The organism is Campylobacter sp. FU_520 (assembly GCF_025772385.1).
Taxonomy (GTDB): Bacteria; Campylobacterota; Campylobacteria; order Campylobacterales; family Campylobacteraceae; genus Campylobacter_D; species Campylobacter_D lari_C.
The window spans coordinates 1-57671 of record NZ_JAKMRZ010000011.1; the positions used below are offsets into that span (position 1 = coordinate 1).

55 protein-coding genes, 1 tRNA gene and 1 other RNA gene (1 of these 57 running past the window's edge) are annotated in these 57671 nt (G+C 29.7%); 16 read left to right on the forward strand and 41 right to left on the reverse strand.

Translation table 11 applies throughout. The annotated features are described in order from the left end of the window. Positions 1 to 37: 37 nt before the first annotated feature. From L8W55_RS05270 to dcd, 11 genes are read right to left on the reverse strand one after another with little or no spacing between them, the layout of a single operon-like run. Positions 38 to 256, reverse strand: coding sequence for an acyl carrier protein (locus tag L8W55_RS05270; RefSeq protein ID WP_214100219.1), 219 nt, complete (start codon positions 254 to 256; stop codon positions 38 to 40). Continuing rightward, on the reverse strand, positions 249 to 1316 hold the full coding sequence (locus tag L8W55_RS05275) for a beta-ketoacyl-ACP synthase III (protein WP_263677678.1): 1068 nt from the start codon (positions 1314 to 1316) through the stop codon (positions 249 to 251). Before L8W55_RS05275 ends, L8W55_RS05270 begins: the two co-directional genes overlap by 8 nt. Beyond that, complete coding sequence (locus L8W55_RS05280) at positions 1306 to 2829, reverse strand: HAD-IIIC family phosphatase (protein ID WP_263677679.1); 1524 nt, start codon at positions 2827 to 2829, stop codon at positions 1306 to 1308. The genes L8W55_RS05275 and L8W55_RS05280 overlap by 11 nt, the downstream gene beginning before the upstream one ends. Further along, a complete protein-coding gene (locus tag L8W55_RS05285) occupies positions 2826 to 3230 on the reverse strand; it encodes a VOC family protein (RefSeq protein WP_263677680.1) in 405 nt (134 codons plus the stop codon). Before L8W55_RS05285 ends, L8W55_RS05280 begins: the two co-directional genes overlap by 4 nt. Further along, positions 3227 to 4117 (reverse strand): class I SAM-dependent methyltransferase, encoded by an 891-nt coding sequence (locus L8W55_RS05290; RefSeq protein ID WP_214100215.1) that lies wholly within the window; start codon positions 4115 to 4117, stop codon positions 3227 to 3229. Before L8W55_RS05290 ends, L8W55_RS05285 begins: the two co-directional genes overlap by 4 nt. Then, complete coding sequence (locus tag L8W55_RS05295) at positions 4104 to 4340, reverse strand: acyl carrier protein (RefSeq protein WP_220566911.1); 237 nt, start codon at positions 4338 to 4340, stop codon at positions 4104 to 4106. Before L8W55_RS05295 ends, L8W55_RS05290 begins: the two co-directional genes overlap by 14 nt. Before the next feature lie 3 nt (positions 4341 to 4343). Further along, complete coding sequence (locus L8W55_RS05300) at positions 4344 to 5126, reverse strand: AAC(3) family N-acetyltransferase (RefSeq protein WP_263677682.1); 783 nt, start codon at positions 5124 to 5126, stop codon at positions 4344 to 4346. Next, positions 5123 to 6379: a DUF4910 domain-containing protein gene (locus L8W55_RS05305; protein ID WP_263677742.1), complete on the reverse strand. Its 1257-nt coding sequence runs from the start codon at positions 6377 to 6379 to the stop codon at positions 5123 to 5125. Before L8W55_RS05305 ends, L8W55_RS05300 begins: the two co-directional genes overlap by 4 nt. Positions 6380 to 6383: 4 nt before the next feature. Next, positions 6384 to 7514, reverse strand: coding sequence for a UDP-4-amino-4,6-dideoxy-N-acetyl-beta-L-altrosamine transaminase (pseC, locus tag L8W55_RS05310; protein ID WP_263677684.1), 1131 nt, complete (start codon positions 7512 to 7514; stop codon positions 6384 to 6386). Further along, complete coding sequence (gene pseB / locus L8W55_RS05315; RefSeq protein ID WP_263677686.1) at positions 7511 to 8518, reverse strand: UDP-N-acetylglucosamine 4,6-dehydratase (inverting); 1008 nt, start codon at positions 8516 to 8518, stop codon at positions 7511 to 7513. Before pseB ends, pseC begins: the two co-directional genes overlap by 4 nt. Before the next feature lie 50 nt (positions 8519 to 8568). Beyond that, positions 8569 to 9129, reverse strand: coding sequence for a dCTP deaminase (dcd, locus tag L8W55_RS05320; RefSeq protein ID WP_012661997.1), 561 nt, complete (start codon positions 9127 to 9129; stop codon positions 8569 to 8571). A 130-nt stretch (positions 9130 to 9259) separates the two neighbouring features. On the opposite strand from dcd, the gene accB reads away from it, so the two are divergent. Continuing rightward, the gene (gene accB, locus L8W55_RS05325) at positions 9260 to 9709 is read left to right on the forward strand and encodes an acetyl-CoA carboxylase biotin carboxyl carrier protein (RefSeq protein ID WP_263677688.1); all 450 of its coding nucleotides are present in this window, start codon (positions 9260 to 9262) and stop codon (positions 9707 to 9709) included. A gap of 1 nt (position 9710) precedes the next feature. After that, positions 9711 to 11042 (forward strand): acetyl-CoA carboxylase biotin carboxylase subunit, encoded by a 1332-nt coding sequence (locus L8W55_RS05330; protein WP_263677690.1) that lies wholly within the window; start codon positions 9711 to 9713, stop codon positions 11040 to 11042. Positions 11043 to 11059: 17 nt separating this feature from the next. Here L8W55_RS05330 and L8W55_RS05335 read toward each other — a convergent pair whose 3' ends face one another. Then, a complete protein-coding gene (locus L8W55_RS05335) occupies positions 11060 to 11887 on the reverse strand; it encodes a peptidylprolyl isomerase (protein ID WP_047208583.1) in 828 nt (275 codons plus the stop codon). 64 nt (positions 11888 to 11951) lie between these two features. On the opposite strand from L8W55_RS05335, the gene gltX reads away from it, so the two are divergent. From gltX to gdhA, 4 genes are all read left to right on the forward strand, one after another. Then, positions 11952 to 13343: a glutamate--tRNA ligase gene (gene gltX / locus L8W55_RS05340; protein ID WP_263677691.1), complete on the forward strand. Its 1392-nt coding sequence runs from the start codon at positions 11952 to 11954 to the stop codon at positions 13341 to 13343. Then, positions 13343 to 14578, forward strand: a complete 1236-nt coding sequence (locus L8W55_RS05345; RefSeq protein ID WP_263677692.1) for a malic enzyme-like NAD(P)-binding protein — start codon at positions 13343 to 13345, stop codon at positions 14576 to 14578. The genes gltX and L8W55_RS05345 overlap by 1 nt, the downstream gene beginning before the upstream one ends. A gap of 246 nt (positions 14579 to 14824) precedes the next feature. After that, a complete protein-coding gene (locus L8W55_RS05350; RefSeq protein WP_263677693.1) occupies positions 14825 to 15490 on the forward strand; it encodes an MqnA/MqnD/SBP family protein in 666 nt (221 codons plus the stop codon). Positions 15491 to 15502: 12 nt separating this feature from the next. Further along, complete coding sequence (gene gdhA / locus L8W55_RS05355; RefSeq protein ID WP_263677695.1) at positions 15503 to 16870, forward strand: NADP-specific glutamate dehydrogenase; 1368 nt, start codon at positions 15503 to 15505, stop codon at positions 16868 to 16870. Positions 16871 to 16892: 22 nt separating this feature from the next. On the opposite strand, the gene L8W55_RS05360 is transcribed toward gdhA, so the two are convergent. Genes L8W55_RS05360 through selA form a run of 4 tightly spaced genes read right to left on the reverse strand, consistent with a single transcriptional unit; the run spans position 16893 to position 21302 of the window. Then, positions 16893 to 17420 carry a hypothetical protein gene (locus L8W55_RS05360; RefSeq protein WP_263677696.1) on the reverse strand — a complete coding sequence of 176 codons (528 nt, stop codon included), beginning with the start codon at positions 17418 to 17420 and terminating at the stop codon, positions 16893 to 16895. Further along, the gene (locus L8W55_RS05365) at positions 17407 to 18120 is read right to left on the reverse strand and encodes a thioredoxin fold domain-containing protein (RefSeq protein ID WP_039642184.1); all 714 of its coding nucleotides are present in this window, start codon (positions 18118 to 18120) and stop codon (positions 17407 to 17409) included. Before L8W55_RS05365 ends, L8W55_RS05360 begins: the two co-directional genes overlap by 14 nt. Before the next feature lie 52 nt (positions 18121 to 18172). After that, positions 18173 to 19978 (reverse strand): selenocysteine-specific translation elongation factor, encoded by a 1806-nt coding sequence (gene selB, locus L8W55_RS05370; RefSeq protein ID WP_263677697.1) that lies wholly within the window; start codon positions 19976 to 19978, stop codon positions 18173 to 18175. After that, a complete protein-coding gene (selA, locus tag L8W55_RS05375; protein ID WP_263677698.1) occupies positions 19971 to 21302 on the reverse strand; it encodes an L-seryl-tRNA(Sec) selenium transferase in 1332 nt (443 codons plus the stop codon). Before selA ends, selB begins: the two co-directional genes overlap by 8 nt. 89 nt (positions 21303 to 21391) lie before the next feature. Here selA and L8W55_RS05380 point away from each other — a divergent pair, with 89 nt between their 5' ends. After that, complete coding sequence (locus tag L8W55_RS05380) at positions 21392 to 23044, forward strand: 4Fe-4S dicluster domain-containing protein (protein ID WP_263677700.1); 1653 nt, start codon at positions 21392 to 21394, stop codon at positions 23042 to 23044. Between the two features lie 10 nt (positions 23045 to 23054). Here the strand turns inward: L8W55_RS05380 and L8W55_RS05385 are convergent, their stop codons facing one another. The 4 genes from L8W55_RS05385 to modA all read right to left on the reverse strand — a co-directional run bounded on the left by L8W55_RS05385 (position 23055) and on the right by modA (position 25541). Next, on the reverse strand, positions 23055 to 23369 hold the full coding sequence (locus L8W55_RS05385; RefSeq protein ID WP_261530402.1) for a DMT family transporter: 315 nt from the start codon (positions 23367 to 23369) through the stop codon (positions 23055 to 23057). Between the two features lie 191 nt (positions 23370 to 23560). Further along, positions 23561 to 24415: a sulfate/molybdate ABC transporter ATP-binding protein gene (locus L8W55_RS05390; protein ID WP_263677702.1), complete on the reverse strand. Its 855-nt coding sequence runs from the start codon at positions 24413 to 24415 to the stop codon at positions 23561 to 23563. Continuing rightward, entirely contained in the window at positions 24409 to 24798 is a 390-nt protein-coding gene (locus tag L8W55_RS05395) for a hypothetical protein (RefSeq protein ID WP_261530404.1), read from the reverse strand. Before L8W55_RS05395 ends, L8W55_RS05390 begins: the two co-directional genes overlap by 7 nt. Then, the gene (gene modA, locus L8W55_RS05400) at positions 24795 to 25541 is read right to left on the reverse strand and encodes a molybdate ABC transporter substrate-binding protein (protein WP_263677704.1); all 747 of its coding nucleotides are present in this window, start codon (positions 25539 to 25541) and stop codon (positions 24795 to 24797) included. The genes L8W55_RS05395 and modA overlap by 4 nt, the downstream gene beginning before the upstream one ends. 220 nt (positions 25542 to 25761) lie before the next feature. Between modA and L8W55_RS05405 the strand changes: the two genes are divergently transcribed. Genes L8W55_RS05405 through L8W55_RS05415 form a run of 3 tightly spaced genes read left to right on the forward strand, consistent with a single transcriptional unit; the run spans position 25762 to position 29456 of the window. After that, on the forward strand, positions 25762 to 26448 hold the full coding sequence (locus L8W55_RS05405; RefSeq protein ID WP_263677706.1) for a VacJ family lipoprotein: 687 nt from the start codon (positions 25762 to 25764) through the stop codon (positions 26446 to 26448). Positions 26449 to 26457: 9 nt separating this feature from the next. After that, positions 26458 to 27027, forward strand: coding sequence for an ABC transporter substrate-binding protein (locus L8W55_RS05410; protein ID WP_263677707.1), 570 nt, complete (start codon positions 26458 to 26460; stop codon positions 27025 to 27027). After that, positions 27027 to 29456, forward strand: coding sequence for an efflux RND transporter permease subunit (locus L8W55_RS05415; RefSeq protein ID WP_263677708.1), 2430 nt, complete (start codon positions 27027 to 27029; stop codon positions 29454 to 29456). Before L8W55_RS05410 ends, L8W55_RS05415 begins: the two co-directional genes overlap by 1 nt. Positions 29457 to 29517: 61 nt before the next feature. Here L8W55_RS05415 and rdgB read toward each other — a convergent pair whose 3' ends face one another. Next, positions 29518 to 30135: an RdgB/HAM1 family non-canonical purine NTP pyrophosphatase gene (gene rdgB / locus L8W55_RS05420; protein ID WP_263677709.1), complete on the reverse strand. Its 618-nt coding sequence runs from the start codon at positions 30133 to 30135 to the stop codon at positions 29518 to 29520. Positions 30136 to 30211: 76 nt separating this feature from the next. Between rdgB and L8W55_RS05425 the strand changes: the two genes are divergently transcribed. Next, positions 30212 to 31513: an MFS transporter gene (locus L8W55_RS05425; protein ID WP_263677711.1), complete on the forward strand. Its 1302-nt coding sequence runs from the start codon at positions 30212 to 30214 to the stop codon at positions 31511 to 31513. A gap of 6 nt (positions 31514 to 31519) precedes the next feature. On the opposite strand, the gene L8W55_RS05430 is transcribed toward L8W55_RS05425, so the two are convergent. Beyond that, the gene (locus tag L8W55_RS05430) at positions 31520 to 32563 is read right to left on the reverse strand and encodes an AI-2E family transporter (protein WP_263677713.1); all 1044 of its coding nucleotides are present in this window, start codon (positions 32561 to 32563) and stop codon (positions 31520 to 31522) included. Beyond that, a complete protein-coding gene (gene ruvB / locus L8W55_RS05435; RefSeq protein WP_220566281.1) occupies positions 32553 to 33563 on the reverse strand; it encodes a Holliday junction branch migration DNA helicase RuvB in 1011 nt (336 codons plus the stop codon). The genes L8W55_RS05430 and ruvB overlap by 11 nt, the downstream gene beginning before the upstream one ends. Before the next feature lie 87 nt (positions 33564 to 33650). Between ruvB and L8W55_RS05440 the strand changes: the two genes are divergently transcribed. Together L8W55_RS05440 and ssrA are read left to right on the forward strand one after the other, a co-directional pair. Continuing rightward, complete coding sequence (locus tag L8W55_RS05440) at positions 33651 to 34061, forward strand: hypothetical protein (protein ID WP_039619086.1); 411 nt, start codon at positions 33651 to 33653, stop codon at positions 34059 to 34061. Between the two features lies 1 nt (position 34062). Further along, positions 34063 to 34421, forward strand: a transfer-messenger RNA (tmRNA) gene (gene ssrA, locus L8W55_RS05445). A gap of 124 nt (positions 34422 to 34545) precedes the next feature. Here the strand turns inward: ssrA and L8W55_RS05450 are convergent. After that, positions 34546 to 35529, reverse strand: a complete 984-nt coding sequence (locus tag L8W55_RS05450; protein WP_263677715.1) for a DUF3800 domain-containing protein — start codon at positions 35527 to 35529, stop codon at positions 34546 to 34548. A gap of 137 nt (positions 35530 to 35666) precedes the next feature. Between L8W55_RS05450 and L8W55_RS05455 the strand changes: the two genes are divergently transcribed. Together L8W55_RS05455 and L8W55_RS05460 are read left to right on the forward strand one after the other, a co-directional pair. Beyond that, on the forward strand, positions 35667 to 39419 hold the full coding sequence (locus L8W55_RS05455; RefSeq protein WP_263677717.1) for a class I SAM-dependent DNA methyltransferase: 3753 nt from the start codon (positions 35667 to 35669) through the stop codon (positions 39417 to 39419). A gap of 1 nt (position 39420) precedes the next feature. After that, on the forward strand, positions 39421 to 40914 hold the full coding sequence (locus tag L8W55_RS05460) for a DUF4435 domain-containing protein (protein ID WP_263677718.1): 1494 nt from the start codon (positions 39421 to 39423) through the stop codon (positions 40912 to 40914). Positions 40915 to 40943: 29 nt separating this feature from the next. Here the strand turns inward: L8W55_RS05460 and L8W55_RS05465 are convergent, their stop codons facing one another. Together L8W55_RS05465 and L8W55_RS05470 are read right to left on the reverse strand one after the other, a co-directional pair. After that, a complete protein-coding gene (locus L8W55_RS05465) occupies positions 40944 to 41873 on the reverse strand; it encodes a ribose-phosphate pyrophosphokinase (protein ID WP_039626912.1) in 930 nt (309 codons plus the stop codon). A gap of 65 nt (positions 41874 to 41938) precedes the next feature. Next, positions 41939 to 42343 carry an acyl-CoA thioesterase gene (locus tag L8W55_RS05470; protein WP_039619080.1) on the reverse strand — a complete coding sequence of 135 codons (405 nt, stop codon included), beginning with the start codon at positions 42341 to 42343 and terminating at the stop codon, positions 41939 to 41941. 64 nt (positions 42344 to 42407) lie between these two features. Between L8W55_RS05470 and ciaB the strand changes: the two genes are divergently transcribed. Beyond that, on the forward strand, positions 42408 to 44243 hold the full coding sequence (gene ciaB, locus L8W55_RS05475; RefSeq protein WP_263677719.1) for an invasion protein CiaB: 1836 nt from the start codon (positions 42408 to 42410) through the stop codon (positions 44241 to 44243). 18 nt (positions 44244 to 44261) lie between these two features. Here the strand turns inward: ciaB and L8W55_RS05480 are convergent, their stop codons facing one another. From L8W55_RS05480 to L8W55_RS05550, 15 genes are all read right to left on the reverse strand, one after another. Beyond that, the gene (locus L8W55_RS05480; protein WP_047208566.1) at positions 44262 to 44456 is read right to left on the reverse strand and encodes a hypothetical protein; all 195 of its coding nucleotides are present in this window, start codon (positions 44454 to 44456) and stop codon (positions 44262 to 44264) included. Continuing rightward, the gene (locus tag L8W55_RS05485; protein ID WP_263677720.1) at positions 44449 to 45918 is read right to left on the reverse strand and encodes a DNA methylase; all 1470 of its coding nucleotides are present in this window, start codon (positions 45916 to 45918) and stop codon (positions 44449 to 44451) included. Before L8W55_RS05485 ends, L8W55_RS05480 begins: the two co-directional genes overlap by 8 nt. A gap of 98 nt (positions 45919 to 46016) precedes the next feature. Next, positions 46017 to 46106: transfer RNA gene (locus L8W55_RS05490), tRNA-Ser, on the reverse strand. A gap of 49 nt (positions 46107 to 46155) precedes the next feature. Next, positions 46156 to 46710, reverse strand: a complete 555-nt coding sequence (locus L8W55_RS05495; protein ID WP_263677721.1) for a PepSY-associated TM helix domain-containing protein — start codon at positions 46708 to 46710, stop codon at positions 46156 to 46158. 63 nt (positions 46711 to 46773) lie between these two features. Continuing rightward, positions 46774 to 47484: a CDP-diacylglycerol--serine O-phosphatidyltransferase gene (gene pssA / locus L8W55_RS05500; RefSeq protein WP_263677722.1), complete on the reverse strand. Its 711-nt coding sequence runs from the start codon at positions 47482 to 47484 to the stop codon at positions 46774 to 46776. Further along, the gene (locus L8W55_RS05505; protein ID WP_263677723.1) at positions 47481 to 48098 is read right to left on the reverse strand and encodes a phosphatidylserine decarboxylase; all 618 of its coding nucleotides are present in this window, start codon (positions 48096 to 48098) and stop codon (positions 47481 to 47483) included. The genes pssA and L8W55_RS05505 overlap by 4 nt, the downstream gene beginning before the upstream one ends. After that, positions 48098 to 50020 (reverse strand): ATP-dependent zinc metalloprotease FtsH, encoded by a 1923-nt coding sequence (gene ftsH, locus L8W55_RS05510; protein WP_263677724.1) that lies wholly within the window; start codon positions 50018 to 50020, stop codon positions 48098 to 48100. Before ftsH ends, L8W55_RS05505 begins: the two co-directional genes overlap by 1 nt. Next, on the reverse strand, positions 50020 to 50856 hold the full coding sequence (locus L8W55_RS05515) for a 50S ribosomal protein L11 methyltransferase (RefSeq protein WP_263677725.1): 837 nt from the start codon (positions 50854 to 50856) through the stop codon (positions 50020 to 50022). The genes ftsH and L8W55_RS05515 overlap by 1 nt, the downstream gene beginning before the upstream one ends. Positions 50857 to 50868: 12 nt before the next feature. After that, positions 50869 to 51246 (reverse strand): chemotaxis response regulator CheY, encoded by a 378-nt coding sequence (locus L8W55_RS05520; protein ID WP_039619063.1) that lies wholly within the window; start codon positions 51244 to 51246, stop codon positions 50869 to 50871. Between the two features lie 111 nt (positions 51247 to 51357). Next, a complete protein-coding gene (gene pglF / locus L8W55_RS05525; RefSeq protein WP_263677726.1) occupies positions 51358 to 53121 on the reverse strand; it encodes a UDP-N-acetylglucosamine 4,6-dehydratase (configuration-retaining) in 1764 nt (587 codons plus the stop codon). Position 53122: 1 nt separating this feature from the next. After that, entirely contained in the window at positions 53123 to 54283 is a 1161-nt protein-coding gene (gene pglE / locus L8W55_RS05530; RefSeq protein ID WP_263677727.1) for a UDP-N-acetylbacillosamine transaminase, read from the reverse strand. Beyond that, a complete protein-coding gene (gene pglD / locus L8W55_RS05535; RefSeq protein WP_263677728.1) occupies positions 54280 to 54876 on the reverse strand; it encodes a UDP-N-acetylbacillosamine N-acetyltransferase in 597 nt (198 codons plus the stop codon). The genes pglE and pglD overlap by 4 nt, the downstream gene beginning before the upstream one ends. After that, positions 54863 to 55465 carry an undecaprenyl phosphate N,N'-diacetylbacillosamine 1-phosphate transferase gene (gene pglC, locus L8W55_RS05540; RefSeq protein ID WP_047208557.1) on the reverse strand — a complete coding sequence of 201 codons (603 nt, stop codon included), beginning with the start codon at positions 55463 to 55465 and terminating at the stop codon, positions 54863 to 54865. The genes pglD and pglC overlap by 14 nt, the downstream gene beginning before the upstream one ends. Next, on the reverse strand, positions 55458 to 56585 hold the full coding sequence (pglA, locus tag L8W55_RS05545; protein WP_263677729.1) for a N,N'-diacetylbacillosaminyl-diphospho-undecaprenol alpha-1,3-N-acetylgalactosaminyltransferase: 1128 nt from the start codon (positions 56583 to 56585) through the stop codon (positions 55458 to 55460). Before pglA ends, pglC begins: the two co-directional genes overlap by 8 nt. Continuing rightward, positions 56582 to 57671: the 3' portion of an STT3 domain-containing protein gene (locus L8W55_RS05550; protein ID WP_263677730.1), read on the reverse strand. The gene runs 1049 nt beyond the window's last position; only the last 1090 of its 2139 coding nucleotides appear in the window; its start codon lies beyond the right edge, outside the window; its stop codon occupies positions 56582 to 56584. The genes pglA and L8W55_RS05550 overlap by 4 nt, the downstream gene beginning before the upstream one ends.

Sequence of the window (57671 nt, forward strand, 5' to 3'; positions counted from 1 at the left end):
TGTTTTAAGTGTGGAAAGGGTTTAAACAAATATTTGTTTAAACACCAGCTAAAGCTAAAAGATCGCTTACTTTTTCACATTTTTTAAGATCATCACCGCTAATTTGCTTGCCAAGTGAGTTTTTAAATAATACCATGATAGATACAAAAGCCAAGCTATCCCATTCATCAATATCATCTAAAATCATATCTTCTTTTAGTGTTTCATCCATATGCATAGCTTCGCTAATAGCTTCTAGTAATTCTTCTTTAGTCATTTTTTTCTCCTTTATAAATTGAAATTGTATCGGTTTTAAAGTTTTTATCAAAATTTATATAAGCACTCCCCCAGGCATATCCAGCACCAAAAGCACTTAAAATGGCACTAAAATCATTTTTTTGTATTTCACAAAGTAAAGCAGGTAAAGAGCAAGCGCTCAAATTAGCATATTTTGACATCAAAAAATTTGGTGCCTTAGAGCTATGAATACCCAAGTCATTTATAATAGAATCAACTAAAAATTGATTGGATTGATGTAATAAAAAATAATCCACTTCATCTTTACTTTTTTCACAAAAATCAAGCATTTCTTTTATGCTTTGGCTCTCAAGATTAAGTGCTTGGTTAAAAATTTCAGTCCCATCCATGTAAAGATTGTCTAGGTTTCTATGCTCATTAGTTTGAAATATTTCTTTATTGGAGCTTTTACTCTCATCAAGTTTGGCAAAAGCTCTATTAGGTATGATGAGTTTATCAAAACCTTCTCCATTGGAATAAAGCTTAAAAAACGATTTTTCATTTGCACAGTTTATGAGTGTTGCACTTACTCCATCGCCAAAGATTGGAGCTAAATTTGCATTCAAAGGGTTTATGGTTTTGCTTAAAGTATCACCACAAATTAATAAAATATTTTTTGCATTTTGATTTTCTAAAAAAGAAAAAGCTATAAATAAGCCATATAAATACCCCGAACACGCTTGATTTACATCAAAAGCTATGGTTTGAGGTTTTAAATTTAATCGTTTGTGAAGATAGTTTGCACATGATGGCATAAAAAAATCAGGAGTTTGTGTAACAAAAATCACCATATCAAGCTCATTTCTATCAAAATCAAGCATTTTAAATAAATTTATACTTGCTTCATAGGCTAAATCTGTTGTGCTAATATTTTCATCAGCGATAAATCTTTCTTGTATGCCTGAAATTTTTTTCATTCTTTTTAGCATTTTGACATCATTTTGAAAAACATCTTCTAAGCAATCATCTATATTTATGCATTTATTAGGCACGCAAATGCTTATGCCTGCTATTTTGGCTTTATTAAAACTAGCTTTCAATTATAAGTCCTTCGTAATTTATCATTTTTTTTTGGATTAGAGCAAAATTTTCTTTTATATCTGCATTTAAACTATATAAAAATTCTAAAAATGGCATATTTCTTTCACCCTTTTGAAAGTATAAAATACATTCTTTTGTATTAAAATGCAGGTGTAATAATTCTATAGCTTTATAAAGCATAATTTTTTCAAGCTTTCTTCCTAAGGCTCTACAACTTATGCAAAGATCTTTTATGATTAAATTTGTTTCATCTTCATAAGCTACAAAAATTGCTATAATACCACTATCGCTTAATTTATCACTCATACTTATAGTCAAAATAGCATGTTTTTGCATAAATTCTTTGCACTCTTTTAAGCTTAATCTTGAGTAATTTGATATAAATTGATTAGTTTTATTAAGTAGTTGTGAAATTCTTTCAAGTTCATCTGCGTTGTTGATATGAAATTTCAAACAAATCTGTAATTTTTCAAAATACTCTTTAGGGCTAAGCTTGCTAAGTTCTTGTCTTTGTAAATTTGCTTTAATATCAGCACTTCTTAACTCATCTTCTTTGCTAAAGCTTGTTTTTAAAAGTCTAGGATAGAGCTTTAAACTATAAGCACTATTTTCATCAGCTAGTAAGGTGTTAATATGAAGGTGTGATACATTTTCAATTTCGGCTATATTATCATCAATAAACAGCACACTATCAAAAGCTATATTAAAAAAATTTACAATTTCTTTAATATTTTCATCTTTACTTTTCCAATTAGCCTTGATCATACTAAAATCATCAAGTTGTAATAAAAAGTCTTTTCTTTGTGAAAAAAGTTTTTTTACATCTTCTTCTTCATTTTTTGAAGCAATGGCGAGTAAAAAACCTTGATTTTTTAAATTTAAAAGCTCACTTTGTAAGGCTTTATGATTGCTAGATAAAGCAAGATTTTCAATACCATCTTCGCCTAAAATTCCTTGGTATAAGGTATTATCAAGATCTATGATGATTGTTTTTAAAGTTGGTTGTAAAAGGCTAGGTAGGATTTTTAGTCCTAGAATTTGGGCTAATTTTATACAAGCTTTATTACTAAGTCTGCTTGCATTTATTTCAAAATTACTATCATCTATGATGAGATTTTCATCTAAAAAGGGCTTTAGTATTTTGCAAATACTATATTTTTTTAAGCTTGTATTGCCAAGTAAAAGTGTGATGATAGGAGCGTTGCTAATGCTTGATAGTTCTTGTATTTTTTCTTTGATAAAATCATCTACATTTTTTTTATAATTGTTTAAATCTATAAATATGATGTTTAAATCTGCTTTTTGAAAATTATCATAACTTAAACTATCATCATAAGAGCTTATGTTAAATTCAGCCTTTAATTTACTAAAGGCTAAAAATGCATTTAGTATGCTTGAAATCACTTCAAAAGAGTGATTTCTAAAAACATTAATAGTAATTTTTTTATGATGATTTTCCTTGCTAAGTTTTATGAGATCATTTCTTTTTAAATTTGGTAAAAAAAGATTCATTTTAGCTCTACTAATTCTATTAATAAATTATTACTCATCATCACAAAGCAAAGTTTTGCAAAATAACTTGCTTTCATTATGTCAACGACTAACAAACCATCATTTAAAAGCAAAGATAAATCTTGCTCTATATTTTTACTTTCATAAGCTATATGATACATTTTAGTTTTATTTTTCAAATAGTTATCTAAAACGCCTTTTTCATTTAAATTTGACAAAAGTTCAAAGCGATATTGGGGGAATAAGTTATTTTTTGGAATGATAAATTCTCCTTTTACCCCTTGTTGTTCGTCTATAAATTCAGCTTCTTTAACAAAACCTAGCTTTTCAAATATTTTTCTTTCTTTTTCTAAAGATTTACATGCTACACCTATATGGTGGATTGGTAAATTTAAATTCATTTTTCAAATACCACAGCCATAGTTATAGCATTTTTAAATTTCAAAGCTTTTTCTAAAGAATAGTCATTTGCCATAAAACATTCATATTGTTTTATTTTTAAATCTGCTTTTTTTGCCATTTCAAAAATTTCATTTGGATGTGTAAATAAGTATATATGATCAATCGCAGGTGCGTTGATAGGTATGGTTGCGAAAATTTCACCTTCATTGCTTAATAAGTCTTTTGCTCTTTTTAAAAATTCTAAAGGCTGTTCAACATGTTCTAAAACTTCTCCAATTACTATTAAATCAGCTTTTTTGTGAAATTGAAATTGAAAAAAATCTTTACATAAAAATTCACAATTATTAATTAAATTTTTAACTTGATTTTCCACCATATTTTTTGTCAATTCGCAACTAGTAGGGGATAAATCTAAACCTAAATAATAATCAAATTTCAAACTTTTAACAGCTTTAGTAAAAAATTCTCCATGTCCTGGGCCTATTTCAAAATAATTATCATGTTTGCTTTTTGATTGAAGATAATTTTCAAAATACTTTCTAACTTTTATATGAGCAATCCAAATATAAGATGAAAGCGCAAGCCCTATCATGTATTTTTTCATATAAGTTTCATTAAAATAGACTTTATCTTTTACTTCTTCAAAACTTTTATATCTATATGAGTTATTTTCTATGAAATATTTTGTTTCTTCTAAAGTGTCATTAAGTATAGTTAAATAGCATTCGCACTGCTCTTGTAAAGAAATATTGTTTTGAAGATAATATGAAATGAGATTTTCAAATTCTATTTCATCTTCATTTGTTAGACTGATTTTATTTAAATATTTTGCGTGAATTGGATTTTTTATAGCTATTAACTCAAATAAGTTTTTAATATTTTTCATTTTTTACCTTTGATTTGATAGCTTGCAAAAGTTCATTTTGTGATTTTAGCTGACTTAATTCATCTTTGCTAAATTTGATTTCAAATTCTTCTTCTAAGCTCATGATTATATCAATATGATTTAAAGAAGTCCAATTTTTACAATTTTGCATGCTTAAATTTGAATTTTCATCAACTTTTACTTCTAGTATATTTTCTAAAATTTCATAAAATTTATTTTCCATTTTTTAACTATCCTTTAGAATAAGTGCATTTTTATTCATGTTTAAGGCTCTTATTATGGCATTTTCATATTCTTGAGCAATAAAAATACTTATGTTATCATTGGCAAATTTTATCATATCGCTTTTAAAAGATGATAAAGCTATTTTAATAATATTTTTAATATTAGGAATAGAGTGCTTGTTTAAATCTCTAACAAAATATAAGATTTCTTTTTTTGTTTTTTCTCCATTTTTATCAAGAATAAAACCCTGAAATTTTTTAAAATATCTGTAATCTACTTGATGTTTTTCCTCAATATGGTGGGTTATGGTGTGTCCAATGCCACCAAAAGTAAGAAATTTCCCATTTTCTTTTATTAAAACATCATACACACAATTTTCTCCAAAACAACTTGTAGTGTCTTTTAAAAACAATTCTTCTTTGGCTCCTTTTATAGCAAAGGAAAATATAGGATCATTGGTGCGTTTTACTCCTGCTTGTTTGCGAAAATATTCATTTAAAGCGCCCATTTTTGTAGGAGAATTTAATTTATCATAAACTTCATTTTTGCAAAAACTATAAGTAAATGTAGGCATGATTAAAGTACCTTCTTTGCCTATGACTTCAAAAAAACAATCTAATATAGTTTGTAAAAATTCATTTCTGGGAAGCAAGGGTGCACCAAAATTAAAAAGTTCAGTATGCACACACAAAATATCACCCTTTTTAATACTAAGTTTTTTAAAAGCTTCTATTAAATTTACATTAGAGTATTTTTTATCATTGTGTTCTAAGAAATATTTCATTTTATTAGTCCATGGAATTTTAATTTTTCTACTAGATCTTTTAATTCATAAGCTTGTATGTTTAGTTTTGAAGCTATATCTAAAACATCGTTTTTACCATCACAATATGCTAAAAAGTTAGCAGATATAGGTTTTTTGGCTTTTTTATTAATGGTGTGATATAATCCCCTTTTGCCTAAATTTGGTTCGCAAAATACAGTATTTTGATAAATTTTATTAACTTCTAAATTTGCAATGATCTCTTTTAAGGCTTGAAGACTATTTTCTAAGCTTGTTTGTGAAATAAAATTTAAATCATCTTTGCTAGTATGGTATTCTTTATAATCACCAAATCTAGTCCTACATATACAAACTACGGGTAAATTTACTAAAGGAGAGCAAAATTGTCTTTCATTGCTACCTCTGTATAAAAAGCTAAATTCTTTAAAATTATTTTTATCCTTTAAAGTATGTAAGGCTACTTTATCTGCTAGGGTATTTTCACTTGGAGTGTGAATGAGTGAGTAAGCATTATCATCGCCTATGCAAGAGAGTACAAAACCTGCTTTGGTATGTTTTTGTAAGTGCTTTAAATGTTTACTAAGATAAACTATACTCCCTATAGTTTCAGGAGCAAAAACAAAACGATAATTATATTTTCTCTCTTTTAGTCTCAAAAGCCATTTAGCTAAAAACGCAGCTACCACAGGGCCACTTAGCTCGTTATTTGCCATAGATGGATGACAAAGGTAAGTGGAAATTAAAATTTCATCTTTTGTTTTTTGCGTGCTAGGTATGAGTAAATCAGCATAGTTTAAAACCCCATTTTCATGGTGTTTTGCATTAATGAAAACTTTATATTTTCCTTCTTTTAGTTTAACCCTATCTTCATGTTTTATACAAAAACCCCAACGTCTTTTATAATAGCTTGTCACATAAGGTATGGCATCAGGATAATCTTCTATGGAGTAAAGATGCTCTTGTAAGCTTGCTAGATCAAGCTCTGTGTCTATGCCTGTGCTATAGTTTAACACATGAAGATTGTTTTGCTTAAAATCACAAATTTTTTCTCCATCTGGAGTGATGATATAAGCATCGTTTATCTCCCATTCAGCAGGTACTTCCCAATCAAACACTTTACTCCCACTTGCTATAGAGTGAATTTTTAATATACCCCCCCCCATAGCTTCATCAAGTATTTTCAAGCTTTGTCTAAAGCCTTTCCCGGTAATACTTCTACATATAGGAAAAAGTTCACAGGCTAGCTCATACATACTTTTACTCACAACAAGCCTTTTTAGTTTCTTCTAAAATCTTAAATAAACTATCTTTAACAAATCGTGCTTCTTTTAAGCTCATTTCTTGATGAGCAGGTATGCTAAGTTCAGCTTTATAAAAATTATCCGCATTTTCTAAGAATAAATTTCCATATAAGTTTTTATAATAACTAAACTCATAAGTAGGCTTATAATGTACTTGTACACCTATGTCTAAATTTAATAATTTTTCAAAAATAATCTCTTTTTGGCAATAAAACTCAGGAAAAAGCAAAATAGGGTATAAATGTCTCGAGCTTTTTTTATAATCTTTGATTTTTATAGTGCTAAAATAAGGATTTTTTTCAAATTCTTTATCATAAAAACTTGTGATGATTTCTCTTTTTTCTAGCATATTATCAAGTTTTTTAAGTTGATTTATACCCAAAGCACAAGCTACATCACTTAAGCGATAATTATAGCCTAGTTCAATCATATCACTATCCCAAAGTCTTTTTTTGATTATGCCATGACTTCTTAAAAGCTTGATTTTTGAGATTAATTCCTCATTATTGCTAACAACCGCACCACCCTCAAAGGTTGTGATAGGTTTAACCGGATGAAAGGAAAATATGCTCAAATCTCCCATAGAACCTACTTTTTGATTTTTATAAATAGCACCTAGGGCATGACTTGCATCATCAATTAGTGGGATATTATATTGTTTAGCTAAGGCTAAGATTTCATCCATTTCTACACTATTTCCCGCAAAATCAACCACGCAAATTGCTCCTATATTAGAGCTATCTTGGCTCAGTCTTAAAGCAAGTTTTTTCTCATCAATATTTCCATCGCTTTTTACATCTATAAATTCAACCCTAGCACCTGCCATTAAAGCTGCATTTGCAGTTGCAGCAAAGGTAATAGGGGTTGTTAAGACAATTTTATCTTTTACATTTAAAGATAAATACGCAAGGTGTAAAGCAGAAGTAGCTGAATTTAGCGCGCAAGCATATTTTACACCCACATATTCACAAAGGGCTTGTTCAAATTCTTCAACCTTTTTTCCACCGGTTAAAAAATCATCTTTTAAAGCCTCACAAACTACTTGTATGTCTTGTTCGTCGATATTTTGATGAGAATAAGTTATCATTTTTCAAGCTCTGTATGATTTATTATATTTAAAAGCTCTTCTTGGCTAATCCATGATGGATTATTATCTGAGCTATAAGAAAAGCCATTAGAAACTTTTTTACCTTTTTGTCCTTTTGCATTTATACTAAAATCAACATTAATATTATTAAATTGGATACTTGGGCTGATGGCATAATAATTTTCAAATTCATAAGTTAAATGACTATCATCACTTGAAATCATAATTTCATGTAGTTTTTCACCTGCTCTTATACCTATGATTTTATGAGCTAAATTAGGAGCCATAGTTTTAGCTAAATCAACGATTTTCATAGAAGGAATTTTTGGTACGAAAATTTCCCCTCCATGCATATAAGCAAAATTATTCAGCACGAAATTAACCCCATCTTCTAAAGATATCCAAAATCTTGTCATTCTCTCATCTGTGATAGGAAGCTCTTTAGCGCCTTCATTGATTAGTTTTTTAAAAAATGGTATAACAGAGCCTCTTGAGCCTACTACATTTCCATATCTTGTAACGCTAAATTTGGTATGAGAATTTCCTGCGATGTTATTTGCTGCTACAAAAAGCTTATCACTTGCAAGCTTTGTAGCTCCGTATAAATTAATAGGATTGCATGCTTTATCGGTTGAAAGAGCGATACATTTTTCTACATTATTTTCCAAACACGCATCGATTACATTTTGTGCTCCATGGATATTAGTTTTTATGCATTCCATTGGATTATATTCTGCAATTGGTACATGTTTCATAGCAGCTGCATGGATAACAAAGTCAACATCTTTCATTGCTATGCTCAGTCTTTCTTTATCTCTTACATCGCCTATAAAATAACGCATGCAATTATCATTAAATTTTCTTGCCATTTCAAATTGCTTGAGTTCATCGCGTGAATAGATGATGATTTTTTTAGGTTTGTATTTTTGAAGTAAAGTTTTAGTATAAGTTTTTCCAAAACTTCCTGTGCCACCGGTGATTAAAATGCTTTTTCCATTAAACATATTTATTTTCCTATTACTTGACTAAGTCTTTATATCGACTGAAAATAAAATTATTTTAAAATTCTTGGTAAAGTTATACCTGTTTGAGCTTGATATTTGCCTTTTTTATCAGCATATGTTACATCACAAGGTTCATCTCCTTGTAAAAATAAAACTTGAGCTATACCCTCATTAGCATAAATTTTAGCAGGTAGTGGGGTTGTGTTTGAAATTTCTATAGTGATATGTCCTTCAAAACCTGGTTCAAAAGGAGTTACATTTACTATGATACCACATCTTGCATAAGTGCTTTTGCCAAGACAAATAGCCAAAACATCATTTGGCATTTTAAAATACTCAACTGTTCTTGCAAGTGCGAAAGAATTTGCAGGTACTATACATACATCACCTACAAAATCTACTACATTTTCCTCTACAAAATTTTTAGGATCTACAACAGTGGAATTTACATTAGTAAAAATCTTAAATTCTCTTCCAACTCTTATATCATATCCATAGCTTGAAAGCCCATAACTAACTATGCCTTTACCTATATTTGCTTCACAAAATGGCTCTATCATATTGTGTTCTAATGCCATTTTTTTGATCCAATTATCTGCTTTTAAGCCCATTTTTGTCCTTTATAATTAAAGTGAATTTTTAAATTATATCTTAAAATAAAAGTAAAAAATAAATAATTGAAGTTATTTTTAGTATTTTTATATATAATTATAAATTAAGTCTTATAAATAAGGAGAATATATGACAAAAGAAGAAATCAAAGAATTAATGCAACTTTTTGCAGAAGCAAATATAAGCAAGATTAAAATAAAAGAACAAGATGGATTTGAAATAGAACTAGAAAGAGATATGTGTTGTGAATTACCAGCTCCAACTCCTGTTGCTCCAACTCCACAACCAATTAATGTAAATGTAGTTAATGAAACCAAAGCAAGCTCAAACTCTTCTAATAAGCCAACTATCAATAGCCCTATGGTGGGTACTTTTTATCAAGCTCCAAGCCCGGGTGCAGCACCTTTTGCTAAAGCAGGACAAACTATTAAAAAAGGAAGCACTATAGCAATTATTGAAGCGATGAAAATCATGAATGAAATCGAAGCTGAATATGATTGTAGAATAGTAGAAGTCTTAGTTGCAGATGGTCAGCCTGTAGAATTTGGTATGCCTTTATTTGTGGTGGAGAAATTATAAAATGGAAATTAAAAAAGTTTTAATAGCAAATCGTGGAGAAATTGCATTAAGAGCTTTAAGAACTGTAAAAGAAATGGGAAAAAAAGCAATGTGTGTGTATTCTACCGCAGATAAAGATGCTTTGTATTTAAAATATGCTGATGCGAGTATTTGTATAGGGAATGCTAGAAGTTCAGAAAGTTATTTAAATATCCCAGCTATTATTAGTGCGGCTGAAATTAGCGAAGCGGATGCGATTTTTCCAGGGTATGGATTTTTAAGTGAAAATCAAAATTTTGTTGAAATTTGTGCAAAACATAATATTAAATTTATAGGCCCTTCAGTCGCTGCTATGGCACTAATGAGTGATAAAAGCAAAGCTAAACAAGTAATGCAAAGAGCAGGTGTACCTGTAATCCCAGGAAGTGATGGGGCTTTAGGTGGGGTTGAGGCGGCTAAAAAGCTTGCTAAAGAAATAGGCTATCCTGTGATTTTAAAAGCAGCAGCAGGCGGTGGTGGCCGTGGTATGCGTGTAGTTGAAGATGAAAAAGATTTGGAAAAAGCTTATTGGTCAGCAGAAAGTGAAGCTATGAGTGCTTTTGGCGATGGCACTATGTATATGGAAAAATATATCCAAAACCCACGTCATATAGAAGTGCAGATCATAGGAGATAGCTTTGGTAATGTGATCCATTTGGGTGAGAGAGATTGCTCTATGCAAAGACGCCATCAAAAGCTTATAGAAGAATCTCCTGCAATTTTGCTAGATGAAAAAACAAGAGCAAGACTTCATGAAACAGCAGTTAAAGCTGCTAAGGCTATTGATTATGAAGGTGCGGGGACTTTTGAATTTTTAGTGGATAAAAATTTAGATTTTTATTTTATTGAAATGAATACGCGCTTGCAGGTTGAGCATTGTGTGAGTGAGATGGTAAGCGGGGTGGATATTATTGAGCTTATGATTAAAGTAGCAGAAGGGTATCCTTTACCAAAACAAGAAGAAATTAAACTTAAAGGTCATTCTATAGAATGTAGAATCACTGCAGAAGATTCTAAAACTTTCTTGCCTTGCCCAGGTAAAATCACAAAATACGTAGCTCCAGCAGGACGCAATGTAAGAATGGAAAGCCATTGCTATCAAGATTATAGTGTACCTCCTTATTATGATTCTATGATTGGAAAATTAGTTGTATGGGGAGAAGATAGAAACACAGCTATAGCTAAAATGAAAATAGCCTTGCAAGAGCTTATTGTAGGTGGGATTAAAACAACTAAAGATTTTCATTTAGCGATGATGGATAATGCAGATTTTATTAATAATAATTATGATACAAATTATCTTTCAAGACATTAATTTAAGATAGGTTTAACCTATCTTAATTCTTCTATATGAGCGTTTGCTCTTATTTTATCAAGATGATTTTTTAAGGCTTGTTCTCTTTGGGTTAGAGTATAGACATTGCTAACTTGATCTTTGATTAAGTCAAATTCGATAGGGTTTTTACCATATTTTTCTTTTACAAAATATACTATATAGGCATTTTCACCATTTAATACTGGAGTAAATTCTCCTATTTTGGTATTATTTAACAAAGCAAGTAATCTTGGATCTATACTAGCCGCATTTAAACTAATGGCTTTTGACTTGATTTGAGAATTTTTATACATAGGATTTTGTGCAAGTTGCTGTAAAAGCTCAGGATTAGTAGAATTATAAACAACTAAGTCTATATTTGAAAAAGTGCTAAATTTATCAAGATTGCTTTCATAAAAATGCTTTAACGCTTGATCATCAATGTTGATTTTCGCATTTTGCATTATACTCCTATAAAGTTTTTCTCTTTCAAGATCTTTTCTAACCTTATTTTTAAAAACTTCAAAACTTAAACCATCTTTTTCTATTTTTGTTTGCAAACCATTGATATCGGTTTTATTGCCTTTTGCTATTTGTGCTAATTTTTCATTGAGTTCAAAAGTACTTATATAAATCCCTAGTTTTTTAGCTTCGCTTTGTTGAACCTTATCATCTACTAAAAATGCTATAGCCTTTTGCTTGTCATTAGTTTTTAGTTCTTTCATGGTTTGTTCTATATCATAAAGAGTGATAGGTTGATTTTCTACTACCATTGCCACACCACCAAGAGTTTGAGCATATAAAATATTTGCAGTAAAACAACAAGATATTAAAAATTTTCTCATATAAAACCTTTATTTAAGTGTAAATATAGCATTATAACAATAAAAATTTAAAAAAGGTAAAAATATGCAAGAAATCACAACGCGTTTTGCTCCTTCCCCAACAGGATATTTGCACATAGGGGGTCTTAGAACGGCTTTATATAATTATCTTTATGCGAGAAAAAATAAGGGTAAATTTTTATTGCGTATTGAAGATACGGATTTAAAAAGAAATTCAAAAGAAGCTACACAAGCTATTATAGAAGCATTTAAATGGTGTGGGCTTGATTATGATGGGACGATTGAGTATCAATCTCAAAGATTTGATATTTATAAAAAATACATTCAAAAATTACTAGATGAGGGTAAGGCTTATTATTGTTATATGAGCAAAGAAGAGCTTGATGAGTTAAGAGCTAAGCAAGAAGCAGCTAAAGAGCGCCCAAAATATGATGGTAGATATAGAGATTTTAAAGGAACTCCTCCAAGTGGTATTGAGCCTGTGGTACGTATTAAAGCGCCACAAAGTGGAGAGATTAAATTTATAGATGGTATTAAAGGCGAGGTTAGTTTTAAGGCTGAAGATATTTTAGATGATTTTGTAATTGCAAGAAGCGATGGTAGCCCAATTTACAATTTAACCGTTGTAATTGATGATGCGCTAATGGGTGTGAGTGATGTTATAAGAGGGGATGATCATTTATCAAATACCCCAAAACAAATCGTTCTTTATGAGGCACTAGGCTTTAAAATTCCTAAATTTTATCATGTGGCTATGATACACGGTGAAGATGGTAAAAAACTTTCTAAACGTCATGGGGCAACTGATGTGATGGAGTATAAAAATATGGGGATTTTACCTCAAGCCCTGCTAAATTTCTTAGTGCGTCTTGGTTGGAGTCATGGTGATGATGAAATTTTTTCTTTAGAAAGTATGCAAGAGCTTTTTGATCCAAATCATATTAATAAAAGTGCTTCTTGCTATAATTTTAAAAAGCTAGAATGGCTTAATGCTCATTATATTAAAACTTTATCTTTTGAAGAAATCAATAGACAATTAAAAGATTTAGGTTTTGATTTAAGTCAGTATGAAAAAGCGGACTTTTTGCTAGATATGTTAAGAGAGAGAGCTAAAACCTTGCATGATATCATTAGCGGGGCCAAAGTGTTACTAAATGACCCAAAAGAATACGATCAAAAGGCTGTAGATAAATTTCTTAATGTAACAAATTTAACTTATTTGGAAAAATACGCTATGGTTTTAAATGAGCAAAAAAATGCTTGTGAATTTGAAGAATTAACCAATCAATTCTTAGAAGAAAATAATCTTAAGTTAAAAGATCTAGCTCAAGCTATACGCATTGCACTCACTGGAAGCTCGGTAAGTCCTAGTATATTTGAAGTATTAGAATTTTTAGGAGTGCAAAAAGCTAAGCTTAGAATAGAAAATTTACTAACTTACATGAAGGGGAAATAATGAATTTAAAAGAAGAGGCTTTAGAATACCACCTAGGTGGTAAAGTAGATATTATTGCGAGAAAGCCTATGGATAGTGCGCATGATTTGTCTTTAGCTTATTCTCCAGGGGTTGCTGAACCTTGTGTTGAGATAGCAAAAGATGAAACCTTAGCTTATAAATACACTAATAAAGCAAATTTAGTTGCCATAGTAAGTGATGGTAGTGCAGTTTTGGGACTTGGCAATATAGGAGCAAGTGCAAGTAAACCCGTGATGGAAGGAAAGGCTTGTTTGTTTAAAAAATTTGCTAATGTTAATGCTTATGATTTGGAAATTAATGCTCATAGTGTAGATGAGATTGTTACCTTTTGTAAAGCTATAGCACCTACTTTTGGAGGAATTAATTTAGAAGATATTTCAGCACCAAAATGCTTTGAAATAGAAGCTGCTTTGCAAGATCTTGGAATTCCTGTAATGCATGATGATCAACACGGTACAGCAATCATTTCTACAGCAGGATTAATGAATGCTATGGAAATTAGTGGTAAAAAATTTGAAGATATTAAAGTAGTAGTAAGTGGTGCGGGTGCAGCGGGTATTGCAAGTGCTAGAATGTATAGAAATTTAGGGGTTAAAAATATCGTTTTAGTAGATAGTAAAGGTGTGATTAATACTCAAAGAGATGATTTAAATAAATACAAACTAGAATTTGTGAGCGATACCAAAGATAGCACTTTAAGAGAGGCTTTAAAAGGTGCTGATGTGTTTTTGGGTTTAAGTGCGCCTAAGATTTTAGATGATGAGATGATTTTAAGTATGGCTAAAGATCCTGTGATTTTTGCACTAGCTAATCCTGTGCCTGAAGTAATGCCTGAAGATGTTAAAAGGGTTAGAAATGATGCTATAGTTGGAACAGGTAGAAGTGATTATCCAAATCAAATTAACAATGTTTTAGGTTTTCCTTTTATTTTTAGAGGAGCTTTAGACGTAAAAGCGACTAAAATCACTGAAAATATGAAAGTAGCTGCCGCTAAAGCTTTGGCTGATTTAGCTAAGCTTGAGGTAACCGATGAGGTAAAACAAGCTTATGGAGTAGAAGAGCTTAGCTTTGGTAGAGATTATGTTATACCAAAACCATTTGATAGTAGGGTAAAAGCTGTAGTTAGTGCTGCTGTGGCAAAAGCTGCGGTTGAAGATGGAGTGGCTTTGGTAAAAGAATTTGACTATCAAAAATATCTAGTAAGCTTACAATAGTTTTTATAGATTAAGTTTTATTTAAAATATTTTTTTGAATAAAACTTAATTTTTATTTTCAATCTTTCAATTTGACTTTTTAATTTCTAATTTTTAATTTAATAAAATCAAGTAATAAAATAATTTTTTACAATAAATGTTAAATTTTGATATAAATTTTAGTATTGATTATATTTTTAATTAAATTAATTTATATTTAAGATATTTTTTTATAGGATACTAATACTTAATCATAGAAAGGCTAAGATGGTTTTTGGAAAGATAGATTATCTTAATTTACTCCCTTTGCATATCTATCTTAAAAAAGCAGCTTTTCCTAGCTATGTTAAGCAAACTACAGAATACAAAAAAGGGGTTCCTAGTAAACTAAATCGCCATTTGTATTTTAGACGTATTGACGCAGCGATTATTTCAAGTATTGAAAGTCGTAGAAAAAAATACAAAACCTTAAATGTGGGAATTTGCGCAAGCAAAAAGGTAAAAAGCGTTTTAGTGAAAAAACATTCTCAAAGCAAAGAAGATGCAAGCTCTGCAACTTCTAATGCTCTTGCAAAAGTTTTAAAGCAAAAAGGGGAGGTTATCATCGGTGATAAGGCTTTAAAACTTTATTTGCAAAATCCAAAAGATTATATTGATTTGTGTGAATTATGGTATGAAAAGACAAAATTACCTTTTGTTTTTGCACGTTTTTCTTGTGTTAAAAATTTTTCTATTTATAAAAAAATGATGAAAAATTTCACAAAAAGTAAAATTTTCATTCCACAATATATTTTGCTAGATTATTCTAAATCAAGAAATCTTTCTCAAAAGGAAATTAGTGCATACTTAAAGCTAATTTACTACAAAATAGGAACAAAGGAGCAAATGGCGCTAAAAAAATTTTTAGCTAAAACAAGCAGCAAGATACTATAAAAAGGACAATTTATGAGTATGGCTAAACAATATATCAACGAAACTTTAGAAAAAATTCAAACAATTTCCCCAAGACAGCCTATCTTTTTTCAAGCAGCAACTGAGGTATTAAATTCTTTAGAGCCTTTACTTGAATCTAATAAAACTTATCAAGATCATGCGATATTAGAGCGTATTGTAATGCCTGAAAAAACAACTATATTTAGAGTTGTATATATCAATGATGCGGGTAAAGCTCAAACACATTTTGGCTATAGAGTGCAGTTTAATTCTAGTTTAGGTCCTTATAAAGGTGGGATTAGATTTCATCCTAGTGTGAATTTAGATGTTTTGAAATTTTTAGGTTTTGAGCAAATTTTTAAAAATTCTTTAACAGGTTTGATGATAGGTGGTGCTAAAGGTGGAGCAAATTTTGATCCTAAAGGTAAAAGCGAAGCAGAAATTATGCGTTTTTGTCAAGCTTTTATGGCTGAGCTTTCAAAAATTATAGGTGCAAGCACTGATGTGCCAGCGGGTGATATAGGGGTTGGTGCTAGGGAAATTGGATATATGTTTGGAGCTTATAAGAAAATTAGCTCTAATTTTGATGGAACTTTAACGGGAAAGAAAATTCCATGGGGTGGAAGTTTAGCAAGAACAGAAGCAACAGGATATGGTTGCGTGTATTTTACCCAAGAAATGCTAGCAAAATACAACAATGCATTAGAAGGAAAAGAGTGCGCAGTCTCAGGTAGTGGAAATGTGGCGATTTATACCATAGAAAAATTACACCAACTTGGCGCAAAAGCAATCACAATAAGTGATAGTGATGGATTTGTTTATGATAAAGATGGAATAGATTTAGATTTATTAAAAGAAATTAAAGAAGTAAAAAGAGCTAGAGTGAGTGATTATGTAGCGCTTAAAAAAGGTGCTGTTTTTACTCCAAAAAGCGCGTATAAACAAGGTTGTAATGGGGTATGGAGTATACCTTGTGATATAGCTTTTCCAAGTGCTACGCAAAATGAGTTAAATTTAGAAGATATTAAAACCTTATATCACAATGGTTGTCGCATGGTAGCAGAGGGAGCTAATATGCCAAGTACACTTGAAGCGATTGATTTTATGTTAAATCAAAAAGACTTTTTATTTGCTCCAGCTAAAGCTGCAAATGCAGGTGGTGTAGCGACTTCTCAACTTGAAATGCAACAAAATGCAAGTATGTGTCAATGGAGCTTTGAGGAAGTTGATGCAAAATTGCATAAGATTATGAAAAATATTTTTGAAAATTCATACGAGTGTGCAAAAGCTTATAATCATGAAGGAAATTTAGTAGTAGGTTCAAACATAGCAGGCTTTAAAAAAGTAGCTGATGCGATGATTGATCATGGTTATATTTAAAAAGATGGCTTAAATGCCATCTTTAATGCATATAAAAAAAGCTTGTTATTTGATTAGCAATTTTTTCTTCTAAAGATTCTTTGGCTCTATCTATATTGCCAAGATAAGCAGTTCTTGCTAAAAGCGAGGTGCTTTGAGTAGAGTTTTTGGAGCTAATTTGTAAATTAACTTGCAAAAGATAGTAATTTTCTACTTCCATTTCAAAAACATCATCTATTTTATCAAAGTCATTATAAAAAAATCTCGCATTAGAAGCAATTAGTCTTTGTGCATAAGAAAATTTTTTAAAATCTATTATATTGATATAAATTTTATAATCACTTTGAGTATTATCTAAAACCAATCCCAAATTTTGTAATTTTTGAGTAAGTTTGGCTTCTAAATTTGTGTTTAGTTTTGAAGGGTTGTTGATGTGCAAAGAAAAACTTTGATTTTTATTAGCATGTAGGAAAATACCCTCATTGTTTGTTTGGATAAAAGTTTGCATAGGGCCTGTACAAGCACTTAAAAATAGTGCAAGCACAAGCAAGAAAAGATTATTTTTGAGCATCGATTATCGTTGGTACGGCACGAAGACCAAGTTTAGAGTATTTTGCAAAAGTTTCTCTTACCGCTTTAACTTCAGCTTCACTAGGTTTTTTATAATCTTTTAAATTTTTATCATAGTATTTTTTCATGATAGCAATTTTTTGTGCATCATCTTTAGCATTTTTACTTTCTTTATAAATTAATGCAGATTTTTCAAATGCGCTTGTATCATGGATAGGGGTTAAGATAAATTTAACCTGATGAGTTTTTAGTGTTTCTTCTATCTTATCTAAATGCATTCTACAATATGGACATTCAGGATCGCTAAATACATAAAGTAAAGGTTTGTTTTTATCGCCTAAAGAAACAAACATTTTTTCTTTTTTAAGTTCCACTAGAGCTTTTTTTGAAAATTCAGCTTGTTGTTTTTCCATGAGTTTTGCTTGATAAACTTGAGAATAAAACTCACCTTTTTTTACATCAATTACTTCGGTTGTGATGATATTATCTTGAGTAAAAACGATTTCTTGGAAATTTTTACCACTAATTTCAAAATTAACTATCACAGCTTCAAAGTTAGTATCGGGAATTTTTTCTCTACTAGAAACACTAATATTTGCATTTGATAAATTTGGATTTTTCTTAAAAAAATTAATAATTTCTTCATTACTTGCAGCAAATAAAGAGCTAGCAAGAGTTAAAAGAGCTAGAGATTTTTTCATTTTTTTCCTTTAATTTAAATTTTTATCAATTATAAAATGTAAATTTTAACACTTAGACTTTTAGCATTCTTTTTTCCTCGATTTTTATCACTTGAGGATAGTTTTTATCAAGGTATTCTAAATAAGCTATGGCGTATTTTCTTGAAATTTGAAAATGATTTTTTACAAAAGCGACATCTAAATGATGATCTTGCAAAAGCTTTAAAAACTCTTGCATGAGATTTTCAAGGGCATTTTTTTCTATAAAAAGATTATGTGCTAATCTTTTGACTTTGTTTTCTTTGGTGAGTTTTTTTAAGATAAGATCTCCATTTTTCCTATCAAGTTCTAAATATTCATAAAGATTATAAGGTGCGGTAGGTTTTATACCTTCTTTTTTTAAAATTTCATAAAGCTCACAATGAGCCTTTTCTTGTAATTTTTCAAAATTTTGTCCTTTTAAAAACCATATGCCATCTTTAAAATCTAATTTTTCTTGCATTTGCTTGAGTACATAAGCACAAAAATTTTCACTCGCCCAGCTAAGCCTTAAGGCGATAGAATGAGGCGAGATTAAAGCATAAGGATTTTTAGAGAAAATAAAATCAATAAATTCTTTTAAAGTTTGCATAGCATTTAGATCGTATACATTTAAAGCTTGCTCATCGACAAAAACATGATCTAAACTTTTTGCTAAGTTTAAAGCTTGCTCATGAGTGAGTTTAAAGCGTTGATAGCTTGAAAGTAATCCAAAGCCAAGTTTGTGAGTTTGTTTTAAAAACTCAAATACTTTTTTAAAATCTTTTTGTTCTAAAAGTGCTAAATACTTAGCTTTTATATCTTTTTTTAAAGGCTCACTCACTGCATTTAATACCACACCACCACTTTTAATGCGCCCATTTTCAAGCAAGATGAATTTATCATCAAAACACAAAGGTAGGCTTTTATCAAACTCTAAACTAATATAAGTTTTATCTTCAAATTCTTTGATTACACTAATTTTTGCATTAAGCTTTTTTGAGCCACTACAAAATTCTAAAATACTCCCGTGTTTAATCTCTGTATTAAAAACAACCCCATCGATACTTTTAAAGCTTTTAAAAACACCTTTTTTACTTAATATATAACCTTTTTTTAGCTCATAATAATCACAATTTAAACTCAAAGCAACTCTATTATAAGCTTTTGCTTCTAAAACATTTTCTTCATGAATTTGTATGTTTTTTACAATGATATCTTTTTGATTTTCAAGGCAAAAGATTTTTTCATTTTTGCTGATTTTTCCTTCATTTAAGCTTCCTGTTACTACCGTTCCTATACCTTTTAGAGAAAAAACCCTGTCAATGTAGTATCTAAAAATCAAATTTTCATCATTTTCTTTAGGCTTTAAACTAAGTAGATAGTTTTTTAAATTTAATATGCTTTGCTCATCATAAATGCTTGTTGGAAAAACTTTTAAGATATTGATTTTAAAAGTTTTTAATTCTTTTAAAAGCTCTGTTTGTTTTTGCGCTAAATCCTTGCATAAATCAACCTTACTTAAAATAAGCACTACATCTTTTACGCCTAAAAATTCCAAAACCCTTAAATGTTCTATACTTTGAGCCTTTAAACCCTCATTTATATCTATGACAAACATACATACTCTAAAGCCAAAAGCACCACTTATCATGGTTTTAATTAAACTTTCATGCCCAGGCACATCGATAAAAGCAATATTTAAATTTTCACTTTTTAAATTTGAAAAGCTAAGATTAATCGTAATACCTTTTTCTTGCTCTTCTTTTAAATCATCACCTTCAAAACCATTTAAAGCTTTAATAAGCGAAGTTTTACCATGGTCAACATGCCCAGCAGTACCTATGATGATACTATGCATGAAATACCTCTTTGATAGCGTGGATTAAACGGTTTAAATCTTTTTCTAAAATACTTCTAAAATCTAGCACAAAATGCCCATTTTCAACACGGCCGATTACGCCTTTTTTTCTAAATTTTTCTTGTAAAAGCAAAGCTTTCTCATCAAAACTTAGCACAAAAGTATCCAAGCTTTTATCAGGCATAGAGCCACCGCCTACTAAACTTTTAGAAGCTTTTAACTCACATTTTGTAGGAATTTTTTCTTTGACAAAGAGTGCTTTTTTTTCTATGGTTTTTAAATCATCATTTAAAAGTTTTAGTGTAGGAATTTTTTCATATTCTTTTTCTAAGTATGCTTTGGTAGTTTCATTTAAAAAAGCTAGAGTGATTTTATCAACCCTTAACATTCTTAGAAGTTGATTTTTCTTTAATTGTTGAATGTATTTTTTCTTTCCAAGTATAATGCCTGCTTGAGTAGAACCAAAAAGTTTATCACCGCTAAAACTTAAAATATCACAATGTTTTAAAAGCTCTTTCACGCTTGGCTCGTTTTTGCTAAGTTGTTTATTAATTTTTTCACACCAGCCAGCACCCAAATCGTAATAAGATATGAGTTTTTTCTTTTTTGTTAAAGCATGAATTTCGTTCAAGCTTACTTCTTCAAAAAATCCTTTAAAAGCAAAATTAGAGCGATGAGTTTTTAAAATCATCTTAGTATTTTCATTGATGGCTTTTTCATAATCATACAGATGAGTTTTATTAGTCGTGCCTACTTCTTTTAGCTTAACACCAGCTGCTAGCATAACTTCAGGAATTCTAAAATTTCCCCCAATCTCAACTAGCTCACTTCTTGAAGTAATAACTTCTTCATTTTTTGCTAAGGTGTTTAAGATCAAAAATACAGCCGAGGCATTATTATTAACAACTAAACAATCTTCGCAATCAAATAATATTTTTAAATTCGCACTAAGTGCGTCATACCTTGAGCCTCTTTTGCCACTTTGCATGTTAAACTCTAAATTTGAATAAGAACAGATGATTTCTTTAGTTCTTTCAAAAATACTCTCATCAATAATACTACGACCAAGATTAGTATGAATGATAACTCCAGTAGCATTGATCAAACTTTGACTTTGCATATTTAAAAACTCATCAATGCTTTGAGCAATTTTACTTAGCAAATCTTGCAAGCTAAAATTTAAATTTTCATTTTTACTTAGTTCTTTTTTACAATTTGAAACAACTATTTTTGCAAAATGAGATCTTAAATACAAAGGATAATTAGCCAAGTTTTCATCGTTTATAAGTGTGTTTATGGGTGGAAAATTTCTAAATTTGTTCATCTTAAACCTTAAGAATAAATTAGTAAAATTATAACTTTTTTATAATGAAATTTATATAATTAAGATTAAAAAATTTAAAAGAGAGCATTATGAAAGATTTTGTATTTTTAGAAAATGAAGATTTAATTCCTTTAAGTGATGATATTAGTATAGTTCAAAAAGCCTGTAACGAAGAAGTTTTTATAGGAAATTCAAAGCTTTTAAACCCTGAAGTTTATGCACCTGAGATTAATTTTTACCTTAAAAACTCACAAGATGATGTGCTAAAAAAAGCTAAAACCATTGAGTCTTTATATAAGATTAGATCTAAAGTTTATGATTTGGGACTTGATTTAGAATATACAAAAGAAGTGGGTAAAAATGTAATTATTGTAAGCAATGAGGATCAAAATGAGCTTATTGAAAGCTTAAAAAAACAAGAATACAAGGTTTTAAAACTAAGCAATGAGCAATGTTTGGGTGTTTTAGGTTGCGTGGGCGAGCTTTGTGTGGTAGCTTTAAAAGATAATGAGCAAGTAGAGATTGATTGTGATTTTTTCTTATATGATGTAAAAAAAGAAAGCTTTGATCAACAAAGTGGTTGTTATGATTTAACTACTTTAAGTCAAGAAGAAATTATAAAACTTTTAAATTCTAATTCTCCAAAATATAAATTTAGAAATTATATTAGTTATGATGATAGCATTTGTCAATACCATGAAAGAAGAAGTATTCATTGTGGAAAATGTGCTGAAATTTGTCCTAGTGTGGCTATTTTAAAAGATGATGAGCAAAGAAAATTAGAATTTTCTCATGTGGATTGTTTAAGCTGTGGTGATTGTGTGGGGATTTGTCCTAGTGGGGCGCTTGATTATGCACCTATGCCACGTAATAGCTTTTATGAAATTTTAAAATTTTATGAAGATAAAATCATTTTAATAATCCCTGAGAAAATGTCTATAGAAAATTTAAATATCACTTTAAAAGAAGATGTAATGCCTTTTATGATTAAAGGCGAAAATTATCTTGATCAAGCACATTTTTTAGCTATGCTTCAAACAAGTGGTGCGAGTGTGATTTTTTATAGTGATGGCTTATCACAAGGTGCTTTAGAAGTAATAGCTTTGATGAATGAAATTTTTCAAAGAAAATTTAAACAAAATGCAATTTTTCTAGCTAAAGATGAAAAAGAACTTTTAGAGGCTATAAATCAAGCACATTTTATAGAAAATCTTAAATTTATTTCTTATAATCCTGCGCTTTTAAAAAGAGAAGATTTTGCTATAAGATTAAGAGAGCTTATAAAAGAAGAAAATTTAGGCAATATCCCAAGCAAAGAATGGATACGCTATGGAAAAATCACTATCAATACAGATACCTGTACCTTATGTCTATCTTGTGTGGGAGCTTGTAATGTAGGAGCTTTAGTAGCTGATGCTAAGGATAATTCTTTGAAATTTAATGCAAGCTTATGTACTACCTGTGGGTATTGTGAGGCAAGTTGTGCTGAAAAAGATACTTTAATGCTTCAAAGAAGTGGGATAGATTTAGAAAAAGAGTATTTTTCTTTTATGGTTTTAGCTCAAGATGAACTTTTTGCTTGTGTAGAGTGTGGGAAAGAATTTGCTACTAAAAAGGCTATTGAAAAAATAGCTAGCATTATGAAGCCAAGATTTATGGGTGATGAAGTTAAGATAAAAACACTATATTGCTGTGCTGAATGTAAAGCAAAAGTAATGATACAAAGTATGAATGTGCTTTAAGCCAAAAGGCTTAAGCACTAAGTTTTAATCCCACCACTCCAGTGATGATTAAAATAATAAAAAAGATTTTATTAATGGTTATTGCTTCTTTAAAGATTAAAAATCCCACCACGCTAACTAATGCCAAACCACAACCTGCCCAAGTTGCATAAGCTATGCTTAAATCAATTTTTTTCAAAGCATAAAATAAGCCTGCTAAAGAAAATGAAAAAAACACCGCAAAAACGATTAAATAAAGATTATTTTTACTTATGCTTGCATACTTCATCGAGCTTGTTGCAATCACTTCAAAAACTATACTAATTGCTAATACCAACCAATGCATTTTATATCCTTTTAAATTAATTTAAAAATGAAATTACAAAAGGATAAAAGGTGGGGCAGTAGGGGCTATAAAATAACCACAAGATAATCTTATCTTCCATTTTGTCCATAAGCTAGTATAAAATTTTAAGATAAAAAATCCATAAGTCATTTATAACCTTGCAATAATTTATCTTATTTTAGCATTGTTTTTTATATCTTAGTTAAATTTAGCGCAAAAGCTTTTTGACTTAAAAGCACTTCATCATTTTCTTTAAAATCTTTAGCTTCTAAAGGACTTAGCACTACTTGGCTGATTTGATTGCCTATGGCAAGTATGGCTATAAATATGCTATCTTGTTTTTGTAGTTTTAAAATGCGTGCTTTTATGGCAAATTTTTGCGAGCCTTGTGTCTTTAAAAAAACTTCATTAGGCGAGCCTTCTTTGATGATGGCTCCATTTTCTAAAATGATGACTTTATTAGCTAGTTTATAAACTTCACTTACATCATGGCTGATTAAAATAGTAGTGATTTTATAAGTTTTATGTATATTTAAAAGATAATCATGCAAGTGTAGTTTTATCTCATTATCTAAGGCGCTAAATGGCTCATCTAAAAGTAAAAGTTTGGGTTTTTGCATAATAGCTCTTGCTAAAGCTACGCGTTGTTTTTGTCCCCCGCTTAGTTCTAAAATATGACTTTTTTTGTGTTTGCTTAAATCTAAAAGTTCTAAAAGCTCATTAGCAAATTTTAGATCTTTTTTGGAAAAAAGTAAGTTTTGCTCTACATTCATATTTTCAAATAAAGCATAATCTTGAAAAACAAAGCCAAGTTTTCTTTTTTGTGGGCTTAGAAAGTTTTTATCATCAAAAAATATAATATCGTTAAAAGTGCAAATTCCTTGTGCTTTTTCAAAACCTGCTAAAATTCTCAAAAGCGTAGTTTTACCACTACCACTTTTTCCAAAAATAGCACAAAATTCTCCTTCTTTAACTTCAAATTTAACCTTAAGTTTAAATTCTTTTTCTTTATTTTTAAAGATTTTTTCAAAGTCAAGTTTTAGCATAAATAATCTTTGATAAATAAAGCACTAGGATGTACATAAGCAAATACAAAATCATTTTTTTGATAATTTTGTTCTAAAAACTCATGGGTGCTAATTTGAGCTTCGAAAGTGCAAATTTCATTTTTTAATCTTATGATAGTGATGATTTGTCCTTGAAAAATATCAATGATTTTTGCATAAAAGGTATTTAAAAATGAGTTTTCTAAATTTTTTTTACTAAGCAAGCACTCGCTACTTTTAAAAGCTAGTAAAACTTCTTGATCAATGCTTGCTTTTTCATCAAGCTCTAAAGCAAGCATATATAATTTATGTTTATTTATAAGAAATTCTACCCAGTTTATATTTTCATGATTTTTTATAGTATTTATTTTAGCTTTAATCATGGGATATTATAGCCATAAGCTTTGAAAATTTCCTTAGCCTTTTTGCTTAAAATAAAATCATAAAATTTCTTAGCCTTGGCATTATCTTTACCATAAGAAGTGATAACAATGCCTTGATTGATTGGTTCATAAAGCTTTGGATCGATTAAAATATAATTTTTTCCTTCTTGGAGTTTATAAGATTTTAGCGTATCTTCATATAAAGCACTTGCTGCTATAAAACCCACATCGGCTGCTTTTAGTGTTTGAGTAAGTGCTTCTCCTATAGATTTTGCCTCGACGATTTTAGCTTTTGTTTGCTCATAAATTTTAGCATTTTGTAAAGTTTCTATACTAGCTTGACCATAAGGAGCAGCTTTGGGATTAGCTATGGTGATGATTTTTACTTTTTCTTCTTTAAGTGTGTCTAATCCTTTGCTTAAATCCATTCTAACACTGAGTAAAGCTAAAGCTCCTTGAGCATAAATAACAGGTTTTGTGCTAGCAAAATTATCATCATACAAGCTTTGTGCAAATTTCATATTTGCAGCCATAAATATATCAAATGGCGCTCCATTTTTAATTTGTGAGACTAAATTTCCACTAGCGCCTAAGCTCACATTGATACTAATATCAGGGTTTTCTTTTTGAAATTCTTTTTGCAAGGCTTTAAAAGCATAAGCTACATTTGCAGCTGCAGCGATATTTACATCAGCGCCATAGCCAAAAATACACAAAAAAAGTAGGGTGAAAATTTTTTTCATTTTTTATCCTTTTGGTGGTAAATTTTGAAAAAATTATAGCTTATTTTTAAAAGCAAAAATAAATTTGTATTTTTTGCATATTTTCTAAGACTTATTTCATAAGCAAATAAAAAATTTTAATTTTTTTAAAGAATATTTTAAAAGCATTTTAATGTAAAAATTTATTTTAATTTTTGTATAATTTAAGATTTTAATTTATGAAATTTTAAAAGGAAAAAGCTTGTTAAAATACATACTAACCTTGTGTTTATTTTTTAACACTTTGATTTTAGCAAATGACTTTGAAGATTTTGAACAAGAATATCAAAAAAAAGAAGTCAAAGATAGCTTTTATATCTATAATAAAGCTATGAGTAAGTTTAATTATGATCTTTATACTTATTTTTTAAGACCGGTTGCACTTTCTTATAAAAGCATTACTCCAAGTTTTATAAGAACAGGAGTAAAAAATGCTTTTGATACCACAAGATCGCCTTTTAGATTTATCAATCACCTTTTAAGTTTGGAATTTAGAAAAGCTGGCGAGGAATTTGGAAGATTTTGTGTGAATGTGATTTTTGGATTTGGTTTGTTAGATAGTGCAAGTAAAACTCCTTTAAAAAGTTATGAGGCTGATTTTGGAACGACTTTGGGCAAATGGGGAGTAGGCAGTGGAGCACACTTAGTGCTTCCATTTTTAGGTCCTTATAATGTAAGAGATGCTTTAGCTTTACCTGTAAATTGGTTTATGGTGCCTGAGGGATATATTGAGAATTTTTGGGTTGGTGTGGGTGTAAATGCTGCATTAAAACTCAATGAATTAAGTTTTGAGTATGAAAAAATAGATGATATTTACCAAAATAGTGTAGATTATTATATTTTTATACGCGATGCGTATGAACAAAGACGCCAAGAACTCATCAAATAAGGAGATAAAATGAAAAAAATCATAGTTTTACTTTTTAGTGTAGTATTTACTTTTGCTCTAAATTTGCAAGATATTTCTAAAACCATGCAAGAAAAGATTGATGAGAGCTTAAAAATTTTAGATCAAAATAAAAACGATAAAGCTAAAGCGGCGGAAAAAATCTTTACTTTATTTGATGGTGTTTTTGATTATGAGCTTATGGCTAAGCTTAGTCTTTCTACAAGATATGAAAAATTAAGTGAAAATGAAAAAAATGAATTTAACAAAGCCTTTGAAAAAAATCTTAAAAAAAGTTTCACAGATAAGCTCGCTTTGTATGATTCTCAAAAATTAAAAGTGATTAATTTAGAAGAAAAAAACAAAAGAGCCTTTTTGAAAACTTCTATGATAGTAGATGGTAAAGAAAATTTTGTAATCTTTAAATTTTATGATAAAAATAATGATTGGCAAATTTATGATGTAGATATTTTTGGTATAAGTATCATACAAACTTATCGCTCACAATTTAAAGATGTCTTACAAAATGGTGATTTTAAAACCTTGCTTGAAAAGCTTTCTAGTGTTGATTTTTCTAAATAATGCTAAGTAAAATTTTAAAAATCTTTCTTAATTTCCCAAAGCTAACTTTGGGGATTACTTTAGTCTTTTGTATATTTTTTAGTTTTTTTGCTAAAAATTTAAGTGTTGATGCAAGTGCTGAAAGCTTGCTTTTAGAGCATGATGAGGGTTTGAAGCTATATAGAGAAGTTTCAGCGCGTTATGGCAATGATAATTTTTTAATGCTTGCTTTTGCTCCTAAAAATAAAGATATTTTTACTAAAGAAAATTTAGAAACTATAAAAAACTTAACTCTTGATTTAGAAAAAATCAATGGAGTACAAAAGGTATTTTCTATTGCTAATGCGCCTTTACTTGCAAGTTCTAAAGGTAAAGAGTTAAAAGAACTTATCCAAAATATACCTAATATTTTTAGTCAAGATGTAGATATTAATCTAGCTAAAAAAGAAATTTTAAACCAACCCTTTTATAAAAATAATATCATCTCAAAAGATGGAAAAACAACAGGAATTTTGATTTATCTAGCGCCTGATCTTGTTTATAATGACTTGATTAATTCAAGGGATAATGCAAAAAGTGAAAATGAAAAAGAACATTTTAGAGCCTTGATTAAAAAACACCAAGAAAACTCAAGAGAATTTAGTGCAAAAAGATTAGAAGAAATTACTAAAATAGTATCTAAATATAGTCAAAATGGAGACTTTTTGCACCTTGGTGGTGTAGAAATGATCGCTAATGATATGATTAATTATGTAAAAAGTGATTTAAAAATTTATGGTCTTAGTTTAGTAGGGCTTTTATTTATAGCACTTTGGTGGTTTTTTGGCTCTTTGCGTTTAGTGTTTTTGGCTTTGGGAATTTGTGTGATTTCGCTTTTTACTTCAAGCGGGATTTTCGCACTTTTGGGCTTTGATATTACTGTGGTGTCTTCAAACTATGTAGCTTTAGTACTTATTATTACCGTTTCTGTTGTGATACACTTAATCGTGCATTTTATAGAAAATTTACACAAACACCCAAAAGCTAGCGTTTATAAGCTTTTACTCTCAACCTTACTTGATAAAGCAAGTCCTAGTTTTTTTGCTATTTTAACCACAGTTGTTGGGTTTTTAAGTTTTGTTTTTTCAGATATTGAGCCTATTATTAAACTTGGTATTATGATGAGTCTTGGCATTAGTGTGAGTTTGATTTTAGCTTATATTTATTTTGCAAGTATTTTGGTATTAATGCCGCGTTTAAATTTTAAAGAGCTTAATCAAAATTCGTTGAAATTTTTAAGTTTTTGTGCAAATGTAAGTTTAAAACATAGAAAAATTATCTATGGCATAAGTTTATTTTGTGTGGCTTTTGCTTTGTATGGAATTTTGCAAATTAAAGTAGAAAATAGTTTTGTGAGTTATTTTAAAGATAGTTCTAGGATTAAACAAGGTTTGTTGATTATAGATAAAGAGCTAGGTGGAACTATGCCTTTAGATGTGATTGTCAAATTTAAGCAAGGTCCAAAACAAAATGAAAGCTTAGATGAGTTTGAACAAGAATTTGATGATTTAGCAAAAGATGATAGGTATTTTTTTAGTAGTGAAAAAACAAGAATAGCTGCTAAGGTTCATGAATTTTTAAGTAAGCAAAAATATGTAGGCTCTGTGCTTAGCTTGCAAAGTTTGCTAGAGCTTGGAAAAAGCATTAATGATGGTAAGGCTTTAGATGATTTTGCCTTAGCGTTTTTATATGAAAATTTAGATGAGAATTTTAAAAAGCAAGTTTTAACCCCTTTTGTAAGTGTAGAAAATAATGAGTTGCGATTTAGCGTGCGTATGCTAGATAGTGATCCAAATTTAAGACGCGATGCTTTTTTAAAACAGCTTGAAAAAGACCTAAAAGAACTTTTACAAAATGATAATGTAGAGGTTAAAATCAGTGGTATTATGCCTTTGTATAACAATATGCTTCAAAGTCTTTTTTCATCACAATTTGACACTTTAGCCTTTGTGGTGCTTGTGATTTTTGCTTTGTTTGTGGTGATTTTTAGAAGTTTTGTTTATGCTTTTGTGGCGATTTTGGCTAATCTCATACCTTTAGCTTTAGTGTTTGGCTTAATGGGTGTTTTAAATATACCACTTGATATTATGAGTATTACCATAGCTGCTATTTGTATAGGAATAGGGGTTGATGATATGATTCATTATATTCATCGTTTTAAAGAAGAGTTAAAACATAAAAGCTTAGAAGAGGCTATAAAAGCTTCACATATAGGTATAGGAAGTGCGATTTATTATACTAGTGTTACGATTATTCTAGGTTTTTTAGTGATGATTAGCAGTAATTTTATCCCGACGATTTATTTTGGCTTGCTTACAGTTTTAGCTATGAGTTTGCTTTTATTTGGTTCGCTTTTTTTATTACCAAGTTTTATTTTAACTTATCATTATTTTAAAGCAAAATTAAAATAAAGTAAAATCCAAATCACATAAACACCAAAAGCAATAAGCATATATTTTATAAATTGTTTCATTAATGCTCCATTTTTTCTAATGCTCTTAAGATATAAGTAGCAAACATTAGTGCTTGTGAGCGGTGTGAAATTTTTAATTTTACTTGCTCATCTAATTCGCCCAAGGTTTTATCAAAATCTTTTGGGATAAATAAAGGATCATATCCAAAGCCATTATTACCCCTTGGAGTATCAATAGCAAGACCATGCATATATCCATGCGTGCTAAAATGTCCATATTTTGAGCTTATGGCTATGGCTGCAGTGTAAAAAGCTTTGCTTTGATGTAAGTTTTTTTCATGTAAGGCTTGGATGAGTTTGTTTCTATTGGCCCCATCAGTGCCTTCTTGAGAGTATCTTGCAGAAAAAATCCCTGGTGCATTATCTAAAGCCTCTACGCTTATACCGCTATCATCACTTAAAGTGATAAATTCATCTTGCTTTTTGCCTAAAGCATTAAAAATAGCTTTAGATTTTATCAAAGCATTTTCTTTAAAACTCGTGCCATCTTCGATGATTTCAAAAGGGGTGATGATTTCATTTAAGGCATAAATTTCATAAGTAGTTAAAAATTTTTTGATTTCTTCTACTTTGTGTGCGTTAGAAGTTGCTAGAATGATTTTTAATTTTTTCTTCATAAAATACTCTTTTTGTTTTGACTTTAAAAAAAGTTTATCAAAATCATAGTAAAATTATCCTTTATAAGGAGAAAAGATGTTAAAAACCGTTTTACCTTTGTCTTTTATTGTAGGAACTAGATTTTTTGGATTATTTATAGTTTTGCCGGTTTTAAGTTTATATGCTTTAAATTTAAAAGGAGCCAATGAGTTTTTAGTAGGGCTTTTAGTAGGTGTGTATGCTCTAACTCAAATGGCATTGCAAGTTCCTTTTGGTATTATTTCAGATAAAATAGGGCGTAAAAAAACTATGCTAATAGGACTTGTGGTGTTTATCATAGGTTCTTTGGTATGTTCATATGCTGATGATATTTATACGATGATGTTTGGAAGGCTTTTACAAGGAGCAGGAGCCATAGGAGCAGTAGCTACTGCTATGATAAGTGATTTTATCAATGAAGAAAATCGCGGTAAGGCTATGGCTATCATGGGTTCATTTATAGGACTTTCTTTTGCAGCTTCTTTGGTGCTTTCTCCTTTAATGAGTGCTAAATTTGGACTTTCAAGTTTGTTTGATTTAAGTGCTATTTTGAGTTTAATTTGTATCGTACTTTTATTTAGCGTTGTGCCAAAAGAGCATACAATAGTGCATGAAAATACTAAAACTCCATTAAAAAAACTTTTAAAAGAAAAAAACTTAGCTTTGATGAATCTTACTAATTGTATGCAAAAAATGCTTATGAGTATTGCGTTTTTAAGTATTCCTTTGGTTTTGGTGCATGAGTTTAATTACCCAAGTGAGAATTTATGGCATGTTTATGTTAGCTCTATGGTGCTTGGGTTTTTAGCTATGGGTTTATCAGGATCTTTGGGAGAAAAAAGAGGCTTAAGCAAAGAGATATTGCTTTTAGGTGTGGCATTTTTTATCATAGCTTATATTATATTTGCTTTTTCGCATAATGCTTTAGTGTTTATGGTGGGTGTTGTAGTGTTTTTTATAGGATTTAATTTGCATGAGCCTATTATGCAAAGCTGTGCGAGTAAATTTGCTAAGGTAAATGAAAAAGGCGCAGCTTTGGGTGTATTTAATGCTTTTGGTTATTTTGGAAGCTTTTTAGGTGGTGTTGTTGGAGGGTATTTTTTGCACCATTTTAGTTTAGTCATTCTTGCTTTTATTTTGATAGCTTTGTCTGTAATTTGGTTTGTGTTGCTTTTGTTTTTACAAAGTCCAGCAGATTTTAAAAACGTCTATTTATCTTTAGAAACAAAACATGATTTAAATATGATTAAAGGCATAAATGGAGTTTTAGATGTGTATAAAAACTCTAAATTTTTAGTGATTAAATATAACAAAAAACTTACAAGTGAAGAAGAAATTTTAGCGATTATTGAAAAATAATCGCTTTTATACAAAATGCTTTTCTTTTAAAATCACATATAATTTTAAAGTAGAAATAAAGAAAGTTAAAATAGCAGGTCCAAGGATAATACCCCAAAAACCAAAGCTTGAAATTCCTGCTATCATCGCAAAGAAAATTAAAAGTTCGTTAATTTGTGTTGGAATTTGAACAAGTTTTTCATTGATCCATTTAATGATGTAAGGCTTTACTAAAGTATCTGCGATAAAAGATATCATTACTACGCTATAAATGAAAATCACTAAAGCACCGCTTAGATTGTTATTTGCAAATTCATATAAAGAAACAGGCACATAAATTAATGCCCCGCCTACAACAGGGATTAAAGAGCTAAAGCAAAATAATATCCCCATTAAAATCGCATCATAACCATAAAATTTAGTAATGATAGCAAAAAGCACCCCTTGTAAAATGGCATTTAGCACCATAGAATAAAACACCACAGACATTACATTGCTCACTTCGCTTAAAATACCTTGAGTTTCTTCTTTTTTCATAGGTACTATGCTTTTTATATAGCCAATGAGTTGGGCTCCATAAAGATTAGCAAAGAAATAAAATACGCAAATTAATACCATATCAGTTAGAAATTTAGTGCCAAATTTAGTAGCGCTTGAAAGATAGGTTAAAACATTTTTAGAGATAGAATTTAAGTCAATACTTGCTAGTGCTTCTTTGATTTTGGGTTCTATAAAGCTTAAAGATTCAGGTAAGTGTAGGGAATAATTTTTAAAATATTCTATGGTATTGTGAAAATAGCTTATATCAAAACCTTTTGCAGCCTTTGCTAGTTCTATAATGGCATATACAAAAGGTATAAAAAATAAAGCCAGCATAAAAGCAGTAGTAGCTGCTGCTGCAACGACTTTTTTACCTTTGAAAATATTTAAGAATTTAACATTAACATTAGAAGTAGAAACAGCCATTAAGCTTGCTATGGCTATATTCATCAAAAAAGGTTTAAATAAAAAAAGTACCCAAAATAAAATAAATAAAATAAAGCTAATCAAGAAAAAATTACTATTTTTCATCAAATAAACCCTTGTTGTATTTTAATTTTAAAACATCAAAGCTTTTTAAGCTTGCAATGCGGCCTTTGGCTGTTCTTTCTATATAGCCATTTGCTAGTAAATATGGCTCTATCACATCTTCTATGGTGTTTTCATCCTCACTCAATGCTGCAGCTATACTAGAAAGTCCTATAGGTTTTCTTTTAGCTTCAGTTAAAAGCTCTAAATACCGTAAATCCATCGCGTCAAAACCAAGCTCATTTACCCCTAAGGAATCAAGTGCTTGTTTAGCTCTTTTTTCGCTAATGATTTCTTCATCATTTACATCAGCAAAGTCTCTTACACGCTTAAGCAATCTTAATGCTATTCTTGGGGTTGAGCGACTGCGTTTGGCTATCTCTAAAGAAGCTTTTTTTTCACAAGTTTTATTAAGCTTTAGAGCTGCTTTTTCTAAAATGATAGCAAGTTCTTCATTTTTATAAAATTCCAAGCGAAATTGCATACCAAAGCGATCGCGTAAAGGATTGCTTAGCATGCCTGCTCTTGTAGTAGCGCCTATTAGAGTAAATTTAGGCAAATCGATTTTGATTGTTTGTGCAGCGGGGCCACTACCGATGATAATATCAAGACGAAAATCTTCCATAGCAGGGTAAAGCACTTCTTCTATGGCAGGGCTTAAGCGATGAATTTCATCGATAAATAAAATATCTCCCTCGCTAAGGTTGGTTAAAATCGCAGCTAAGTCCCCGCTTTTTTCTATCATAGGTGCAGCGGTAGTTTTGATATTTGCATTCATTTCATATGAGATAATATTTGCTAAAGTTGTCTTACCAAGTCCTGCAGGCCCACTAAAAAGGATATGATCTAAACATTCGTTTCTTTTTTTAGCAGCTTTGATGAAAATTTCTAAATTTTTTTTAATGTTTTCTTGTCCTATGTAGCCATCAAAATTTGAAGGTCTAAGACTTGTTTCATAAGTTTCATCAGGGGAGAATTTTTCAATCTCTACGATTCTATCCATATTTTTTCCATTTTATTTTGTAAGAAATTTTAATTTTATCTAAAATTTGCTAAAATAAACATTTAAACTTAGATTATAGAAGTTTTTATGGGAATTTTAGAGCAATTAGAGTTAGATTACGAGCTTGAAGAAATCGAGCGTTTTTTGTATTTTTTTAGAAGTCTTTGTGATGTTTTAGAGCCTTTGATAGTAAAGCTAAGCAGTGATAGCTCAAAATACAAAGAAGCTTTAAAAGACTTAGAGCAAAATATTCACAATGTGGTTTGGGCTGCTAAAAGATTAAATTTAGATGAAATTGCAAATTTTTGCACATTTTGTGAGGAAATTATGCAAGAAGCAGCTAAATTTGATGGGCCTGCTAGTGATGAATTTGTGGATTGGATGTTTTTAGTGGGTGAGCAGCTTGATAGATATTGCAGTGATTATGAAAAAAATGCTTCTTTTTTAAGTGTATTTAACCCTCAAATTGCAAATGTTCCTGATAAAATTTCTAAATAACGGGGACGACTTGGCTTCGACAGGAGTAGAGTGGCCTTGGTGGCATGTCGCTTTGAGCAAAGCGTATAAAGCTCAAATTAAAATTAAACGCAAACAACGTTAAATTTGCTCCTGCTTACGCTAAAGCTGCGTAAGTTCAGTTGAGCCTGAATTTTAAGTGATACTATCTAGCTTAGAATTTGGTCATTTTTGATAGTGTAGATTGAAATTTGACAAGTTTTAATTGAAGTTAAAGTCTTAGTCTAGCTTGAAATTTTGGAAGGTGAGTTTGGCTAGATGAAATTTTCACCTTTGCTAAGCATGTAGATGCCGTGGTTGTTTTATTTTTGGACAGGGGTTCAATTCCCCTCGTCTCCACCAAATTTAATCTTTCATATATCGATTTATTAGAATTTAATATTTTAATAATATAATTTCATCAAAGGTTCCTTGCTACTGATAAGACTTCAAGGAAGGCTTCTTTTTAGATAGGTAGTGAGGTCTTTTAATAATACTTTATTATTCTTTCTTTTGTTACAATTTCTTCATCTAAAATATATTTTTTTATTTTCTCATAAAAATATATATCGTTTTTTTCATATTTTCTTTGTATAGCCCAATTGATGTAGTCAATAAGCTGTAAATTAACACTAGAGGCACTACAATGGTGAAAAATATCATATCTTATATTTAAGTTATTATTAGTTATATAAGTATTTACGCCATTTTTTATTGCTTTGATTTGAGTTTGTTTGTTTTTTTGAACGGGTAAATTATCTGTTACTACTATAAAGTTTTTTGATATTTTAAGTTTTTCTAGTAGTTTTATGATTGCATAGCTCAAATTTTCAGCGTAAAAATTAGATTTTTCTTTTATTTTTTCAGGTATGACTTTTGGTTTTTCTAATATATAAGAATAGATTTGTATATCATTGTCTTCAAATTTAGAGATCAGATTAAAAAGATGTTCTCTTATGTGCTTGTTATCTTCGCATGCATGAAATTTCTCTATATCTAGTCTATTATTTAAAGGATTTAAGTTTCTTTCAAGTAAAGAATATCTATAAGATGAGATAGTTTCGTGTAATTTAAAAGGGCGTTTTTTAACTAAAAAGCTAAACATGTAGTATTTAGAACCTTTTTCACTAAAATCCATATCTCCGGATTCATCTACGAAAAAATACAAAACATCTTCAAAAGATTCCAAAAATGATTTTTCGTTAATTTTAAAATCTATCTTCTCAACTTTATTAATATTGTCAAAACTAATAAGATTTAAAATTTCTATAATTTCTCTACGAATATTTTTATCACAATTGTTAAAATCAAAAATGTATTTAGGGTTTACTTTAAAAGTTATCTTTTTCCATATTCCATCAAAGGAATACTCTAAATTTGTATCCTCTAGCTTATCTGCTATATCAAAGTATCTTTTTTGTTTTAGTAAATTTTGAATAAGTTTTATAGCTTTATTATCTGATATATCCATCGTTTTATCTTTCTTTAAAATAAAAATATATTATATTTAATTCTAATTTAAACTACAATATAAAGCCCAATAAGCATTTTCTTAGCATTTTAAAAAGTTCTTTTTGTTATCATTTTAAAAAATACTAAGGTTGTTCTATGAATTTTTATGAAGAAATTAAAAAATATCTTGATAATAATCTTTTTACCAACTATGCTCTAGAGGTGGATTTTCCAAATATTTATAATTTTACTAAAAATGAAAACACATATAAAACAATCTTAGATAATATAATCTGTCTATACAACGCCACTCAAAGAAATTTTCAAAATTATAACGAACATCAATTTGAAGATGAATTTATATCAAAAGTGTTAGACATTTTAGGTTGGAAATTTATAAGACAAGATGAAAAGATCATACAAGGTAAATTAGAAAAGCCTGACTTTTTGCTTTTTAGTGATGAAAATATAAAAGCAAATTATGAAAATTTAGACAAAGAAACAAAAAAATCAAGCAATGAATTCACTATCATCATGGAGTCAAAAGCCTATAATGTGCAAATAGATAATAAAAAAGTAAAAGAAAATCCCCATTTTCAAATTTTAAGATATCTTAGTAATCTTAAGAAAAATTATGGCTTTTTAACTAATGGTAGATTTTGGCGTTTTTATGATAACTCTACACTTAGTGCAAACAAGGTATTTTATGAGATAAATTTAGAACAAATCATAAAAGATAAAAATTACCAAGCTTTTGCGTATTTTTATAGTATTTTTGCTTCAGCAAGTTATACAGAAGAAAAACACATAGAAAAATCTTTACAAGTTAATAAAGAATCAAAAATAAAAATAGAAGATGATTTAAAATCTATCATCTATGGAACTAATGGCAATGAATCTTTATTTGAATTTATAGGTTCTAAGATTTATAACAAAACTAAAGCTGATTTAAAGCTAATCTATGAAAATTCTTTATATTTTGTGTTTAGGCTTTTATTTATTGCTTATTTTGAAGATAAATTTGAAAATATCTTAGAAAAGCATAAATACTTCAAAAGCAAAATTAGCATAAAAACTTTATTGCAAAATTTAAGCGATGATGAAAGCTCAAGTGCTGGCTTTGGCGATTTAGAAATGATATTTCAAATTTATAATAAAGGCAAAGGCAATTTTGACATGCCTGTTTTCAATGGTGGGTTGTTTGATGAGAGCAAAACCACTCTTTTAAACACACCAAAGATTTTCAGCGATAAAGACTTGAAGAAAATTTTAGAACAATTATTATACTACAAAGATAAAAATTTAACTTTTAAAAGAGATTATAAAACCTTAAGCATAGAGCATTTAGGCACGATTTATGAAGGCTTGCTTTCTTACTTTTTTGAAGTAGCAAATGAAGATATTTACTATGTAAGCTATAAAGAAAAATCAAAAGAAATAGAGTGTTATTTTGATAATTATGACTTTAAAATTTTAGAAAAATCAAAAAAATTAGAAAAATACACCTTTTATGAAAAAGGACAAATTTATCTAAAAAATACCAGCAACTCAAGAAAAGCAAGTGCAAGCTTTTATACACCTCAATCCATAGCTAATTTTTTAATCCAAAGTGCTTTAAAAGACAAACTAAACAATGAAAACATTTTGAAATTTAAAATTCTAGACAATGCTTGCGGTAGTGGGCATTTTTTAGTTGGAGTTTTAAATGCTATCACGCATATTGTTTTATCAGATTTTGAACATTTTACAAATTTAAAGCAACTCCACGAACAAGAAAAAGAAAATATCGCAAATCATATAAAAGATTTCACGCAAGATTATGAGTTAGATGAAAGTGATGTTTTAAAACGACTTTTGCTAAAACGCATTATTTATGGAGTGGATTTAAATCCATTTAGTATAGAGCTTACTAAGCTTAGTCTTTGGATAGATAGTTTTATCTTTGGAACCCCACTTTCTTTTATAGAACATCACATAAAATGTGGCAATGCTTTGCTAGGCTCAAGTATAAGTGATTTTGAAAATTTAATAAAGCAAAATAAAGAAAATATTTTCACAAATTCCATTACTCAAGAATTTGAAATTTTACAAGAAGTATTTGAAAAGCTTGATAATCTACAAGATACCAACGAAGAACAAATCAAACAATCCAAACAAATCTATCAAAATGAAATCACACCAAAACTTGATAAGTTAAATTTATATCTAAACTATATCAACTCACTTCATTTTGCTAACAAAGAAGAATTACAAATTCTAAAAGCCCTAAGTCAAGATGATATACAAAATTTAAGCCAAAATAAACAAGCAAAAGCTATCATTAGCAAATATCAAAAAGAATTTAACTTCTTTAATTATGAGTTAGAATTTCCTGAAATCATAGAAAATCAAGTCTTTAAAGGCTTTGATATTATCATAGGTAATCCACCTTGGGATAAAACTAAATTTAGTGATGATGATTTCTTTCCACAATATAAAAGCGATTATAGAAGCTTAATTGCTAGCAAGAAAAAAGAAATTCAAGACAATTTGCTAGCAAAAGATTATATAAAGCAAAATTATGAAAAACAAAAAGCATATATAAATGATTTAAACGAGTATTATAAAAAAGCTTATCCGCTAAATAAAGGTAGTGGAGATGGAAATTTATTTCGTCTTTTTGTAGAAAAAAATCTTTCTCTTTTAAAACAAGATGGAAATTTAGCTTATGTGCTTCCTAGTGCTTTGATGTTTGAAGATGGAAGTTTGACTTTAAGAAAAGAAATTTTAGAAAATAAAACTTTAGAATATTTTTATAGTTTTGAAAATAGACAAGCTATATTTGCTGATGTAGATTCAAGATATAAATTTGCTCTTATGCTTATAAAAAACACACAAGCAAATAATGCCCATAAGATCAAAACGATGTTTTATAAAACAGATATAAACTCATTAAAAAACAAAGATGAAATTTTAACTCTAAATTTAGAAGATATCAAAAAGTTAAGCCCAACTCACCTAGCCTTAATGGAGCTAAAAGACAAGCAAGCTTTAGAAATTCTAAGAAAATGCTACAATGCTTTTCAAACCTTGTCTTTTGATTATATAGATTTTAGAAATGAACTTCATATGACAAATGATAAAGATTTGTTTATAGAAGAATTTGAGGAAGGACTTTTGCCCTTATATGAAGGTAAAATGATACATCAATTTAATGCAAATTTTAGCCAAGCTACTTATTTTTTAAAAAAGGCTCATTTTGATGAGCGTTTAAAAAGCAAAGAACTTTCAAGAGCTAAAAAGGCCACCGGCGAAGAACTAAAGCCTGATTTGATAAAATATGATAGAGAATTTTTTAGACTTGCTTATAGAGCTGTTGCAAGTGATACTAATGAAAGAACCTTGATAGCTTCTTTACTACCAAAAAATTGTGGTTTTGGAAATAGTATGTTTGCAAATGCACCAAAACAATATATTTTAAAAGATGATGAAAATTGTATAGATGTAGTGCCTTATGAAAGAATTTTGCTTGTTTTGGCTTTGTTAAATTCTTTAGTGGTTGATTTTATCATAAGAAATATGGTGCAAATCAATGTAAGTAAAACCTACTTAGAAAGAATTCCTCTGCCTCAACCAAGTGATGATGAAATTCAAAATAATGAAATCTATAAAACCCTAGCTAAAAATGCCTTGCTTTTACAGCTTTACAATGATCAAAATCATCATTTTGATGAGCTAAAACAAGAATTTAACATAAATGATGATGAAATTCCAAAAACTAAAAAAGCTTATGATATCTTAAGAGCAAAAAATGATTTATTAGTTAAAGAGCTTTATAGTTTAAGTGATGATGAATTTTCTTACATGATAAGCACTTTTAAAGTCTTAAATGAAAAACAAAGTGAATATGTAGCATTATTAAGGAATTAAGATGGGAGAATATATTTATTATTTGCCTGATGAAAATGGAGATAAAAAAGAATTTAAAACAAATGCAAATTCTATCATAATCGTAGGTGCTAATGGCTCAGGTAAAAGTAGGCTTGGAGCTTGGATGAAAAATAATGAAAATATACATATTATTGCTTCAAAAAGATTGTATTATATAGATGAAAAAATTGAATACGTGTATTCAGATGCGTCAGATAGTAATAACTTAGAGATAAAAGATATACAAGATGACTATACTACTGTGATATCTAATTTATTTTTTAAACAACTTAGGGAAATTCTTTTGAGAAACAAAGAAGAGCCTATTACAACTTGTGTGGATTATTTATTTGATATTTTTAAAGAAACCACACAGAAAGAATTAGGAATAAATCATGATAATAAATTTTATATAAAACATAAAGATTATGAAATAATTAATTTTAGCAGAGGAGAAGAATTGATTTTATATTCAATAGCTAAAATATTAACAATACCAATTAAGGACAATAAACAACAAACTATTATAATTGATGAGCCAGAATTACACTTACATCCATCTTTAACTAACAGACTTTGGAGTGTTTTAGAAAAGCATAGGCAAGATTGTTTATTCATATACATAACGCATGATTTAAATTTTGCCGCAAATCATATAGAAGCGGATAAATTTTGGATTAAATCTTACAATGGGCAAAAATGGGAAATAGAAAAAATAGAAAAAAATGATATGTCGCAAGAATTATTTTTAAAACTTTTAGGTGCTAGAAGAGATATTTTATTTGTAGAGGGAAAAAGTGAAAGTTTAGACACTAAAATTTATAGCATATTATATCCACAATATCAAATCATACCATGTAGTAGTTGCGAAAATGTTTTAAACTATACAAAAACTTTCAACGAACAAAATGCCTTGCATGGTTTTAATGCTTATGGGATTATAGATAGAGATTTTAGAACACAAGAGGAAATAGATAGTGCAAATAAAAATAAAGTGAAAGTTTTAGAAGTGGCTGAAGTTGAAAACTTATTTTTATTAGAATGTATTATTTTAGCTATTTTAGAACAATCAGATGCAAGAGAAAAATTTGAAGAAGTAAAAGATTATATCTTTGAAATAAAATATAAAAATGTTCTACAAAGTCAAATTTCAGAAAAATTAGAAAAAGAAGTAAAACATAAATTAAAATCTATATTTAAAGAATCAAAAACACCCAAACAAATACAAGAAAAGATTGGTTCTTTGGAGCAACTAATAGGTTTTGAAAACTTACATAAAGATATTGAAAATAAATTTAATTCTGTATATGAAAGTAAAGATTATGATGAATTGTTAAAAATATTTAATCAAAAAGGAATTTTTAAAGATGGTGTATTTTTAAGCAAAGTAGGCAAAACAAAAGATACTTATACAAAATCGGTTTTAAAATTATTAAGAGAAAATGAAGAGCTTAGAAAAGAAGTTTTAAAATATATTCCAAGTTTTAAAGAATAATTCTTTGCAAGATAATCCTTGCAAAGAATTTATACAAATAAAGAATTCACACTTTCGTTGTGATAAACTCTGCGTATTACCTCGCCAAAGATAGGTGCTACGCTTAGGACTTTGATTTTATCCATTTGTTGTTTTAAAGGTATAGTGTCAGTTACTACTAGCTCATCAAGCGCATCTTTGGCTATTCTTTCATAAGCTACACCACTAAGAACAGGGTGAGTACAGCAAGCTATAACTGACTTTGCACCTTTGCTTTTAAATACTTCAGCAGCTTTTACTATGGTTCCTGCTGTATCGATGATATCATCTACTAAAATCACTTCTTTATCTTTTACATCACCGATGATGTTCATTACTTCGCTTTCATTAGCTTTTTCGCGTCTTTTATCTACTATAACTATATCAAGCCCTAAAGCTTTTGCTACGCTTCTAGCTCTTGCTATACCGCCTATATCAGGACTTGCGATGATAGGATTTTTATAGTTTTTATTTTTGATATAATCATTAAAAATAATACTTCCATAAAGATTATCCACCGGTATATCAAAAAAGCCTTGAATTTGTCCAGCATGTAAGTCTATAGTAGCTACTCTATCTACTCCTGCTGATTCTATAAGATTTGCTACTAATTTTGCAGTAATAGGCACTCTAGGACTTGCTTTTCTATCTTGTCTAGCATAGCCAAAATAAGGGATGATAGCTGTGATAGAGCTTGCACTTGAGCGACGCAATGCATCTGTCATGATTAAAAGCTCCATTAGATTATCATTTGTTGGAGCACAAGTGCTTTGTATGATAAACACATCTTTACCACGCACGCTCTCATCGATTTGAATGCTAATTTCACCATCGCTAAAACGCTTCACACCTGCATTGCTTAGAGGCAGTGAAAGGTATTTTGAGATTTTTTTAGCAAATTCCTCATTTGCTGAACCAGAAAATATTTTATATCCACGCATATATTAAGCCTTAGAAAGTTTTCTGTGATGATATAAAATTTTTTTTGAAAATACAATAAAACATATTAAAAGCCATGTAATCTTTTTAAATCCGCATCAATAGGAAATTTATTTCCATCTTTATCTACGCTTACATAAGTTACCACAGCTGAAGTTACATGCATGCAATACACACGGCCATATTCATTAGCTCTTTGAGTAACTACTTCTACTTCTACGGTGATGGATGTATTGCCTGCTTTGATGATTTTTGCATAGCAAGATACCAAATCACCTACGAAAATCGGCTCTTTAAAAATGATTTTATCTACCGCAACCGTGACAACTCTTTGTGGGGAGAGTTCTCTTGCAGCAATGGCTCCGGCTAGATCAATTTGTGACATGATCCAACCACCAAAGATATTACCAGCGGGGTTTGTATTGCTTGGCATAGCTATAACTCTTAGCTTAGGTTCTCCCATATCTTTCATACATTCTCCTTGTGTTTTAAAAAAAACATTATAATTAAGTTTTAAAAATAAAGAAAGGTAAAAAATGAATGATTTTAAGCAAATAGCAAAAATTGTGAAAAATAGGAAACAAAATATCAATAGTCTTTATAATATACTTCAAACTAATCAAAGTCATCCTTTGATAGATAGAGCTTTAGAACTAGCTAATCTTGAAAATGAAAAAAGCAATGTTTTGGCAATGTTGCGTCGTTTGGTAGATTTAAAAGAGGAAAATTTAGTCCAAGAGCTTGAGAAAAAAGGTTTAAATGAAGAAGAAATTTCTCAAATAAAATATAAAGTTTTTTCTTTAGTAAGAGCCTTTTATGAAGTAGAACACCAAGATTTAATCGATGAGATTAAGAGTAAAAATTTACTTGATGAGTTTTATTTGGCTTTAGTTCAAGGTGTGCATAATATAGGTGTAGTTATGAATTCTTTTGAGCTTGTTTGGAGTAAGCAAATTTTAGATACAAATAATAAAATTTTAAAAGAACAATTTCCAAATTTAAGCGATGCTTTGGAGTTTTTAAAACAAAATGAGCTTTATCAGCTTAATCAAGATGGCGAAATTTGTGAAAGAAGCTATGGGGCTTTAGTTAAAATAGGAACACTTTGGAGATTTTTACCTTATGCAAAGGCTTTTGAAAATGAAGTTTTAAAGCTTGAATATGAGTTTGATAAACTTTTAGAAAAACTAAGAAATTGTGCGTTAGATGATGAAAAAAATGCTTATATTGACTATATAGAAAAATTAAAATTTGCTTTTTGTGAAAAAGATAATAATGAAGTGGTTAAAAAATGGCAAGAAGCAGAGCTTGCGTGGATGGAAGTAAAATGCCCATTACAAATTGGTCATCCTTTAGAATACTATGAAGACTCTTACACACATGCAGTAGCACTTGAGTGGGATATACGCTTAGAAGATGCGAGTGATTTTAATGCGAGTGAGTTTAAAGATAAAATCAAAGAAAGCTTTGCAATGGTGTATGCAAATTTAGATGAAGAAGATGAAGCTTTGTTTGATGAAGTGAATTTTAATCTTGAAAAAACTCAGCTTTATATTTGTATGCCTATGATTTTTTATGGAGCAGAGCTTAAGGGACTTTTTTCTGCTCAAGTAGTACCAAATGATGAGTATGTAAGCAATATAGCAGGCAAAAAGATCTTTGCTTTTTTAAATTATGTTTATGAAAATGCTAAAACCAAGCCTTTTATGAAGCTTTCTTCTATGGTATTTGAAAAAGAATTTTTAGATTATGGGAGAGAAATTTTATTTTATAATGAAAAATTATGGAAAAGAATTTATGAAGTTTCCACTATAGGTCATGAGTTTGGGCATATTTTCTTTGTGGCAAATGATAGCGAAAAGAAAATGAATGAAAGTGGTGTGTTTAAAAATATAGAAGAGTTTAAAGCTACTGCGGGTGGGCTTGTAAATTTCTTTTTGCATGAAGAAGATGACTTAAAGCTTCCTGTGTTTTATGAGCTTATTAAAAGGGCTATAGGATTGATTGCTTGGCAAAGAGTAGATGAGGTTAAGCCTTATTATACAGAAGGTTTGATTCATTTATCATTGTTGTTTAAATCAGGGGTGTTATCTTTTGCAAATGAGAAATTAAACATTAAATTTGATGAGGAAGCTTATGAAGCCTTTAAAGCTGTGTTTATGCAAAATTACTATAAGTTAGCAAGACATTATATGTTAAAAGAAGATGCTAAAAATTATTTAGATGAGTTTTGTCTTTTAGAAGATGAGGTGTTTTTACCACTTGATGAAGAGTGTAAGGAATTTGTAAAATACTACTATGAATTACATAAACTTTATGGTAATGAAATTGACGAAAGTGGAGAGTTTGAAAAATACTCTAATGTAAAATAAAATTTTATCAAGAAGAACTTAGCTTTCTTCTTGATATTTGCTATTTTCTAATGCTTTTTCCATATCTTTTTGCGTTTTTAAAATAGCTTTGCTAAAGCCATTTAGCACTGAAAATGGAGCAAATTGCGCCGCTCTTTTTTCTCTTGGCATTGGCGGAAATTGTTTTGATTTTTGATATTTTTTATCTATTATATCTTTATAATCATCATGCATTATGACCTCCTATTAAAGAAGTAATTTCTTTGGTTTCATTATCTAAGCTTGAAGCTTTTAAAATAGCTTTTTTACCAAATTTTTGCATGATTTGAAGTCTTGCTTTTTGGAGCTTTTCTTCTTTTTCAAGTTGATTTTTTTCTTGCAAAATTGCATTAAAATCACTAAATAAATTTAGTTCTTGGAAATTTTCTTGAGTTTTATCTGTGATATTATTTAAACTTAGGCTGATTTTTCTAATGCTTAAGTTTTTATCGCTGATTTTGCAAAAAAGTTCTAAGGCTTTTTTATTGATGATTTTTAAAGAATGGGTAAAATTTTCTAAATTTATACTTCCATGAGCATTTTTAGGTATAGTTCTTCCGTAATTATCCTTAGTAATAGCTCCTTTGTAAGAACTCAAAAAACTTGAATTTTCTAAATTGCTTTTATCGTATTGTATATCTAGTGTGATATGGTTTGTTTTAAGGTTATTTTGTATAAGTTCAAGCACTAAATGATCGACAAGTTCTTTTAAAACTTTCATTGCTTGAGTGTTATCATATGCAAAAGGTAAAACCTTAGCCATGACTTTAGAGTGATTTTGCGATTTGTAGTTTTTAATATCTTTCATTGTGCAAGTTTCAATACCCCATGCATGATCGATTAATAATTCAGCATTAACACCAAAGTGCTTATAAAGCAAAGCTTCGTGTTTTAAAGAAAATCTTGCAAGATCTCCCATAGTATGAATGTTTAAATTCGCAAGTTTTAAGGCAATGCCTTTACCTATACGCCAAAAATCTTTTAAAGGTTTGTGCTGCCATAATTTATATCTATATAATTTTTCATCTAAAAAGGCTATAAGTAATCCATTTTCATCTACTTGTTGTCTTTTAGCAAGTATATCCATGGCAATTTTAGCTAAGTACAAATTTGTGCCTATGCCTGCTGTTGCGGTGATTTTACTTGTATGCAAAATATCAAGTAAAACCTTAGTAAGTAGCTCATAAGCTGATAGTTTGTATTTTTCAAGATAAGAACTAAGATCGATAAAAACTTCATCAATAGAGTATATATGGATATCTTTTGCATCAAAATACTTCAAATAAATGCTGTATATTTTTGTGCTAAATTCTATATAAGTTGCCATTCTAGGTTTAGCGATGATGTAATCTAGTTCTAAATTTAAATCATTTTCAAGTTCTAATGTATCAAAACTTTTAGCTTTAAAGCGGTGTTTTTGAGCTTGTTTTAATCTTTCTTGGTTGATTGAATGGATTTTTTGTTTAAACTCAAAAAGCCTTAACCTACCGGGTATATTGTAAGTTTTCAGTGCAGGTGAAACTGCTAGTATGATGGTTTTATCTGTTCTTGATTCATCTGCTACAATGAGATTAGTTGTTAAAGGATCTAGATTTCTTAAAACACATTCAGCTGAAGCGTAAAAAGATTTCAAATCAATAGAAGCATAAATTTGCATAGTATGTGGAGCTTGCCTTTAGATTTATTAAGTTTGACAGTATTAATTATAACAATAAAAACTATTAAAATAGATGAAAGGAAATGAATTTTATAATGTGGCGGACAGAGAGGGATTTGAACCCTCGAGACCCGTTAAGATCTGCACCCTTAGCAGGGGTGTGGTTTCAGCCACTCACCCATCTGTCCGTATTAAAAGGGAAAGTATATCTTATTGTTTATAAGATATACCTTAAATTTATACACTAAGATAAGCTATGATTAAAGTTATAACAAAACCAGCACCTAAAACTGCGATTTGTTTGCCTCTGTCTTTGCGTATAGCTATGATAGTGATTAAAAGTCCTGAAATATAAAGGATTATCATAGCAAGTGCAAAAGCTAGTCCAAGCACAGAAAAATACCACATACCTTTATCTTTATGAAGCAAAATCATATTGCCAAGTAAACTTCTTTCTTTTGTGATGATTTCATAGTTATTTTCATCTATTTTAATAATACTTGCAGTATAGCTTATAGTGCCAAGCTCTATACCATCACCTTTTTTGTTAAGTTTTGGTTCTAAAGATGAAGGAAGTTTTAAGTTATTTTTCTTTAAAAAATCAATTAAAAATTCAGCTTCAGCACCTTCTTGGATAATGGCTTGAACTTTTTGACTTTGAATTTTAGCTCCACTTTCTCCATCAAAACCAGCTATATAGGCAAAACCAGTAACAGCATATAAAAATGCTAGTGGCAAGAAAAATAAGCTAATGTAAATGTGAATTTGTCTGAATAATTTGTTTTTATTCATTTTTAACTCCTTTTTTAAAAATAATGAAAAGTATATTATTAAAAAATGAAGTGAAAATAAAATTTAATCTTTTTTAAATTTACGGGCTAGAGTAAAAAAGCTTCGAATGGTTCCATAAAGTACATATAAACTTGCAACGATTAACGCACTTTCTAAAAAATACAAATAAAGCATGGAAAATAAGATTACTAAAAGGATTAACACTTTTAAAACATTTGCACGTTTTAAATCGATTTTTTTAAAGCTTGGATATCTTATATTACTTACCATTAAAAAAGCTAAAAGCATTTGAATACATACTATCATTAAAGAAAAATCACGCAAAAAATCATAATATAAATAAGCACTAACCCATAAAGCGCTTACAACTGCAGCTGTTGGTATAGGAAGTCCTATAAAAACCGAAGGTTCATAAGTACCTGTGGTGACATTAAATCTTGCTAAGCGTATGGCACCAAAAACTACAAATAAACCTGCTATTAAGGAGCCAAAACGACCATATTCATAACCTATGCTCATATAAAAAAGCATAGCAGGTGCTACACCAAAGGCTATTAGATCTGCTAGTGAGTCAAACTCAACTCCAAATTTAGAAGTTGAATTTGTAGCTCTTGCAACGCGACCATCTAAACCATCGCAAATTAATGATAAAATGATATAAATTAATGCTTTATCAAAGTTTTGATTAATAGAAGCAATCACTGAAATAATGCCTAAAAATATGGAAGCAGCTGTAAAAAGATTAGGTAAAATATAAATTAGTTTAAAATTCATGGATTTAAATACCCTATCAATGCACCAATGCGTACTTTGTCATTTTCATTTACGCAAATTCTAGTATCTTTTGGAAGTAATAAACTCACACTACCATCAAACATAAAACCTATATTTTGTCCATGGTTTAAATGATGACCAAAATCATCAATATGAGCTTTTCTATTTAAAGCACCAAAAATGATACGTAATGCCCATTGTTTGCCTTTAGAGCGTGCTAAAAATAGCATTCTTTCGCCCATTAAATTTGTATTTTTCATAAATGGACATAAAAAAAGCCCGTGTCTTAGCCTAGTTTCTTCTATATCCATATCAAGTGGAGCTATGATATTGCCTTGATGAATGATATTGTTTATAATTTGCACTTCTATACATTCGCCAAGCTCTTTATATGAGCTTGTTTTAATGCTTTTTATTTTTCCTTCTATGGGAGCTATGATAGTATTTGGATCTGCTATATAATCGATTTTACTAGTTCTAAAAAGACAAGCAAAAAGTATAAAAATACACCATAAAAGCCAAGAAAATCCCCATATAAATTGAGCTATTGCAAAAACTATAGCTAGAACTATGAGTAAATTCCAGCTAGCCTTTGCAATAAAATTTGTTTTCATTAGTTATCCTTAGTAGCTTCTTGCTCTTTTTCTTCTAAGCGCGTTGGAAGATTATTTTTTTCCTCATAGTTTTTAATAATCTCTCTTACTTTAGCACCATCAATAGTTTCTTCTTCATAGAGTGCTTGTACCATTACTTCTATAGCACCGCTATAAGTTTTTAAAATTTCTTTTACACCCGCATAGCGTTCATCTAAGGTTTTCTTCACGTACTCATCTAAATCTTGAGCCATTTTATCAGAATAATCTTTGATAGTTTGTCCGCCACTTAAGAATGTATTTCTTTGTTTTTCAAGCACCATTAAACCCGCGATTTCACTCATACCATACATAGAAATCATAGCTTTTATGATATCAGTTGCACGCTCAAGGTCATTGCTTGCGCCAGTTGAAATTTCTTTAATGAAAATTTCTTCAGCTGCACGCCCACCTAAAAGCACATCAACTTCAGCTAAAAGTTCATGTTTTTGCATTAAAAATTTATTTTCTTCAGGGGTATTAAGCGTATACCCTAAAGCTGCTAAACCACGCGGTATAACAGAAACTTTACTTACTTTTTTGGCACCTTTTGTGGTTTCAGCAATTAAGGCATGGCCACATTCATGATAGGTTACGATTTTTTTCTCTTTATCATTAATTCTACGTGATTTTTTCTCAAGTCCTGCTATAGCTCTTTCTACTGCTTCAACTAAGTCTTTTTGTTCTACATGTTTTTTAGAATCCCTGCCCGCAAGTAAAGCTGCTTCATTAATGATATTTGCTAAATCAGCACCCGCAAGACCTGCTGTTAATCTTGCGATATCTTCTACCTTTACTTCAGGTGAAATTTTAACATCTTTCATATGAACTTTTAAAATATCACATCTACCTTTAAAATCAGGCTTATCTACTAAGACTTGTCTGTCAAAACGTCCCGGTCTAAGCAATGCCGCATCTAAGACTTCAGGGCGGTTTGTCGCTGCTAGTACGATTACCGGTGAGCTTTCAGTACCAAAGCCATCCATTTCTGCTAGAAGTTGGTTTAAAGTTTGTTCTCTTTCGTCATTTCCACCCATCATGCCACTTGCTGCACGTGATTTACCTATAGCATCAATTTCATCTATAAATACAATAGCCGGAGCTTCTTTTTTAGCATTTTCAAATAAATCTCTAACCCTGCTAGCTCCAACACCCACAAACATTTCTATAAAAGATGAACCTGATACGCTAAAAAATGGTACATCAGCTTCGCCTGCTACTGCTTTTGCAAGTAAAGTTTTACCTGTACCTGGAGGACCTACAAGCAAAAGTCCTTTTGGAATTTTTGCTCCAAGATTGATGTATCTTTCAGGATATTTTAGAAAATCAACAATTTCTTTAACTTCTTCTTTTGCTTCTTCAACACCTGCAACATCATTGAATTTAACTTTTGGTTTTTCTGAATTTACAAGTTTTTTAGAGCTTCCTATGCCAAGTATGGATCCGCCCATATTTTTTTGCATACGAGAAGCTAAAAACATCCATATACCAAAGAAAATAAATACTGGTAAAACCCAAGAAAGCAAGATATCTATAAACCAATTACTTTCATTAAAAGCTCCATAAGAAACACCTTTTGAATCAAGTAAAGGCACAAAAGTAGCATCATTTGGAACTTTTTTAGTAATATATACCATATTTCCTGCTTTAGACACTGCTTTTATAGTGGTTTGGCCTATATTAACTTGGGCAATTTGATTATTTTCAATTAAAGTTTTTAATTCAGAATAAGTAACTTTTTTGGTATTTTCTCCACCCATAATACCCATGCTACCATCATCTGAAAATCCTTTAAATAAAAGAATCATCACAATGGCAAAAATAGCGAAAATAAAAATAGGGTTTTTATTGAAAAAGCTATTATTGTTTGGATTATCTTTTGGTTCGTTTGGTTTTTTATTCATTATTTTGTTTCCTTTTTGTAAGCTAAACTCAACCACTCTCCTTTGTGTTTGCATTCTAACAAAGTTAAATCTTTGAATTTATCTTTAATTCTTTCTTCATATTTGTTTAAAATACCAGATAAGATTAAAATTCCACCTTCTTTGGTTTTTTCTTTAAGATCTTTTTCTAGTATGATTAAAATATCAGCAATGATATTTGCCACAACTATATCATATTTATGTAAGCTTTTATTAATAGAACCTACCCAAATATCATCAAAGCTAACTTGATTTAATTTTGCATTTTCCTTGCTTGCAACTATGGCTAGCTCATCTGTATCGCAAGCTTGCACTTTAGCTCCAAGCTTTGCCATGATGATACTTAAAATCCCACTTCCGCAGCCTACATCTAAACAAAATTTGGAATCATCTGTGTATTTTTGTAAAAATTCTATACAAGTATAAGTGCTTTCATGATGTCCTGATCCAAAAGCTAAGGCAGGATCTATAATGATATTGATCTTATCTTGTATGGCTTCTTGCCAAGTGGTATGAATGTGGATATTGTCAATAGTTAAAGCTTGTATACCTTTTTTATACTCTTCTATCCAGTTTTTATTTTCTTTTTTTTCTAAAGTAGAATGAAAATAAATCTTAGTGTTAAATTTTTTGCATAATTTTTGATGAAAATTTTGTAAGGCTATTTGAATGAGTTCTATATCTTCTTCTGATCGTATATAAATGCCATTGTTTTTTTCTTCTATGGCGTCTATATCTAGAGAAAAAATAAGATCAAGGAATAAATCTAAATATTCCTTGTCTGTTTGAAAAAAAAGTTCGTAATAATGTGTTTGCATAAAAACTTATAATTAGCCTTCGTTTGTTCCTAAAACATCTTCAAGTTTTTCTTTTAATACTTGAGGTGTAAAAGGTTTTACGATATAGTTATTTACACCTGCTTTTAAAGCCGTAATAACTTCTGCCTTACCACCTTCTGTAGTTACCATAATAATAGGCATATCAGCGTATTTTTCTTCTGCTCTTACTTTTTTTACTAGTTCTAAGCCGTTCATTTCAGGCATATTCCAGTCGGTAATTAAAATTTTAATATCATCATTTTGTGAAAGTAAATCCCAAGCTTCAACTCCATGTTCAGCTTCTAAAACATCTTTATGACCTAATCTTACAAGAGTGTTTTTGATTATTCTTCTCATGGTAGAACTATCATCAACTACTAATAACTTCACTTTTTTTCCTTTATTCCGATGTAATTACATAAGTGTAATTGTATCGTTTTTATTTTTATTAATCAATTAAAAGTATATATTATACCATTTTAAAATAAAATTAGAATTTAATCACTCTCCATTTTTGTTATGGTTAAACTCAGGCACAATTTCCTTTAAAACTTTTGCAGGATCTGTGCTTTGGAGTAATTTTTCTATTTCTTGATTTAAAATTTTTAAATCTTTAATTTCGCTAGTGGTGACAAAAATGCTTTCATATTGAGTCTTTAAATCATCTTCATGGATTAAAAGCTCTTCATAAAGTTTTTCACCTTTTCTAAGTCCGGTGATTTTAATTTCTAATTTTTTATTAGAAAGCAAAAGCATTTTTTTAGCCAAATCCATAATTTTAACAGGCTCGCCCATATCAAGTACAAATAATTCTCCACCTTTAGCAATAGCTGCAGCTTGTAAAACAAGCTGCACAGCCTCATCTACTAGCATAAAATAACGCACTATATCAGGATGAGTAAGAGTAAGTGGTTCATTAGCTGCAATTTGAGCTTTAAATTTAGGTATTACACTTCCACTTGATCCTAAAACATTACCAAAACGCACACAGGCTACTTCAAAATTTTCACAACTTGAACTTAGTGCATAAAGCTCACAAATTCTCTTTGTACAACCCATGATATTAGTCGGTCTTACAGCTTTATCAGTGCTTATCATAACAAATTTAGCAACCTTGTAAGTCTTTGCAAGATCGATTAAATTTTTAGTACCTATGATGTTATTTAAAATAGCTGAATGTGGATTTTGCTCACATAAAGGTACGTGCTTGTAAGCTGCTGCGTGTAAAATCAAATCTATGTTTTTTTCTTGTAAAAGTTTTTCTAGAGCTTCTTTGTCTAATATACTCATCATGATAGGTTCAATTTTTTCTTTATGTAAGCTTAATTCTTCATTGATTTTATATAAATTATACTCGCTATGATCAAGCATAATTAAATGTTTTGCACCAAATTTAATACATTGTTTGCAAAGCTCGCTTCCTATAGTCCCACCAGCCCCACTAACTAAAACTATCTTATCTTTGATAAAATCAATCACGCAAGCATTATCTAAATCTTTTGGCTTACGTGCTAATAAATCTTCGATGCTTATATCTCTTGCTTCATTTTGTGTAAAAGAAAAAAGCTTTATATCATTAATCCCATAAGCAATAAGCTCATCAAAAAGCTTTTTGAGTTCTTCTTGCTCAAGTTTTAAAGCAATGATAGCAGTATGAATACCTTCGGCAGTATATTTTCTAATAGCTTCTTTTTCTTCAACTATAAATTTATCACAATAAGTACCTATTAAATTTTTACGCTCATCTACCACAGCTACGGGGAAAAGTCCTAAGCTTCCTTCTTTGGCTCCTTTTAATAAATGCAAAGCCTTTGAAGTGGCACCAACTACTATACAAGGATGTTCTTCATTGTATTTTGGTTTTCTAAAATCAACTATCATTCTTTTGCTTATACGCAAACTTCCAATTAACATACAGGATAAAACAAAGTCTATCCCTATAACGCTTCTTGGAAAAGGGTTAAAAAAATCATCATAAAAATAATAAATTGCTAAAAATACAAGCTCAGCTAAAGCTAAAGCGATGACTAATTTACGTGCTTCATTAAGTGAGAAAAATCTCCAAGCAACTTGATAAATTTTAAAAAAAGCTAGAAAAATGATTTTAAGTAAAATCAAAATCACAGCACTTTTAAACATACCTTCATAAAATTCACTTGGGATGTCTGCACTAAAGCGTAAAGAAAAAGACAAATAAATACTTATAACAAAAAGTAAAATATCAGCGCCTAGGAAAAAACCTAAGCGTTTGCTTTTATAATCCATCTTAGTCCTTTAAGGTGTTTAAGATTAAAGTAGAAACTTCCTCTACATCAGCTTTACTCATAGTAGTTGCGCTTGGAAGGCAAATTCCATTGCTAAAGAAAAACTCACTATTACCATTTAAGTAAGCATCGCAGCCTTTGTAAAGTTCTTGTAAATGCATAGGCTTCCAAAGCGGACGACTTTCGATTTTGTTATCTTTTAAAACTTGTATGATTTTTAAAATTTTATCTTGAATTTGAACATTTTTATTTTCACATATACAATGTTTTTCATAAGTATTAAGTTTATTTAAATCAAAATCAAGTAAGGCAGTACTTAGCCAGCGATTTGACTTGGTATTTTCAAGCTCATCTAAAAAAGTAAAAGTTCCACTTAAAAATTCTTTATACCAGCTATAAATTTCACGCTTTTTACTCACTCTTTCTTCCAAAACTTCCATTTGAGCAGTACCGATTGCACCTAAAATATTGCTCATTCTATAATTATAGCCATATTCTTTATGCTCATAATGAAGGCAATTTTCTCTAGCTTGGGTGCTATAAAATCTTGCTTTTTCAAGATTAGTATGATTTTCACTTACAAGCATACCACCACCACCTGTTGTGATGATTTTATTACCATTAAAAGAATATACTCCAAAATCCCCAAAAGTACCTAAAGCTTTATTTTTGTAAAAACTTCCCAAAGCTTCAGCAGCATCTTCGATTAAAAAAATCTCATTTTCTTTACAAATTTGGACAATCTCATCCATTTTAGAAGCATTACCATAAAGGTGTGTTAAAATGAGAGCTTTTGGCTTTTTAGGGCTTTCTTTGATAGCTTTTTTTAATAAATTTACATCTAAATTATAAGTTTCATCACAATCAATAAACACAGGCGTAGCATTCATGTAAGAAATAGGCGCTACTGAAGCAATAAAAGTAAAACTTGAAGCTAAAACCACATCACCTTCTTTAATACCCAAAACTCTTAAAGCTAGATGAATAGCTGCAGTGGCTGCATTTAGAGCAAGTGCGTTAGAACTTTTTGTATAATCTTTAATACTTTGTTCTAAGGCATTAACAAACTCACCTAAAGGTGCTATATAATTACTTTCAAAAGCTTTGTGTATGTATTCTAATTCTTTTCCACTCATATGTGGTGCTGATAGAAAAAATCTCATTTTACCTCCTTTATTTTCTTAGCAGGAACTCCGGCATAAATGCCTTTAGAAGTTAAGTTTTTAACCACAACTGCTCCCGCACCTAAAGTTATATCATCATTTAAACTCATACAAGGAATAACACTTGAATTAACTCCCAAAAAACAACGCTTTCCTATTTTTACATTTCCTGTTAGTTTAGCCCCAACGCTAATATGGCTAAACTCATCTACAAAACACTCATGCTCAATCACACAAGCAGTATTTAAAATCACACCTTTTGCAATGTTAGCTTTAGCATTAACTACGACATTTGGCATGATCAAAATACCCTCATCATCTAAAAAAGCACTTGAGCTAATAATAGCACTTTTATGTATCAAATTTACTAATCTAAATCCATCTTCTTTTGCTTTTTTGAAAAGTTTTTCTCTAATAGAGTTTGCACCAATAGCAATAAACATATCATGTTTTTCTAAGTTGGAGTGATATTTTAAGCCTTTATTATCATCCAAAAAGATAATTTTTTCATACCCTAAATTTCTAGCTACATCAGCACAGACTAAACCATGCCCACTAGAGCCATATATATAAATACTTTTAGTTGTGCCCATTGAATTTATCCGTTGTAGCTACTCCTTCTTTATTAACCCCACTTCTTTTTAAAACTTTAACAATGGTCATAAAAAAGATTTTAAGATCAAATAAAAAAGAGCAATTTTGCACATATTCTACATCATATTTAAATTTTTGCTCCCAAGAAATAGCATTGCGTCCATTGATTTGCGCCCAACCTGTAATGCCTGGTCTTACATCGTGGCGTTTTTTTTGTTCTTGATTGTATAAGGGTAAGTATTCTACAAGTAAAGGTCTTGGGCCTATGAAGCTCATATCGCCTTTTAATACATTAAAAAGTTGTGGTAATTCATCTAAACTCAAGCTTCTAACTAGCTTACCAAAAGGCTTTAAGCGTAATTCATCAGGAAGTAATTCTCCATTTTCATCGGTTTCATCGCTCATAGTCTTAAATTTATAAATATAAAAAATTTTTTCATTTAATCCTGGTCTTGCTTGTTTAAAAAGCACACTTCCTTGAACGATTTTTAAAACAATACCTATAAGCACTATAAAGGGTAAAAAAATAATCAATAAAATCAAAGCCAAAAAAAAGTCAAAAACACGCTTTAAACCATTTTTATACATTTATAAAACCCCTATAAAAGTCAAGATAATTCAAAGCTATGATATTTTCATCATAATTTTGTGCTCTAATAAAAGCATTTTGTGCTAAAGTATTTTTTAGTTTTTCATCTTCTAATAAAACTGCGATTTTTTCAGCTAAATCTTTACTATCTTTGCATTTGCAAATTAAACCATCTATGGCATTATCCACTGCTTCAATGCAACCCTCAGCATCGCTTACCACACATGCTTTTTTACAAGCTTGTGCTTCTAAAACCGTTCTTGGATAGCCTTCTTTATAACTTGGTAAAACAAAAATATCGCATAAATTTAATAAATGTGTAATATCACTTCTTGCGCCAAGATAAAAAACATCATTTGAGTTTAAAAATTCTAATGGTGCACAAGATTTATTATCATCCCTTCCACCTACTAAAACAAAATTTGCCTTATCTTTTAAAATTTGGCTTGCTTCATAAAATTCTTTAATACCTTTATGCCAAAGCGCTCTTGAGATCATTAAAACGATAGGTTTATTGGGCATATTGTGTTCTTTTAAAAAAGCTTGTTTTTCTTCTGTGCTAATTTTTAAAGGTAAAAATTGTTTTAAATTTAGTCCTACGGATTTGATGATTTTGATTTTTTCTTCTTTTAAGCCTAAATTTTTCATAAATAAAGCATTGCTTTCATTGACAAAAATAAAACCATTAGCAAGTTTAAAAGAAATTTTATAAAGTAAATTAATGCTCATTCTTACTAATTTGCTTTTAAAATCATCATCTATATAAAAACTTCCTAAGCCCTCAACCAAACCAAAAGTGTATTTAATACCCGCCATTTTAGCTGCTATAATACCTGTTGTATTGCTTTTGTGAGCGCTTGTTTGTAAAAGATCTAAATTTAAACTTTTGAGTGTATTTTTTAAGCTAAGTAGATTTTTAAAAACAATCAAAGGATTAACGCTTGATCTGGCTAAATCATAAAAGCAAACTTTATAGCCTAGCTCTTGTAATTTAATAGCAAAATCATCTTTTGGAGTGATGATTATAACTTCATGATTATTTTTTTCTAAAGCTCTAATGAGTGTAAGACGAAAATAATACACACTCATTGCGCTATGGGTTAAAATTCCTATTTTCATCTTTTTAGCCTATAAATTTTTGCTCTTGCATCATTAGTGACTTGCTCAAATAAATCTTGATCGTATTGATTTAATAAAAACATTTGTATGTAGGCACTATTATAAAGACTTTCATCTAAAATCACAAAGCTTTTATATTCTCTTAAAAAGAGCAAATAAATTTGAGCCTTTGAATCAATTTCATTGTAATAAAATTTACCATTAGTGATGGATTCTATATCCACAAAAGCTTTTAAAGGTATGCTTGCACCTTCTACTTTTAAGGCTCTAAAATCATTAATAATTTCTACTCCATTATCAAGCATAACAGAACCTGTAGTTTTATCTTGAGCTATGGCATTAGCTTGGGAGAAAAATAAACTTTTTTCTTGCTCTCCATTGTCAGGATTTGTATTTGCAAATTGTGCCACCACAGGCATGATACGCAACATTCTATAAGGCATGTAAATATATACATCTCTAGTTTTATTGGTATCAAATTTAAAATTTTTATCATTTAAACTTTCTAAAAAATCTTTAGCACTTGTTTGGTTATAATCTTTAACCATGGCTTTTAAAACATCAGGATAGTTTTCTTTGAAAGATTTTTCAGTGTATTCTACGCTAAGTCTTGCCATGTTAGCTGCTGGAATTTGTTCTTTACTTAAGACAAAAGATGAGAAAAAATTATCTTTTCCTAGGTGTTTTCCACCATCAATTAGGGTTTTTACATCGCTATAATAGCGTATTGGGTAACCATAATCCCACCAAGCAACGACATAATCTTCTCTTTGAGCTTTATTTTTTAAATCATTTAAAATGTTAGCTTCATAAGAAGTAAAAACAGTAGAGGATTTATAATAATAAATATGCATCAAAGCAGGGCTTATACTAAAAAATGTAATAAGTATGAGTAAGATATTTTTATTTCTTAGACTAAGTTTTATTTGTTTTTTTTCTAAAAAATTAAAAAAAGCATATAGAAAATACCCAAAACCCAAAGCCATCACTGGAACTGCATAAATGGTAAATCTAAGTCCAGCTCTTAAAGCCATAAAACCTAGTGCAAGCATAGGTAGAGCCAAAAGCATACTTTTATGATCTTTG

Excerpts from the sequence above, each read along its gene's own strand:
- L8W55_RS05270 (WP_214100219.1), bottom strand. The coding sequence starts at position 256 with ATGACTAAAGAAGAATTACTAGAAGCTATTAGCGAAGCTATGCATATG.
- L8W55_RS05280 (WP_263677679.1), bottom strand. The coding sequence starts at position 2,829 with ATGAATCTTTTTTTACCAAATTTAAAAAGAAATGATCTCATAAAACTT.
- L8W55_RS05285 (WP_263677680.1), bottom strand. The coding sequence starts at position 3,230 with ATGAATTTAAATTTACCAATCCACCATATAGGTGTAGCATGTAAATCT.
- L8W55_RS05290 (WP_214100215.1), bottom strand. The coding sequence starts at position 4,117 with ATGAAAAATATTAAAAACTTATTTGAGTTAATAGCTATAAAAAATCCA.
- L8W55_RS05295 (WP_220566911.1), bottom strand. The coding sequence starts at position 4,340 with ATGGAAAATAAATTTTATGAAATTTTAGAAAATATACTAGAAGTAAAA.
- L8W55_RS05300 (WP_263677682.1), bottom strand. The coding sequence starts at position 5,126 with ATGAAATATTTCTTAGAACACAATGATAAAAAATACTCTAATGTAAAT.
- L8W55_RS05305 (WP_263677742.1), bottom strand. The coding sequence starts at position 6,379 with ATGTATGAGCTAGCCTGTGAACTTTTTCCTATATGTAGAAGTATTACC.
- pseC (WP_263677684.1), bottom strand. The coding sequence starts at position 7,514 with ATGATAACTTATTCTCATCAAAATATCGACGAACAAGACATACAAGTA.
- pseB (WP_263677686.1), bottom strand. The coding sequence starts at position 8,518 with ATGTTTAATGGAAAAAGCATTTTAATCACCGGTGGCACAGGAAGTTTT.
- dcd (WP_012661997.1), bottom strand. The coding sequence starts at position 9,129 with ATGGGCTTAAAAGCAGATAATTGGATCAAAAAAATGGCATTAGAACAC.
- accB (WP_263677688.1), top strand. The coding sequence starts at position 9,260 with ATGACAAAAGAAGAAATCAAAGAATTAATGCAACTTTTTGCAGAAGCA.
- L8W55_RS05330 (WP_263677690.1), top strand. The coding sequence starts at position 9,711 with ATGGAAATTAAAAAAGTTTTAATAGCAAATCGTGGAGAAATTGCATTA.
- L8W55_RS05335 (WP_047208583.1), bottom strand. The coding sequence starts at position 11,887 with ATGAGAAAATTTTTAATATCTTGTTGTTTTACTGCAAATATTTTATAT.
- gltX (WP_263677691.1), top strand. The coding sequence starts at position 11,952 with ATGCAAGAAATCACAACGCGTTTTGCTCCTTCCCCAACAGGATATTTG.
- L8W55_RS05345 (WP_263677692.1), top strand. The coding sequence starts at position 13,343 with ATGAATTTAAAAGAAGAGGCTTTAGAATACCACCTAGGTGGTAAAGTA.
- L8W55_RS05350 (WP_263677693.1), top strand. The coding sequence starts at position 14,825 with ATGGTTTTTGGAAAGATAGATTATCTTAATTTACTCCCTTTGCATATC.
- gdhA (WP_263677695.1), top strand. The coding sequence starts at position 15,503 with ATGAGTATGGCTAAACAATATATCAACGAAACTTTAGAAAAAATTCAA.
- L8W55_RS05360 (WP_263677696.1), bottom strand. The coding sequence starts at position 17,420 with ATGCTCAAAAATAATCTTTTCTTGCTTGTGCTTGCACTATTTTTAAGT.
- L8W55_RS05365 (WP_039642184.1), bottom strand. The coding sequence starts at position 18,120 with ATGAAAAAATCTCTAGCTCTTTTAACTCTTGCTAGCTCTTTATTTGCT.
- selB (WP_263677697.1), bottom strand. The coding sequence starts at position 19,978 with ATGCATAGTATCATCATAGGTACTGCTGGGCATGTTGACCATGGTAAA.
- selA (WP_263677698.1), bottom strand. The coding sequence starts at position 21,302 with ATGAACAAATTTAGAAATTTTCCACCCATAAACACACTTATAAACGAT.
- L8W55_RS05380 (WP_263677700.1), top strand. The coding sequence starts at position 21,392 with ATGAAAGATTTTGTATTTTTAGAAAATGAAGATTTAATTCCTTTAAGT.
- L8W55_RS05385 (WP_261530402.1), bottom strand. The coding sequence starts at position 23,369 with ATGCATTGGTTGGTATTAGCAATTAGTATAGTTTTTGAAGTGATTGCA.
- L8W55_RS05390 (WP_263677702.1), bottom strand. The coding sequence starts at position 24,415 with ATGCTAAAACTTGACTTTGAAAAAATCTTTAAAAATAAAGAAAAAGAA.
- L8W55_RS05395 (WP_261530404.1), bottom strand. The coding sequence starts at position 24,798 with ATGATTAAAGCTAAAATAAATACTATAAAAAATCATGAAAATATAAAC.
- modA (WP_263677704.1), bottom strand. The coding sequence starts at position 25,541 with ATGAAAAAAATTTTCACCCTACTTTTTTTGTGTATTTTTGGCTATGGC.
- L8W55_RS05410 (WP_263677707.1), top strand. The coding sequence starts at position 26,458 with ATGAAAAAAATCATAGTTTTACTTTTTAGTGTAGTATTTACTTTTGCT.
- L8W55_RS05415 (WP_263677708.1), top strand. The coding sequence starts at position 27,027 with ATGCTAAGTAAAATTTTAAAAATCTTTCTTAATTTCCCAAAGCTAACT.
- rdgB (WP_263677709.1), bottom strand. The coding sequence starts at position 30,135 with ATGAAGAAAAAATTAAAAATCATTCTAGCAACTTCTAACGCACACAAA.
- L8W55_RS05425 (WP_263677711.1), top strand. The coding sequence starts at position 30,212 with ATGTTAAAAACCGTTTTACCTTTGTCTTTTATTGTAGGAACTAGATTT.
- L8W55_RS05430 (WP_263677713.1), bottom strand. The coding sequence starts at position 32,563 with ATGAAAAATAGTAATTTTTTCTTGATTAGCTTTATTTTATTTATTTTA.
- ruvB (WP_220566281.1), bottom strand. The coding sequence starts at position 33,563 with ATGGATAGAATCGTAGAGATTGAAAAATTCTCCCCTGATGAAACTTAT.
- L8W55_RS05440 (WP_039619086.1), top strand. The coding sequence starts at position 33,651 with ATGGGAATTTTAGAGCAATTAGAGTTAGATTACGAGCTTGAAGAAATC.
- L8W55_RS05450 (WP_263677715.1), bottom strand. The coding sequence starts at position 35,529 with ATGGATATATCAGATAATAAAGCTATAAAACTTATTCAAAATTTACTA.
- L8W55_RS05455 (WP_263677717.1), top strand. The coding sequence starts at position 35,667 with ATGAATTTTTATGAAGAAATTAAAAAATATCTTGATAATAATCTTTTT.
- L8W55_RS05460 (WP_263677718.1), top strand. The coding sequence starts at position 39,421 with ATGGGAGAATATATTTATTATTTGCCTGATGAAAATGGAGATAAAAAA.
- L8W55_RS05465 (WP_039626912.1), bottom strand. The coding sequence starts at position 41,873 with ATGCGTGGATATAAAATATTTTCTGGTTCAGCAAATGAGGAATTTGCT.
- L8W55_RS05470 (WP_039619080.1), bottom strand. The coding sequence starts at position 42,343 with ATGAAAGATATGGGAGAACCTAAGCTAAGAGTTATAGCTATGCCAAGC.
- ciaB (WP_263677719.1), top strand. The coding sequence starts at position 42,408 with ATGAATGATTTTAAGCAAATAGCAAAAATTGTGAAAAATAGGAAACAA.
- L8W55_RS05480 (WP_047208566.1), bottom strand. The coding sequence starts at position 44,456 with ATGCATGATGATTATAAAGATATAATAGATAAAAAATATCAAAAATCA.
- L8W55_RS05485 (WP_263677720.1), bottom strand. The coding sequence starts at position 45,918 with ATGCAAATTTATGCTTCTATTGATTTGAAATCTTTTTACGCTTCAGCT.
- L8W55_RS05495 (WP_263677721.1), bottom strand. The coding sequence starts at position 46,710 with ATGAATAAAAACAAATTATTCAGACAAATTCACATTTACATTAGCTTA.
- pssA (WP_263677722.1), bottom strand. The coding sequence starts at position 47,484 with ATGAATTTTAAACTAATTTATATTTTACCTAATCTTTTTACAGCTGCT.
- L8W55_RS05505 (WP_263677723.1), bottom strand. The coding sequence starts at position 48,098 with ATGAAAACAAATTTTATTGCAAAGGCTAGCTGGAATTTACTCATAGTT.
- ftsH (WP_263677724.1), bottom strand. The coding sequence starts at position 50,020 with ATGAATAAAAAACCAAACGAACCAAAAGATAATCCAAACAATAATAGC.
- L8W55_RS05515 (WP_263677725.1), bottom strand. The coding sequence starts at position 50,856 with ATGCAAACACATTATTACGAACTTTTTTTTCAAACAGACAAGGAATAT.
- pglF (WP_263677726.1), bottom strand. The coding sequence starts at position 53,121 with ATGGATTATAAAAGCAAACGCTTAGGTTTTTTCCTAGGCGCTGATATT.
- pglE (WP_263677727.1), bottom strand. The coding sequence starts at position 54,283 with ATGAGATTTTTTCTATCAGCACCACATATGAGTGGAAAAGAATTAGAA.
- pglD (WP_263677728.1), bottom strand. The coding sequence starts at position 54,876 with ATGGGCACAACTAAAAGTATTTATATATATGGCTCTAGTGGGCATGGT.
- pglC (WP_047208557.1), bottom strand. The coding sequence starts at position 55,465 with ATGTATAAAAATGGTTTAAAGCGTGTTTTTGACTTTTTTTTGGCTTTG.
- pglA (WP_263677729.1), bottom strand. The coding sequence starts at position 56,585 with ATGAAAATAGGAATTTTAACCCATAGCGCAATGAGTGTGTATTATTTT.